The following is a 41,407-nucleotide window of genomic DNA, read 5'->3' on the forward strand; positions in this document are numbered from 1 at the left end:
TTCGACAGATCGTCGGCGCCCATGTTGATCTCGCGCGCCGCGATGCCGACATCGCAGGCCGTCACCTGGATCGTCGAGACGGTTGCCGAGAGGCGCACGATCGTCTCGTTGACGGCGTCCTTGAGCTCGGCGAAGCGGCCGCGATAGGCGGTCGGCACCTGACGGGTGAGGTCGCCGGCGGCCAGAGCGTTGAGAACCTCGACGAACTCGGTCGTCGCCGAATCGACCACGGCGTTGATCTCGTTGATGCCGGCGACCAGCTTCTGCATCTGCTCGTCGGCATCCTCGACCTGGAGCCGGGCCGAGAAATCCCCCGCAGCCGCTGCGGCAACGACCTCCCCGACATCCGACACGACCACCGCCATCGCATCAGCCGAGCGAATGCGTTCCGCCGCGGCTGAACGCTCCTGCTCCTGTAGCAAAGCGACCTGTTCGGTGCTCTGACGGAGTACCGCCACGGCCCGCGCCATATCCCCGATTTCGTCCTGCCGCTTCGTATGCGGGACCGCGATGTCCGTCTCGCCCGCCGTCAGGCGACTCATGCTGCCGCTCAGGTCGAGCAGCGGCCGCGTGATCGAGCGTTGCGCGAACAAAATGGCGGCAGCGATCGAAGCCAGCAGCGCCCCGAGCAGCACCACAGGCAGGATCCACTGGATCTGGCGCGTGAATTCGGCCGCTTCGACCGACAGCCTGTTGCCGACGTCCTCGTTGCGCTTGCCGAAAGCGACGAGCTGATCGTTGAGCGCCTTGCGATTGGCGCGGTTCTGATCGTTGTTGCCCTGCTGGTTGGCGGCGGCGGTCGAGACCTCGCGGCCGAGCCGGATCGTCTCGCTACGGAAGGCGATGAAGTCCTCGACCGACTTCTGCAGCTTCAGCGCGGTCTCGCGTTCCGCCGCCGGGACAAGGGCGACCAGATCGGCGGCGAGCTTGCGCATCACCGGAAAGCGCGCCTCCTTGGGCTTGGCGAAGGCCTCGGCTTCCTTTGCATCCTTCGACATGTAGATGCCGCGGGAATCCATCACCACGGCGAAGACCTGCGTGTTGATCCGCTCGGTGACCAGAGCGATCTCGCCTTGGATATCTGAGCGCGCGTTGAGATCGTTCGAGCGCGACAAGGCATAGAGGCTCAGAGCCGCCGAGAGCACGGCACCGGCGACGATGATCCCCAGCATCGCCAGCACTTTGAAGCGGATCGATTTCATGTTCTTGCTCGTGCTTTTTGCACGGTCGAAGCGGTGACCGGCGCTTAATCGTTCGGCATGACCAGGCACCGAAGCCATGAGGCTTTAAAAGCTTTGCCGGTAACGGTTAAAGGGCCTTTAAACTGCTTACCCATGCGTCAGCACGCTGCCGAAAAGCATAGCAAAAGCCTCCCTTTTGCGCTCATTTTTAAGTTGATGCGCGCATAAGTGGCAACTCGCTTCGCCATGCGGTGCCAGCATGTCGCACTGTGGCATTCAGGCCACGCTCTGCGTCGGCCATCATTTCGCCACATCCTTTTCACCCCGGCGCCATGCGGGGCCGTGAAGTGGTAAGGGTCCGCCGACGGGAACTCCTTGGAACTTGTCGGCAATTCGCATGTTGTCGCTGCCAGCCGCCCACGAAGAGCCGAGTTATGTCCTCCCAGCCTGATGCCTCCGCCACCTGTTCCCGCCGCCGCTTCCTGACGATGGCCTCGGCCTTCGTGCCTGTCGGCCTGGCCGGCTGTGTCACCGGTCCGCAGCAGGCCTATGAAGTCAGGACGCCGGTCCACCAGAACGCCGCTTTCCTGTCGATGTATGACGAGCGGCCGGATGAGCGGCATCCGCTGCCGGCGACCGACATCGACGAGGTCGAGACGCGCTTCCTGCGCCAGGAGGTCAATTACCAGACGCCGGAGCGCCCCGGCACGATCGTGGTCGACACCTCGGCCCGCTATCTCTATCTCGTCCGCGAGAACGGCCGCGCCATCCGCTACGGCATCGGCGTCGGCAAGCAGGGCATGTCCTGGCGTGGCCGCGCCACCGTCGCCCGCAAGGCCGAATGGCCGCGCTGGACGCCGACCGCCGCGATGATCGCCCGCGAGCCGGAGCGCAACGCGCGTTGGGCCGGCGGCATGGCGGGCGGCCTCGAGAACCCGCTCGGCGCGCGCGCCCTCTATCTCTATCAGGGCAACAGGGACACGCTCTACCGTATCCACGGCACGAGCGAGCCCTGGTCGATCGGCAAGGCCGTGTCCTCGGGCTGCATCCGCCTGTTCAACCAGGATATCATCGATCTGCACAGCCGCGTTCCGATCGGGACCCCCGTCGTCGTGCTGAACCGCAACCCGATCGGCGAACCGGAGCTCGACGAGACGGACGCGCCGCTGCCGCCTGACGACTTCATCTGAGCGTGCATGGCCGGCTCAGCCGGCAGCTTTCGGAAAGGGCGGCTCGCAAGCCGCCCTTTTTTGTCGCCGCGGCGCCGTCACGCTTCCTTTGCCAGATCGGGCTACTCCCCCAGCCCCGGGCGGCTGCGATTTGCCTCGACGCGGTTTTGCGCTACGCCCTGCCGGTCGGCAGCCCGCCGACGAGACGATGAGACCGCCAGATGCGCGTGACGATGATCGGTTCAGGCTATGTCGGCCTGGTCTCCGGAGCTTGCTTCGCCGATTTCGGCCATGAGGTGACCTGCGTCGACACCGACGCCGGCAAGATCGCCGCCCTGAAGCGCGGCGAGATCCCGATCTACGAACCCGGCCTCGACGACCTCGTCGCCAACAATGTCCGTGCCGGGCGGCTCTCCTTCACCACCGAGCTCGCGGGGCCGGTGGCGGCGGCGGACGCGGTCTTCATCGCGGTCGGCACGCCCTCGCGCCGCGGCGACGGCCATGCCGACCTGACTTACGTGCACCAGGCGGCGCGCGACGTCGTCGCGGCGATCGAGGGGTTCACCGTGGTCGTGACCAAGTCGACCGTGCCGGTCGGCACCGGCGACGAGGTCGAGCGGATCATGCGCGAGACGCGGGCCGATGCCGATTTCGCCGTCGTCTCCAACCCGGAATTCCTGCGCGAAGGCGCGGCGATCGCCGACTTCAAGCGCCCGGACCGGATCGTGATCGGAACCGAGGACGATCGCGCCCGCAAGGTGATGGAGGACCTCTACCGGCCGCTCTATCTCAATGCGGCGCCGCTGCTGTTCACGGCGCGGCGGACCTCGGAGCTGATCAAATACGCCGGCAACGCCTTCCTCGCGACCAAGATCACCTTCATCAACGAGATGGCGGATCTGTGCGAGCGGGTCGGCGCCAATGTCCAGGAGGTGGCGCGCGGCATCGGCCTCGACAACCGGATCGGCGGCAAGTTCCTGCATGCCGGCCCGGGCTATGGTGGCTCCTGCTTCCCGAAGGACACGCTCGCCCTGATCAAGACTGCGCAGGACATGGAGAGCCCGCTGCGCCTCGTCGAGACGGTGGTCGCGGTCAATGACCAGCGCAAGCGCGCGATGGCACGCAAGGTCATCGCCGCCTGCGGCGGCTCGGTCAGGGGCAAGCGCATCGCCATCCTCGGCCTCGCCTTCAAGCCCAACACCGACGACATGCGGGAGGCGCCCTCGCTCTCGATCGTGACGGCGCTGCTCGATGCCGGCGCCGAGATCACCGCCTATGATCCCGAGGCGATGGCGAGCGCCAAGCCGCTGATGCCGGAGATCGCCTACGCGCCGGACGCCTATTCCTGCCTCGAAGGGGCGGATGCGCTGGTGATCGTCACCGAATGGGATGCCTTCCGGGCGCTCGACCTCGGCCGCGTCAAGGCGGCGCTGCGTCATCCCGTCGTGGTCGATCTGCGCAACATCTACCGCTCCGGCGAGATGCGCGAGCGCGGCTTCACCTATGTCAATGTCGGCAACGCCTAACGGGCTGCGCTTTCCTCTCTGAAAGGCCGATCGCCTGCGTTCTTCCCTTCCCCCTCGTGGGGAAGGGATGGGGATGGGGGGCGAACGACTGGGTAGAAGGTGGCTGGTAGAAGCGGATCGGCGGGCTCCCGGCGAATTCGCCCCGACTTTGCGCCCCCCACCCCTGCCCCTCCCCACAAGGGGGAAGGGTTCGCGCGCCACACACGCTTGGCGGACGATTCCGTTTGAGCGCGACAGAATGGGATTGGGCCGCCGCCTTGATAGCGTCATAAGCCGTCACCACCTTTCGAAGCGACAGGGCGACCGCTCTGTCCAACATGAGAGGAGATGACGATGACGCCGCAGGAACGCGACGTGATCGCCGGGATTTTCGACCGCCTGCGTCAGGCGGCCAATCAGCCCCGCGACCCCGAGGCTGAACGTTTCATCGCTGACCGCCTGCGCGAGCAGCCCTATGCCGTCTATGCGATGGCGCAAACGATCTATGTCCAGGAGCAGGCTCTGGCCAATCAGCAGGCTCAGCTCGAACAGGCTCAGGCCGAGATCGAGCAGCTGCGCCGCCAGCCGCCCGCGCCAGCCCCGGCTCAGCAATCCGGCGGCTTCCTGTCGGGCATTTTCGGCGGCGGCGCGAGCCAGCCGGCCCGCTCCGGCTCGGTGCCATCCTTCCCGCAGCGCGGCGGCGCCGCACCGCAACCGGCTTCGCCGCCTTGGGGCGGCCAGGCGGCAGCGCCTCAGCCGGGCATGGCGCCGCAGCAGGGCATGGGCGCCGCGCCTGGCCCCTGGCAGAATCAGGCGGCCCAGCCTCCTGCCCGCGGCGGCGGCTTCCTGGCGGGCGCATTGACGACCGCGGCCGGCGTCGCCGGCGGCATGGTCGCCGGCAACATGCTGATGAACGCCTTCAGCGGCAGCAAGAGCGGCTCCGAGGCCAAGCCGGCCGAGGCTGCGCAGGCTGCGGAGAACAAGGACGCGTCGCAGAACAACGATGCGGCCAAGGACACCCAGACGGCTGCCGACCAGCAGCCGGCGGCAGAACCGCAGCAGGAGCCGAGCTATCAGGACGCCAATTACGACGATGGCAGCTATGATGACGGCTCGGGCGGCTTCGGTGGCGACGACGAGTGGGCCTGAGCCTGACGCCAGCCCTTGAAATGACGAGGCCCGCCTGGCGACAGGCGGGCCTTTTCTTTTTGAGCGTGTCCCGCTCGGCTCAGATCACCAAGACCTTCGCGCCGACGCGCACCCGCTCGTAGAGGTCGATCACGTCCTCGTTGTTCATGCGGATGCAGCCGGAGGAGACCGCCTGGCCGATCGTGTTCGGCTCGTTGGTGCCGTGGATGCGGTAGAGCGAGGAGCCGAGATAGAGCGCACGCGCACCCATCGGGTTCTCGGGACCGCCGGCCATGAAACGCGGCAGGTCGGGCCGGCGCTTCAGCATTTCGGCCGGCGGCGTCCAGCTCGGCCATTCGGCCTTGCGGGTGACCGCCTTCATGCCGGCCCATTCAAAACCGGGGCGGCCGACGCCGATGCCGTAGCGCAGGGCCCGGCCACCCGGCTGGACCAGGAAGAGGAAGCGCTGCGGCGTGTCGATGATGATGGTGCCGGGCTTGTGCGGGCCGCTATAGGCGACTTCCTGCTTCTGGAAGCGCGGATCGAGGGTGCGCGCGATCGGCCGCTCGGCCGGGATCGGCTCGCCGAGCGCGGCGGAACGACGCTCGCGGCGCGGCTCCATCGGGTCGCCCTGGATCGGCACCGGCGCCTCGTAGTCGGAGAGGCGGCGCGTCTGCGGCTGCTGGCCATAGGCGCCGCGCGGCGGCCGGTTATAGACCGCCCCGCCCCGACCATAATCGGTCGGGTCCTGGCCGGTCATCAGCATCTCGATGAAACCGCCGCCATACTGGCCGCGGCCGGCCGAATGCGTGACCATCGGGTCGGCGGGACGCCAATAGGTCTGGGCATTGGCTTGTGCCGACGCCTGCAGCAGGCCGCCGAACACGACAAAGGGAACAACATAGAGCGGACGCATGACGCAACTCTCTTTACGCAACAGGCTTGAAGCGTGAGGCGATGCGTTGAAATGAATGGTGAATCGTTGACTTTATCGGCCCCGGAAACGACTTAAACGCTCGAATTCCCCAGGTTAACCTTAGCGATCCGCAAGCAAACGCGGTAAACGTCGGGTTCATGCTCCCCGCTTGCGCATGGCGAGCCAGAGCCGCAGCAATGTCCGGCAGCGCGCCACGTCGAAGGCCAGCATCAGCCCGCCATAGACGACGGTGCCGAGCGCGGCCTGCAGCAGCAATTCGGGCAAGGGCGAAAGGCGCCCGGAGAGCGGCCAGACCGCCGCCGCCATCACAGCAACCGCAACGATGATCAAGCCGATGTCGCGCAGCTTCGGCAGGACAGGCAAGATCCGTAGCGCCATCCAGCCAGTGATGACGAGAACGGTCAGGAAGCTGACGGTCTGGCCAAGCGCGAACCGTTCCGGCCCGGCCGCGACGGCGCCGAAGACGAACGCGAGGTTGGCGGCGAGGCCGGCGCAGGCGGCGAAGGTCACCATGCCCGTGCGCTTGCCGAGCAGGAAGACGGGATAGAGCCCGCCGACGAAGATGGTCAGCGCGACGAAACCCGGCAGCAGCAGCAGCATGTAGGCGGCGAAACGGCCGTGGAACGCCACCGGCACCAGCAGCTTCTCGAAGGCCGGCAGCACCAGGAACAGGCCGGCCGCCACCGGCAGCGCCACCATCAGCACGATCACCAGATTGTCGGCGATGCGCCTTTGCGCCGCGCGCCGGCCCTTGGTCTCGTCGAGCCGAAGCACCTCGCGCAGCATGACGATCTCGAGCGTTGCCGCGAGCGTGCCGAACAGGCGCAGGCCCATATCGGCCGCGAGCGAGAAATAGCCGGCCTCGGCGAAGCCATAGGCATCGGCGAGCAGCGAGCGGTTCAGCAGCGGAATCAGCGAATAGATCGCGTTGGCGCCGACCAGCGGCAGGGCATAGCGGGCGAAGTCGAGTGCGAGGTCGCGGCTGGCGGCCGACCAGGCTAGCGGCGCATCGGCGAGCGAGCGCCGGACGGCGAGCAGCGCCGCCATGATACTGACGACGCCGCCGAACATCACGATCGTTGGATCGCGCGTCCACCAGGCGCCGCCGACCATCAGAAGCAGCGCGAGCACGTTCTTGACGATGACGAGGCGGGCATAGGCGGCATCGAGGAAGCGCGCCCGGGCGATCGCGCCGTGATAGTCGAACAGGCCGGCACAGATGCCGCCCAGCACCGAAGCCGCGACCAGCATGACCGGCAGGCCGAAATCGACGCCCGCGACCACGGCCGCGACGAGCAGGCCGGTGAGCGCGATGGTCATGCCCGCGCTCAGCACATCGAGCGTCGCCCTGATTCGCGGCTGTTCCTCGCGGCTCTTCTGCGAGTAGAAGCGGACGGCAGAGAGCCTGATCCAGTCGAGTAGCGCGGTGTTGAGCACGACGATGATCGCCGCGCCGATGGCGTAGCGGCCGAATTCGGCGGGGCCGAGGAAATAGGCGATGAGCAGCCCGAGGGCGAAGTTCAGCCCGGCATTGATCACGAAGGGCAGGAGAACGGTCATGACGCCATCGCGAAAGGGCCTGCCGGCTCGGCGCCAGCCGCGCATGACTGCGCTGATTCCGCCTAATCGCCAAACTCCGGATGTCCAAGCGGAAACTGGCACGGCCTGGCCGCCCGCCAGCACGAAAGACTGAACGAATGCCGAGCGATCCGCTGTTCTATCTCGTCGGCTGGACCACCACCCTGCTGGTCGGCATCGGCAAGGGCGCGTTCGGTGGCGGGCTCGCCATTCTGGGCGTGCCGCTGCTGGCGCTCGTCGTCGATCCGCTGCAGGCCGGGATCATGGTCGCGCTGTTGGTCGCGGCGATGGACCTCGTCGCCATCGGCAGCTTCGGCGTCTCGACCTGGTCGAAGAAGGACCTCGTCTGGCTGATCCCCGGCCTGATCCTCGGCATCGCGATCGGCTATGCCGTCTTCCTCATCGTCGATGCGCGCATCGTCACGCTGATCATCGGCCTCGTTACCCTCGCCTTCACGGCGCATTGGTTCCTGCGCGGCCGGACCGCGCCAGCAGGCCAATTGCCGGTTTCGCCCCCCTCGCGCTGCTGGCAGGAACAGCCTCGGGCTTCACCACCTTCGTCGCCCATGCCGGCGGGCCGCCCGTCGCCATGTACCTGCTGGCGCGCGGCCTCTCCAAGACCGCCTTTGTCGGCACCACCATCGCCTTCTTCATGCTCGGCAACCTCCTGAAGCTGCCGCCCTATCTGGCGCTCGGGCTGAAACAGCCGCAGGCGCTCTGGGCCGCGCTCGCCTTGCTGCCGGCGGCGCCGATCGGTGTCTGGGTCGGCCGCTGGCTGCATGAACGGCTCGACCAGAAGCGGCTGTTCTTTGCCTGCTATCTGCTGCTCGCGGCCGCCGCGTTGAAGCTGACCGCGGACGCCGCGCTGGCATTGCTGCGGTAACGGCATGGCAGGAGCGCGAGCCGCCCATCTTTGCAGCAGCCCGCATTGGGCCTAAGCGGGTGGTCATGACCGCCCTGCCCGTCCTGCGCGACGCCACCGACGCTGATTCGGAGCCGCTCGCCACCCTGATCGCCGCGACCTTCGCCGAATATCCGAACTGCTTCTTCGAGTGGTCGGAATTCCCGGAGCTGCGCCGCCCCGCCAGCCACTATGCCGAAAAGGGCGGCAGGCTCTGGGTCGCCGATGGGCCGGACGGGCGCATCGCCGGCTCGATCGCCGTCGTGCCGGTGCCAGACCAGAACGCGGTCGAACTGTTCAAGGTCTATGCCGATCCGAGCCAGCGCGGCAGCGGCCTGGCGCAGACGCTGTTTGCGCAGACACTCGCTTTCGCCGAGGCCGGCGGCTACCGGGAGATGATGCTGTGGTCGGACAGCAAGTTCGCCCGCGGCCACCGCTTCTACGAGAAGCTCGGCTTCGTGCGCTGGCCGGGCGAGCGCTATCTCGCCGACGTCTCCTCGACCTGGGAATACCATTTCCGCAAGCCGCTCGCCCCGGCTCGGACATGAACCTCAACACGGCGCTGCGGGCGGTTCTCGGCATCGCGCTGCTCACCGCGATGGATGCGGTGATCAAGGCCCAGATGCAGCAGCATCCGTTCCTGATGGCGCTGTTCATGCGCTTCGCCGCAGGCGCGGTCTGCGCGATCATCGTCGTCGCGGTCCTGCGGCCGGCCAAGCCGACGCGAGCGAGCCTGATCGGCAACAGCGTTCGCGTACCGCTGGTCATTGTCACCGCCGGCAGCTTCTTCTATTCGATCTCGGTGCTGCCGCTGGCGGAGGCGCTGACCCTCTCCTTCCTGGCGCCTGTCTTCGTCGCCCTGCTCGGGGCGCTGATCCTGAAGGAACGCCTCGACGGGCGCATCCTGCAGGCGCTCGGCTTCGGCTTCGCCGGCATGCTGGTGATGGTCTGGCCGCGTTTGCAAGGCGGCGTCACCGGAGCCGAGCTCGGCGTCGCCGCGGCGCTGGTCTCAGCGGTGTCCTATGCCTTCAACCTGATCCTGCTGCGCCGGATCGCGGTGAAGGAGCATCCGGCGATCATCGTGCTGTTCCAGAATGCCGGGCCGGCACTGTGCCTGGCCTGGCCGGCATCCTTCTTTTTCGTGCCGATGAGCGGCGGTGACCTGCTCGCCTATCTCGGCGCCGGCGCGCTCGGCGTCGCTGGTCATCTCTCGCTGACCTCGGCCTTCGCCCGCGCGCCAGCCTCGCGGCTGGCGCCGATCGAGTACACGGCGCTGGTCTGGGCGAGCCTGCTCGGCTGGTTCGTCTTCGGCGAAGCCCCGCTCTGGACCACCTATGCCGGCGCGGTGCTGATCGTCGCCGGAGCCTTCGCCGTCAGCCGGCGTTAGTGCCGAATTCGCCCCTCAGTTGGGAGCCTGCCGCAAAATCGCCGGCTTGGTCGGACTTCTGCACGAAACCGCTTGAGGGGAGCGACCGACCGCGCATGCCCACCTTCCGCTCCACCGGTGATTGACGCCAGGCATGCAGCGCCCCGGCCCCGCTGCTCGCGCCCTTCGCGAACCCGGCCTCGCCGTCGCGTTCTGCCTGCATCTCGCCTTGCTCGGCGCACTGCTCGCCGCCAGAGCCTTCAGCGGCCACCTTCCGGGGGACGAGGCCAGTGTCGAGGTCGAGTTGGTCGGCCCTGAGGCGCTGATACCTCCAGCACCGCCGCCCGTGCCTGTTCAGGCGCCGGCCCCTCCGCCAGCTGCTGAGATCGCATCGCCTCCGCAATCAGCTCCCACCACTGCGCCTCCGGATAAGCCGGCGGCCCCGCCGGTTCCTCCGCCGGCCGAGCCGCCGGCGATGATCACGGCCCGGACGCTGCATTCCGAGAGCGTGCTGGCCCATCCGCGCAGCCGGGGAACGCGCGAGGCGCTGAAGACGCTCGAGGCAAGCGAGCGCGTCGAGCAGCTCTGCAATCTCGAAGCCATGAGCCAGATCCATGCCTGGAAGGCGGATTTCGAGCCGGACCGCGTCGTCGCCTTCGCCATGGCCGGCACGAAGCTGACGAAGGCCGTGCTGGAGGCCGAGGGCGCCGCCTTCCGCAGCCGCAAGCAATGGTACGGACTGCGCTTCCGCTGCGAGATGGCAGCGAACGGCAAGGTCGCTGGCTTCCAGTTCCGCGTCGGCGAGGCGATCCCGCGCAGCGAATGGGCGGCGCACGACCTGCCGCCCGAACATTAGCCCTGCTGCAACAGCCTCAGGCCGGCTTGCTGCAATAAGCCTCCAGCCGATAACCGTCGGGATCGACGACGAAGGCGGCGTAATAGTCGGGGCCGTAGGATTCGCGCAGGCCCGGCTTGCCGTTGTCGGCGCCACCCGCCGCCAACGCAGCCGCATGGAAGGCATCGACGCTCTGGCGCGTCGGCGCGACGAAGCAGAAATGCAGGTTGGAGTCACGGTCCGGCGGCACCGGCGCCGGGACTGCGCCGATCCAGAGGCCGACACCGTCCTTGCCGTAGCCGAGCGAGCTTTCATCCGCGCTCAGGCAATCATAACCGAGCGCGCCGAGAGCGGCGTCATAGAAGCGCTTCGTGCGGGCGATCTCGCGAACGCCGATGGAAACGTGATCGAACATGGCTTTCCTCTCTCAGACTTTGACGCGCTTGGCCCTGAAATCGGCCTCGACCTGCCAGCTCGCGCCGTCGTCGCGCGAGCGGTCGCCGATCCAGTGGAACGAGTCCGGGGTGATCTCGGTGAAGCGCCAGCGGATCGCCGTGCCGTCCTCGAGCCTGCCGTGCTGGATGATATCCCGGCCCTCGGCGCGACCGAGCTGGTGCGTGTAGTACTGCTTGACCGGGTCGTTCCAGCGGATGTGCCAGGCGTCCTGGGCGGGGTCGTAGACGCGTAGCGTCGTGCCGTGGAAGAAGCCCGGCAGAATCCAGACGTCCTGCACGGCGCGGCCGCAGAGCACCCAGCCGAAATTAATGTGGCCCCTGGCCTCACGGCGCTGGCCGTCGTCGGCATGCATCACTGCATCCACGGTCCAAGCGCCGACGAACTGGCCGTAGAGGGCGAGCTTGTCGGCGTAGTCAGGCGCCGGCTCGGCGGAGATGAGGACGTCGGCCAGCGTCGATGGCGCTGCTGTCATGATCGGGCTCCGTCTGGATCAAGTTGGCGCCCAGCTAGACCCGGAGCCTCGGGCCGCGCTTGGGAAAAACTGCTAAACTCGCTGACATGACCGCCACCGCACATATCCTCGCGTCAGGCCCCGGCTGGCGGGTCAGCGACATCGTCTGCACGGCCGGCCCGGACGACCGGGCCTTCGAGGAGGAGCACCCGCAGCACTGCATCGCCATCGTCCGCAGCGGCTCGTTCCGTTATCGCTCGACGCAAGGCAGCGCCGTGCTGGCGCCGGGCTCGCTGCTGCTCGGCAATCGCGGCGCCTGTTTCGAATGCGGCCATGAACATGCAGCGGGCGACCACTGTCTCGCCTTCCAGTTCGAGCCGGCCTGGCTCGAAGGCATCGTCGCGGCCGTGCCGGGCGCTCGGCAGGCGGGTTTCACGCAGGCTCATCTGCCGCCGTTGCCCGCTTTCGCCAGCATCATTGCCGCGGCGGAGGTCGCTGCGGATCATCCCGAATGTCTCGAAGAGACCGCGCTGCGTCTCGCCGGCGCCGTGACGAGCCTTCTGTCGGGCGCGAAAGCCCGAACCGAGATGCCCAGCACCCGCGACCAGCGCCGGATCACGCGGGCGCTGCGCCATATCGAGGCGCATTGCGACGAAGCGCTCTCGCTCGACGCGCTGGCCCGGCAGGCGGCGATGAGCCCCTATCATTTCCTGCGGACGTTCCGGACGCTGGTCGGGATGACGCCGCACCAGTACGTGCTCCGGACCCGCCTGCACCGTGCGGCGCTGCTGCTGCGCCGGACCGGGCAGCCGGTTGCCAACATCGCCTTCGATTGCGGCTTCGGCGACCTCTCGACCTTCAACCGGCGCTTCAGGCGAGTGATGGGCGCGAGCCCGAGCGCTTATCGCGGCGCCTGAGCGGCCTCAACGCTTTGCCCAGCGGTGATAGGTCAGTGCGAGCGCAATGCAATGCGCCAGCGGCTCGGCCGGCGGCTCCTTTTCGACCGAAAAGATCAGCGCCCGGTTGCCGTCATAGCTGAACTCACCGGGATAATGGCGCCGATACGTCTCGATCAGGCTCGTCTGGCAATGGACGTAGAGCGCGTAATGCGTCGCCGAGCCTTTCAGCGCGTCCGCCCGAACGGTCGTCCCCGTCCTCGCCCGTTTGGGCAACCAGGCCGGCTCCCCCCATTTCAAGGTTTCCGTCAGGGGGCCGATCTCGGAGTTTCTTTCCGCAACATCGAGGATCACCTGGCGCAGGCGCAGCATCGAAGGCTGAAGCGGCTCCGGCAGCGACCGAAACCTCGCTTCCACGGCAGCCTCGGTGAATGGCGCGAACGTCACGGGTCGCTCCTGTCTGGAGACGGGTGCGACGGCTCAGCGGCCTGCGCCCGCCTTCGCACCGAAGATCATGCAGGTCTCGGTGCCGTGCGCCAGCAGCTTGCCATGTGCGTCGACCAGCCTGCCCTCGCTGGTCGCAACCGAGCCGCCGCGATGGATCAGCCTGCCCTCGCAGCGCACCGGGCCGTTGCCGGGCATGACCGGGCGGACATAGTTCAGCTTCATCTCCAGCGTGGTGTAGCCCTCGCCGACCCGTAGTGTCGAATGCACGGCGCAGGCCATGGCGGAATCGAGGATCGTCGCCGTCCAGCCGCCATGGATCGTTCCGAGCGGGTTGAAGAAGCGCGGCGAGGGTGTGCCGACGAAGACCACCCTGCCCTCCTCGGCCTCGGCGATGTCGAAATCCATCGCATCGGCGAAGGGCGGGCCGGGATGGCGACCCTCGATCATCCCACGCAGGAAGGAGACGCCATCCTCCGCGAGCAAGACATCACGGCTGACGACACCGACCTGGCGGGACATGCGACGACTCCATCTCTAACGTGTAGATGCACGATAAAGATCGAGCTGGATGGCGGTCAAGCCAGCCGATGCAGGGTCAGCCGACTTCCCTCGCCGCCCGCCGGATCGTCCTGAGATTGTCGCGCGTCTGACTCCAGCGCTCCTGGCCGAGCCCGCCCTCGATCCGCTCCTGCGCCGCGCGCCAATAGGGGATCGCCGCTTCGATCGCGGCGCGGCCCTTATTGGTCACGGCATAGGTCAGCGCCCGGCCCTTGCAGTCGACAGGCTCGATCAGCTTCTCGGCGGCGAGCAGTTGCAGGTTGCGCGTCAGCGAGGTCCGCTCCAGCGCGAAACGGTCGGCGAGCTCGGTGACCGAACGCCAGGCGCCGGTCGAGAGCGCAGAGAGCAGCACGAACTGGGTGATCTTCAGGCCGCTCGGCCGCATCGCCTCGTCATAGGCGCGGGTCACGGCCCGCGCCGTCATGCGCACATGCAGCACCACGCAGGAGCGGGCGATGTCGTCGAGCTGGAGATCGGGCGCGGACGTCGTCATCTCGCCACGATAGCCGGTTTAACGTGCGCCCGCAGCAGCGCAGATCGGCGGCCGGTCGCCGCATTCACCTTTTGCGCTGCGGATTCCTTGACTCCTGCGGACCCCGCGCCTATCTCCGCGACGTCGGTTAGCACTCACTTGGTGAGACTGCTAACAGACCCCTTTCACGGGCCGGTCACGAGCCCGTCCAGAATAAGACCGAGAGGAAGACAGAACCATGAAGTTCCGTCCGCTGCATGACCGCGTTGTGGTCCGTCGCCTTGACGGCGAAGAGAAGACCAAGGGTGGCATCATCATCCCCGATACCGCCAAGGAAAAGCCCCAGGAGGGCGAGATCGTCGCCATCGGCCCCGGCGCCCGCGACGACGCCGGCAAGCTGGTTGCGCTCGATGTCAAGAAGGGCGATCGCGTCCTCTTCGGCAAGTGGAGCGGCACCGAGGTCAAGATCGACGGCCAGGATCTCCTGATCATGAAGGAATCCGACATCATGGGCATCGTCGGCTGAGCAGCCTGACGCCCACCCGTCCGTAGAGTTCAATCAGGAGTAGTCTCATGGCTGCCAAAGAAGTTCGCTTTTCCACCGACGCCCGCGACAAGATGCTGCGCGGCGTGGACATCCTCGCCAACGCCGTGAAGGTCACGCTGGGTCCCAAGGGCCGCAACGTCGTGATCGAGAAGAGTTTCGGCGCGCCGCGCATCACCAAGGACGGCGTCACCGTCGCCAAGGAGATCGAGCTCGCCGACAAGTTCGAGAACATGGGCGCCCAGATGGTCCGCGAAGTCGCTTCGCGCCAGAACGACCATGCCGGCGACGGCACCACCACCGCCACCGTTCTCGCCCAGGCGATCGTCCGTGAAGGCGCCAAGTCGGTTGCGGCCGGCATGAACCCGATGGACCTGAAGCGCGGCATCGACCTCGCCGTCGAGGCCATCGTCGCCGACCTCAAGAAGAACTCCAAGAAGGTCACGTCCAACGCGGAAGTCGCGCAGGTCGGCACCATCTCGGCGAACGGCGACGAGTCGGTCGGCAAGATGATCTCGACCGCGATGCAGAAGGTTGGCAACGAGGGTGTCATCACCGTCGAGGAAGCCAAGACCGCCGACACCGAGCTCGACGTCGTCGAGGGCATGCAGTTCGACCGCGGTTACCTCTCGCCGTACTTCATCACCAACGCCGAGAAGATGGTCGCCGAGCTCGAGGACCCCTACATCCTCATCTTCGAGAAGAAGCTGTCGTCGCTCCAGGCGATGCTGCCGATCCTCGAGGCCGTGGTGCAGACCGGCAAGCCGCTCCTGATCATCGCCGAGGACGTCGAGGGCGAGGCCCTGGCCACGCTCGTCGTCAACAAGCTCCGTGGCGGCCTGAAGGTCGCGGCCGTCAAGGCGCCGGGCTTCGGTGACCGCCGCAAGGCCATGCTCGAGGACATTTCGATCCTGACCGCCGGCCAGATGATCTCGGAAGACCTCGGCATCAAGCTCGAGACCGTGACGCTCAACATGCTCGGCCGCGCCAAGAAGGTGCGCATCGAGAAGGAGAACACCACGATCATCGACGGCGCCGGCAAGAAGAAGGACATCGAGGGCCGCGTCGCGCAGATCAAGGCGCAGATCGAGGAGACCACCTCGGACTACGACCGTGAGAAGCTCCAGGAGCGTCTGGCCAAGCTCGCCGGCGGCGTCGCGGTCATCCGCGTCGGCGGCGCGACCGAGGTCGAGGTCAAGGAGAAGAAGGACCGCGTCGACGATGCCCTGAACGCCACCCGCGCTGCGGTGGAAGAAGGCATCCTGCCGGGCGGCGGCGTCGCCCTGCTGCGCGCCCTGAACTCGGTCAAGTCGATCAAGACCCAGAACGACGACCAGAAGACCGGCGTCGAGATCGTCCGCAAGGCGATCGCCGCCCCGGCTCGCCAGATCGTCGACAACGCCGGCGATGACGGCGCGGTCGTGATCGGCAAGCTGCTGGAGTCGAAGGACTACGCCTGGGGCTACAACGCCCAGACCGGCGAGTACGGCGATCTGGTCAAGGCCGGCATCATCGACCCGACCAAGGTCGTGCGCACGGCGATCCAGGACGCGGCTTCGATCGCCGGCCTGCTGATCACCACCGAGGCGATGATCGCCGAGACGCCGAAGAAGGACGCCCCGATGCCCCCGATGGGCGGCGGCGGCATGGGCGGCATGGACTTCTGATCCAGCCCCAGTCTTCGAGACTACGGAAGGCCCGGCGCAAGCCGGGCCTTTTTCGTTGGCTGCGGCGCTTTGCACAGCTACGAGCTCCCACAGGCTTGCATCGACTTTGGTTGTAGGCCCTAGATCGCGACAGGTGCGGCATCCTGCCGCGCCCTGCTTTCGGGGGTCACTTCATGAACAACCCTGCTTTGGGCGATGCCGCCAAGCTCGTCGGCCGCATATTGCTCGCCCTGATGTTCGTGCTCGGCGGCTGGTCCAAGATCAACGGCTATGCCGGCACGCAAGCCTATATGGGTTCGGCCGGCGTGCCCGGCATCCTGCTGCCGCTGGTGATCATCGTCGAGCTGATCGGCGGCCTGATGATCGTCGTCGGCTACAAGACCCGCCTCACGGCCCTCGCCTTGTTCGCCTTCACCATCGCCGCCTCGGTGCTGTTCCACATGAACTGGGCGCAGCCGATGCAGCAGCTGCTGTTCATGAAGAACCTCGCGGTCGCAGGCGGCTTCCTCATGCTGTTCGCGGCCGGCGCCGGCGCCTATTCGGTCGACAAGGATTGAGGCCCATCACAAAACGCTGAAAAAGCGCGGCCCGGCCTTGAGCCGGGCCTTTTTTGTGCGCAGGGCTGATCTACAACGCTCTCTCCTACGCAGCGCCTATCCGCGCTGATTCCCCGACAAGGACGACGCCATGCGCCTGTTGAGTTTCGCCGTCGCCGCGCTCGCCGTGATCGCGCTCGTGGTCAGCCAGCAAAGCGGCAGCGCCGGGATCCTCGGCCTCGGCGTGGTCGGCGTTTTGCTCGCCTTCGCGACCTTCCGGGCGACCACCATCCCGTTCTTCCTGAAGATCTTCTCCGGCATTTTCGGCACGGAGTACGTCCTCTTCGGCGCCGGAACGCTGATGGCCCAGATCGGGCTCTGGCCCGCCGCCTGGCAGGCGGTCGCGCCGCCGGCGAGCCTCGCCACCACGGTCGCCGTCTTCGGCATCCTGATCTACCTGGTCTCCTTCGTGCCGGTGGTGCAGCGCATCGCCCGCATTGCTTCGCCCTATTTCGAATCCTCCGAACCGCAGATCGCCAATCTCGGGCCGTTCGGCCGCTACCGCATGCGCCTGGGCACCTTCGCGGTCGCGCTCGTCGTCTTCCTGATCGTGCTCAACCAGGCGCAGGTCGGCATCTCCCTGCGCATCAACTTCTTCTACCGCGACTTCAACAACGCCCTGCAGGAGAAGAACGCACCTGTCTTCTGGGAGCAGCTCGTCAACGTCTTCTGCGTCTGGGCGGCGATCTCGGTGATCAGCTACCTGATCGAGACGGTCGCGCAGTCCGTGCTGCTGATCCGCTGGCGCGAATGGATGGCGGCCGAGTACAACAGGCGCTGGCTCGGCAACGGCAACCATTACCGCATCTCGCTCGCCGGCACGGCCGACAACCCCGACCAGCGCATCTCGGAAGACACCCGCTCCTTCCTGAACCAGACCTACAGCTTCTCGCTGACGCTGATCACCCAAGTCTCGACGCTGGTGTCGTTCTCGATCGTTCTGTGGTCGATTCCGGTGGCGATCACCGTGCCCGGCACCGACATCGTCATCCCCGGCTTCATCTTCTGGGCGACGCTGGTCTATGCCGCACTCGCGACCTGGGTCACCCATCTGATCGGCAAGCCACTGATCGCGCTGGAATTCGAGCAGGAGCGGCGCGAGGCGAACTTCCGCTTCGCCCTCGCCCGCCTGCGCGAATATTCCGAGCAGATCGCGCTGATGCGCGGCGAAGGCGCCGAGCGGCGCCATCTCAGCGAGACCTTCGGCGGCATCGTCGACAACTTCTACCGGCTGCTCTGGCGCAAGCTGAAGCTGACGACCTTCACCCTGTCCTACAACCAGGCCAATGTCGTCATCCCTTACGTCCTGCTGGCGCCCTATTATTTCGGCGGCCAGATCGCCTTCGGCGTGCTGACTCAGGTCGCCTCGGCATTCGGCCGGGTCGAGACGGCGATGTCCTTCTTCATCAACAGCTACCAGTCGATCGCCTCCTATCTCGCCTCGATCAACCGCCTCACCACCTTCGAACAGGCCATTGCCAAGGCGGACGCGCAGGCTGCCGGCGGCGAAGGCGCGGCGATCGACATCACCGAGAAGCCGGTCAAGGACGCCACGATCGAGACGCTCGCGCTCAACCTGCCGAACGGGCAGCCAATCGTGCAGGCGTCGGACCTCGCTTTGCCTGCCGGGCGCGCGACACTGATGATCGGCCCTTCCGGCTCGGGCAAATCGACCTTGTTCCGCGCGCTCGCCGGCATCTGGCCGTTCGGCGTGGGCAAGGTTGCGACGCCGCAGGGACAGCGCATGTTGGTGCTGCCGCAGCGGCCCTATCTGCCGCAGGGCTCACTACGCGCCGCGCTCGCTTATCCGTCGGAGCCCGACGTCTTCAGCGACGCCGAGATTCACGCGGCGATGGAGAAGGTCAAGCTCGGCCATCTCACCGGCCGGCTCGACGAGGTCGATCTCTGGGGGCAGCGCCTCTCCGGCGGCGAGCAGCAGCGCCTCGCGGTCGCGCGGGCCCTGCTGGCAAAGCCCGACTGGCTCTTCCTCGACGAGGCCACCGCCTCGCTCGACGAGAAGCTCGAAGGCGAAATCTACGAGGTGATCCGGCGCGAGCTGCCACAGGCCAGCATCGTCTCGATCGGCCATCGCTCGACGCTGCGCGCCATGCATGACGAGTTGATCGCGATGGAGAAGAATGCCGATGGCACCTTCAGCCCGAAGGCGAAGTCGATGGCCGAGGCGGGGTAGGAAGATCAGACAGGCGGGTAACGCTCAGCCGTCATTCCGGGGCAGGTCAAGGGCCTGAGCCCGGAACCCAGAACCGATGCCCGATCGGAGAACTAACCGTCGGCTCTCGCGCCCTTGCCACCACCGACGTCGGTTCTGGATTCCGGGTTCGCCGCTGGGCGGCGCCCCGGAATGACGCCGAAGCGTCCGTCAAATGCCGCGGTCGAAGCGGATCTCGCCGGAACCGGTCTTGAGGACGAGGCGGCCTTCGACCAGGTCCCATTGCCGGGCCGTGCGCAGCGCCATCAGATAGCTGCGTTCGAAATCCGAGGCGCCTTTGTCGCAGGCCATCTTGGTCACCGCGATGGGGCCGACTGCGAAAGCCTGCTGGCGCAGCGGATAGGCCGAGGCCGAGAAAGTGTTGCAGCCACCGAAGCCGGTGCCGCGAAGATTTGAATCGACCTTCAGCGTGGCGCGATAGCCGGTGACCGGCTTGCCGTTCATCTGCCTGATCGTCCAGGAGGCGTCGAACGGGAAGTTCTTCTCCTGCCGTGGCGGCGGAGCCTCCCCACCAGGCTGCTCACTGCGAGAAGGCATCTGCTGGCGGCGCTGGGCGAGCGCATCACTCACCAGCATGGGCGACACCGAGAGAACGAGAGCGGCCAGGAGGCCAAGGCGCGACTGCGTATTCAACTGGTCCAGACCCCGATTGGAAAGAGCGCGACGGCCCGTAGGAGAACCCGACACTTCCCACTGCACCGATCGCGGTGGCAAGCGCAAGTCTCGATCGCACCGCTTTTGGTACGACTTGCACTGAAATCGCCTCGCCCGGGTGACTTACCCGGACATTGCGTCGGGAATCCGGCGCGTCAGATGCGCGCGAGCAGCCGCTCGATCAGCGGGTTGGACCGGCGGAAGACATAATCGAGCGTGCGCACCGTGATGTCGTCGGCGCCGGCCTTGCCCAGCTCCTCGACCAGCGGGAACACCGCCTTGCGCGGGCAATGAAGGGTGACGACACCGTCGCTGCCGGCCGCGCCGAACGGCAGGCGCGCGCCAAGCCGATGCGCGATCTCGCCCAGCCGCTGCGGCGAGACGGCGTTGAGCACGGCGCGGACCTCGCGCAGCGAGCGCGCCTCCTCTTCGGCGGCGATGCGCGCGAGGATGGCAGCGGCGGCATCGCGCGCCTGCTTGCCCCAGGGCGCGCGCACGGAGGCAACGAGGTTGGCTTCCGAGGCCAGGATCACGCCGTCGTCCAGTACTTTCAGTGCATTTGCCGATAGCGTCGCGCCGGTGGTGGTGATGTCGACGACGATCTCGGCGGTGCCTGCAGCCGGGGCGCCCTCGGTCGCGCCCAGGCTCTCCACGATCCGGTAATCGGCGAGGCCGTGATTGGCGAAGAAGCGGCGGGTCAGGTTCACATACTTCGTGGCGACGCGCAGTTTGCGGCCGGTGCGGGCGCGCATGGTCGCGGCGACGTCGTCGAGATCGGCCATGGTGCGGACATCGATCCAAGCCTGCGGCACGGCGACGACGACATTGGCCTGGCCGAAGCCGAGCGGCGCCAGCAGCACCATGCTGGCATCGGCATCGGCAACCTGCTCGCGCACCAGATCCTCGCCGGTGATGCCGAGATGGGCGGCGCCCGACGAGAGCTGCGCGACGATCTCCGAGGCCGAGAGATAGGCGACCTCGGCCCCGCCGAGCCCGGCGATCTGGCCGCGATATTCGCGCTGGCCGCGCGCCTGCACGAAGGAGAGGCCGGCGCGGCCGAAAAAGGCGGTGGCGTTTTCCTGCAGCCGGCCCTTGGAGGGCACGGCGAGGACCAAAGGCGCGTCGGCCGTCGAATTCTGCGTCATGGTCCCGCTCATGCCTTGCCTCCCGCGAGACGGTCGAGCCAGAGCGAGGCGCCGACGGCCGGCACCGGCGCAGGCGCACCGAGGCGCTGCAGCACGCCGTCATAGCGGCCGCCGCCGGCGATCGGCTTCAGGTCCGGCCGGGCCGGATCGTGCAATTCGAAGATGAAGCCGGTGTAGTAGTCGAGATTGCGGGCAAAGCCCGCCGAGAACGAGATGTTGGCGACATCGACGCCGCGCGCGGCGAGGAAGCCGGTGCGCTCGTCGAAGGCGTCGAGCGCGGCGGAGAGGTCGAGCCCGGCGTTGTCCGCGAGCTTGCGCAAGGCGGCGGAGGCGCCGTCGGGATCGCCGCCGATCGCCAGCGCATGCGCGATCACGCCGCTCGCCTCGCCATTGACCGGATTGTCGCGCTCGGCCGCCCGCGCCAGGAAGCGCTCGGCGATGTCACCGGCCGAGCGGCCGCCGACGGTCGAGATGCCGGCGATCGAGAGCACGTCCTCGACGAAGGCGCGCGCCGCCTTGGGGTCCTGCCCCTCCAGCGCCTTGAGCAGGCCGGCATGGGCATGCTCGACCTCGCCCGCCGGCGGTTCGAGCGCGGCGACGGCATCGGCGCCCTTGCCCTGCGCGACGGCGCGCATCAGCCGGCGACGAGCGGCCTGCGGCACGCCGAGCCGGTCGAGCAGCGCGGTCAGCAGCGCGACATCGCCCATCAGCAGGCGCGGCCGGGTCAGGCCGAGCGCGGCGGCGGATTCGACGGTCAGCGCCATGATCTCGGCGTCGGCGGCGGCGAAATCGGTTCGGCCGAAGGATTCGAGGCCGGCCTGGGCGAACTCGCTCGGCTCGTTGGCGCCGCGCATGCGGAAGACCGGTCCGGCATAGGTATAGGACGCCGGCTCGCTGGCATGGGCGGCGATATGGGCCAGCGCGACGGGGATGGTGTATTCCGGCCGCAGGCACCATTCGCGCCCGTCATCGTCCTGCGTCAGGAAGATGCGGCGGCGGATATCCTCGCCGGAGAGGTCGAGAAAAGGCTCGACGGGCTGCAGGATCGCCGGCTCGGCGCGCCGATAGCCTTCGCGCTCGAACGGCGCGATCACGGTCTCGAGCTTTGAGCGCATGGCCGGCACTTTACAAAAACCCTGTTGCGGCGCTGTCCTAGCAGGGACGCCCGCGATTTTCGACGGCTTTTAGGGAATTGGGTGAACGGGAATCCGGAGGGGCGGCCGTCATGGTCGGGCTTGTCCCGACCATCCACGTCTTCCGTCCCCCAAGGTCGTGTTCAAGACGTGGATGCTCGCCACAAGGGCGAGCATGACGGCGGAGGCTGGGGTCAACCCCGAGCATGACGCCTTATGAATACCGCCCCAGCACCCTTCTCACCCCCTCGACCAGCTCGCCCACCGGCACCGAGAACTGCGCCTGCGCCTGCCGCTCCTTGTGCTCGGCGGAATCCTTGACGTCGCGGCTCGCCGCGGCGAGTTCGGCGCCGAGGATCAGGTCCTTGATCACGACGGTGCCGGCCTCGCGCTCGGACGAGCCCTGGATCACCGCGCAGGCCGCGCCGCGCCGGTCGGCATATTTCATCTGGGCGTTGAAGCCGGAGGAGCCGAGATAGAGATCGGCCCGGCAGAGCGCCCTGCCCTGCCCGTCCTCGGCCTGGCGCAGCTGCGCAACGAAAGCCTGATAGGCCGGCATGAACTCCGGCGACTTGTTGTCCATCGCAGTGACGACGACCAGCGGCAGCTCGTTCTTCTGGTCGACGATCGGCGACTTCACCGCCTTCAGCGCCGAATAGAGCCGGGAGACGCCGATCGAGAAGCCAGCCGCCGGCACGGGCTCCGGCCGAAAGCGGCCGACGAGACCGTCATAACGCCCGCCGCCGGCGACCGAGCCGAAACGAACGACCTGGCCGTCCTCATTGGTGACCGGGAAGGTCAGTTCCACCTCGTAGACCGGGCCGGTGTAGTATTCGAGGCCGCGGACGACGGAGGGGTCGATGATGATGCGGCCGAGATAGCCCGCGGCGGTGACCAGTTCCCTGATCTGTTCGAGTTCCTCGATCCCGGCCACGCCGTTCTCGGCGCCCTCGACCAACTTGCGCAGTTCCGTGACGGCCTCGGCGGACAACTCAGCCGACCTGGCACTGTCGGAGGCGGTCGATTTGCCGAGCTCGGCCAGCCGCTGGCCAACGGCGAGGTAGCGGAGGATCGTCTCGGCCTGAGCCTCGGACAGGCCCGCGCCCTTGGTGAAATCCCCGCTCTCGTCCTTGCGCCCACCGCGCAGGAGCTTGCCGACCTCTTCGAGTGGGAACTTGTCGGCCTTGTCCACCGCCCGGAGCACTGTCAGGCGCGCATCCCGATCGATGCCGGCAGCGTCCATCACACCATCGAGCACCTTGCGGTTATTGACCTTGACGACATAGTTGCCGCGCTTGATGCCGAGCTTCTCCATCGTGTCGGCGGCGAGCATGCAGATCTCGGCATCGGCCGCGACGCTGCCCGAGCCGACGATGTCGGCGTCGAACTGCATGAACTGGCGGAAGCGGCCCGGCCCCGGCTTCTCGTTGCGGAAGACATAGCCGACTTGATAGCCGCGATAGGGTTTCGGCAGCGCGTCGAAATTCTCGGCGACATGGCGGGCGAGAGGCGCGGTCAGGTCATAGCGCAGCGAGAGCCACTGCTCGTCATCGTCCCGGAAGGAGAAGACGCCCTCGTTCGGCCGGTCCTGGTCCGGCAGGAATTTTCCGAGCGCGTCGGTGTATTCGACGAAGGGTGTCTCGACCGGATCGAAGCCATAAAGCGAGAAGCTCCCGCGGATCACAGCGAGCATACGCTCGGTGGCGGCGACATCGGCCGGGCCGCGATCGACGAAACCGCGCGGCTGGCGGGCCTTCAGCTTGGCAGGGGCGGACTTGTCGGCGGACATGGGTACGTGTCTCGGATGCTGGAAACGCTGGAAATCGTTGGACAGCGGGTTAGCCCGCTGAGCCGCCAGGGGCAAGCACGGCGGCGCAATCCGGCTGAGCGCAGGTTGCTGCGTTCGGCTCGTTCTAGAGGCGGCAGCCGGCTCCCGCCTCAGCCGCGAAGCGCGCGGCAGCGAGCCTCGAGCGAGGCGAAAGCCTCATCGCCGCCGGAAATGTCGAACACCGCATCACGGGCCCGGCCTCCGCGATCCATGCGCCCGTTGACGACAAGGCGCTGGCCGCGCGCCAATTCAGTGCGCCGCCGCTGACAACGTCGAAAGGCCGCTGCTGCTTCCAGCGGGATCACTGAAGACGAGACCTTCGTCGGCGCCATCGATTTCCCAGCGCTGCGGGCGCCCGTCGATCGAGGCCGGCGTCGGCGATTTCGATATCGTCCAGTTGCGCGGGGGCACGAACCAGTTGCTGATCGCCAGGCGCCCCCTGGCGTCCTTACCGCAGCTGAAAGAAAAGCCGAAAGCGCGATCGTTCGACTGGATTTCGAGATCGACCTGGACCTTCGTCGCTGGGTCAACCGCCAGCGCGACGGCTTGCGCGGCGCGGCCGGCGGCGTTGCCGTGGCCGTCTTGGGCACGTCGGCGGCGGCACCGGCCGGCGGCTCGGCGGCAGGCTTCGCCTGGGTGGCGGCAGGAGCAGGCGGCTCGTCGACCTTCGGAGCGATGGCCGGCTTCGCAGGGCTGTCGGGAGAACGCAGCAGTGCATCCATCGGCTCGGCCGCGGCGGGAGCCGGCGGCGGTGCGGCAGGCGGAGCAGCGGGCGCGGCGGGAGCCGATATAGGGGGAGTGGGCGCTGGAGCCGGAACCGCTGCCACTCCTGGTGCCGGCGGGGCGCCGATGAGCGTGGCCGACACCAGCTTGACGATCCTGCCGGCAGCCCCGCATGCGACGGACCTGATCTTGAGGCGGGTGCCCTTTCGGAACAGGTCGTCGAACGCGGCCTGGAGGCGTGCATAGGCCGCACGATCCCTGATATCGTAGGCCGCAGGCAGATTGATGTAGCTGTCGTCGTAAGGCGGCTCGTTGAATGTGAAGCCTTGCAGCTCGCCCTTCTCGACCACGCGGTCGACGACCTGCCCCGTGCCTATGCCGCGGACACAGCCGGAGCCGGTCGGCAGTGCGACACATGGCAAAGCGGCGAAACGCGAGCTGAAACAATTCGTCACAGGCATGGATTCCGTTGCGGCAGGGAAAGGATAGAAGCATTCTCGCCAATATTCATAAGGATATTGACGTTTACAGCTTTCCTGGAGCAAGCGCTTTCTACAACGCCAATCCTTCATCCCAATACGGCGTCGCGCCATAAAGCTCTGCAAGATAATCGACGAAGGCGCGCACCTTCTGCTCCATATGCCGGCGGCTCGGATAGACCGCATAGACGGCGACGCGCTTGCCGACCGAATAGTCCGGCAGCACCCGGACCAAGGCCCCCGATTGCAGCTCAGGCCCGACATCCCAGGTCGAACGCAGGGCGATGCCGACACCGGCCAGCAGCGCCTCGCGCACGACTTCGCTGGAATTGGTCCGCAGCGGCCCGTTGAGACGGACAGTCACCTGCCCTTCCGGCCCGTCGAGCCGCCATTGGTCGGCATTGTGGGCGACGAGCGTATGGCGCGACAGGTCCTCGATCGTCTCGGGAACCCCATGGGCAGCAAGATAGCCCGGCGTCGCGCAAAGCACGCGATGGTTCGGTGCCAGCCGCTTCGCCACCAGGCTGGAATCGCGCAGATCGGCGATCCGCACCGCCAGGTCGAAGCCCTCGGCGACGATCTCGACGAAGGCGTCGCTGAGGATCAGTTCGACGTTCACCGCCGGGTTGGCGTCGAGGAAGGGTTTGAGATGCGGCGCGACATGCATGCGCCCGAACGAGGTCGGGGCCGAGACACGCAGGGTCCCGCGCGCCTGACCGGCGCCGCTGGCGACCCAGGCCTCCGCCTCCTCGATCGAGCCGAGGATCGAGACCACCCGCTCGTAGAAACCCTGGCCGGCCTCCGTCAGCGAGAGCTGGCGCGTGGTGCGCTGGAGCAGGCGCACGCCGAGCCGGTCCTCCAGGCGGCGGATGCGCTTGGAGATGACGGCCGGTGAAAGACTGAGCTCGCGGGCGGCGGCTGACATGCTCCTGGCCGTGACGACATGCGCGAAGACGTCGAGGTCGCCGAACCGATCCATCCGCCCTCCATCTTTTCCGTTTTGGAAATAATCATGCACGTTACTCGCGCTGCGCCGTCTATGGAAGTATTCTAGAGTCGCGTGAGGATCGGAGAGAGCAAGGACGGAGTGTCATGAGTGCGATCGCTTTTCCGGCGCCCGATGCCGGCATCCTCGCCCGTCGCGATTCGATCCTCGCCGGCCTCAGCCGACTGGTCGCGCCCGATGCGCTGATCACCTCCGAGGACGAGCGCCGCCCCTATGAGACCGATGCGCTGACCGCCTATCGCCGCATGCCGCTCGCCGTGGTGCTGCCCTCGACCACGCAGGAGGTCGCGGCGGTGCTGCGCTACTGCTCGGAAGCGGGCGTGCCGGTGGTGCCGCGCGGCGCCGGCACCTCGCTCGCCGGCGGCGCGATCCCGCAGGAGGACGCGGTGGTGATCGGCGTCTCCAAGATGAACCGCATCCTCGAAATCGACTACGCCAGCCGGATCGCGAAGGTGCAGGCCGGCGTCACCAATCTCGCCGTCAGCGGCGCCGTCTCGGCCGACGGCTTCTTCTATGCGCCCGACCCGTCGTCGCAGCTCGCCTGCTCGATCGGCGGCAATATCGGAATGAACTCCGGCGGCGCGCATTGCCTGAAATACGGCGTCACCACCAACAATGTCCTCGGCGTCACGCTGGTAATGCTCGACGGCAGTGTCGTTGAAATTGGTGGTTCCCACCTCGATTCGCCCGGCTACGATTTGCTCGGCCTGATCAACGGCTCGGAGGGCCAGCTCGGCATCGTCACCGAGGCGACGGTGCGCATCCTGCGCCAGGCTGAAGGCGCGCGCCCCGTCCTGTTCGGCTTTCCGACCAGCGTCGAGGCGGGCGCCGCGGTCGCCGCCATCATCGGCGCCGGGATCATCCCGGTGGCGATGGAGTTCATGGACAAGCCGGCGATCGAGATCTGCGAAGCCTTCGCCCATGCCGGCTATCCGATGGATTGCGGCGCGCTGCTGATCATCGAGGTCGAGGGCTCGGAGGCCGAGATGGACGCCCAGCTCGCCCGCATCGTCGCGATCGCCAGGGAACATGGCGTCGGCACGGTCAAGGAGAGCAAGTCGGCGATGGAGACGGCGGCGATCTGGAAGGGCCGCAAATCCGCCTTCGGCGCGACCGGCCGCATCGCCGACTATATCTGCATGGACGGCACGATCCCGACCGGGCAATTGCCCTACGTGCTCGAGCGCATGGACGCGATCGTCAAGGGCTATGGCCTGCGCGTCGCCAATGTCTTCCATGCCGGCGACGGCAATCTCCACCCGCTGATCCTCTACAACTGCAACGATCCGGTCGAGGCGCAGAAGGCCGAAGACGCCGGCAACGACATCCTCAAGCTCTGCGTCGAGGTCGGCGGCTGCCTGACCGGCGAACATGGCGTCGGCATCGAGAAGCGCGACCTGATGACCTTTCAGTTCAACGAGGCCGACCTGCACCAGCAGCAGCGGGTCAGGGCGGTGTTCGATCCGCGCTGGCTGATGAATCCGGCCAAGGTGTTTCCGCTCGAAGGGCGGATCGCGGCGTGAGCTTTGTCATTCCGGGGCTCGCGCAGCGAGAACCCGGAACCCACGACCGGGTGAGCGGATGGCGTATTTCGTCTACCTCATGGCCAGCAAACGAAGCGGTACGCTCTACCTGGGCATCACAAACGATCTGGCGAGGCGTGCCCATGAGCACAAATCGAAACGGAACATCGGATTCACGAGCCGCTACGGGGTCGACCGGCTGGTCTGGTACGAACAGTTCGAGGATGTCAGGGATGCGATCGACCGGGAGAAGGTCCTGAAGAAATGGCGCAGAGCCTGGAAGATCAAGCTCATCGAAGACATGAATCCGGAATGGAAGGATTTCTATGAAGGGCTGTCCTGACCGGCGATGCCCAGTCGTGGGTTCCGGGTTCTTCGCGATGCGAAGCCCCGGAATGACAGCGGTGGGCGCCTGATGCTCCACACTCCTACCACCGAGGCGCAGGCCTGCGCCGTCGTCGCCTCGATCGTCGAGGCGCGCGTTCCGCTCGCCATCCGCGGCGGCGGCACCCGCTCCGGCCTCGGCCGGCCGGACAACGCCGTCAGCACCATCTCCAGCGCCGAACTCACCGGCATCACCCTGTACGAACCCTCCGAGATGGTGATCGGCGCAAAAGCCGGCACGCCGCTGAAACTGATCGAAGACACGCTGGCAAGCCGCGGCCAGATGCTACCCTTCGAGCCGATGGATCATCGCGCCCTGTTCGGCACGGAGGGCGAGCCGACGATCGGAGCGATCGCGGCCGGCAACATCTCCGGCCCACGGCGGATCAATGCCGGCGCCGCCCGCGATTCCCTGATCGGCATCAAGCTGATCAACGGCCGCGGCGAGCTGGTGAAATCGGGCGGACGCGTGATGAAGAACGTCACCGGCCTCGACCTGGTCAAGCTCGTCTCCGGCAGCTTCGGCACGCTCGGCTTCCTCACCGAAGTCACCTTCCGCGTCCTGCCGCGGCCGGAGCGCGTGGTGACGCTGATCTGGGAGGACCTCGCCGACGAGGCGGCGGTGGCGCTCCTCTCGGGCGCGCTCGGCTCGCCTTTCGAGCCGATGGCGGCGGCGCATCTGCCGGCAGGCATCGGCGCGGAGCAGGCGCGCACGCTGCTCAGGCTGGAGAATTTTTCCGCCTCGATCAGCTATCGCGCCGCCGAGCTGGCGCGCCTGCTCAAGGGCTATGGCCGGCCCGAGCTGATCGAAGGCCGCGCCTCGGACGTGCTCTGGCGCGAGGTGCGCGATGCCGCCTTCTTCGCCGGCACGCAGGAGGCGGTCTGGCGGCTTTCGCTTGCTCCGGGGAACGGGCCGAAGGCGACGGGCGCGATCGCGCGCAGCGTGCCGCGCGCGCGCTGGTTTTATGATTGGGGCGGCGGCCTCGTCTGGCTCGCCGTGCCGACGGAAGGCGATGCCGGCGCAACTGCGATCCGCGCGGCGCTGAAGCCCTTCGGCGGCCATGCGACGCTGGTGCGGGCGCCCGATGCGGTGCGGACAGCGGTTCCCGTCTTCGAGCCGCTCTCCGAGCCATTGATGCGGGTGACGGTGGGCATCAAGAAGAGCTTCGATCCGGAAGGCGTGTTCGAGCCCGGCCGGATGTATGCGGGGGTGTGAGATGGCGTGTCGTCGTCATGGTCGGGCTTGTCCCGGCCATCCACGTCTTCGTTTGACGAGGAACGTGTTCAAGACGTGGATGCTCGGCACGAGGCCGAGCATGACGGTGTAGGATCATGCAGACCAACTTCACGCCCGAGCTCCTCGCCTCCGATCCGCGTCTTCCGGTCTCCGAGAAGATCCTGCGCACCTGCGTGCATTGCGGCTTCTGCACCGCGACCTGCCCGACCTATCTCTTGCTCGGCGACGAGCTCGATTCCCCCCGCGGGCGCATCTACCAGATCAAGGACATGCTGGAGAGCGGCAAGCCGGCGACGCCGGATGTGGTCAAGCATGTCGACCGCTGCCTCTCCTGCCTGTCCTGCATGACGACCTGCCCCTCGGGCGTGCACTACATGCACCTCGTCGACCATGCCCGCGCCCATATCGAGGAGACCTATGAGCGGCCCGTCGCCGACCGGACGCTGCGGGCGATCCTCTCGGCGATCCTGCCCTATCCCGGGCGCTTCCGCCTCGCCATGCTGGCGGCCCGCCTCGGCAAGCCTCTGGCGGGAGCGCTCGGCGCCCTGCCCGTCATCGGTGCGCGCCTGAAGGCGATGCTGGCGCTGGCGCCCTGGAGCCTGCCCGATCGCTCGACGATGGAAGGGCCGGCCTCGTTTCCGGCCGAAGGCGAACGGCGCAGGCGCGTCGCCATCCTCTCGGGCTGCGCTCAGCCGGTGCTGGATCCCGGGATCAACGAGGCGACGATCCGCCTGCTCACCCGCCATGGCGTCGAGGTGGTGCTGCCCAAGGGCGAAGGTTGCTGCGGCGCGCTTGTCCATCATATGGGCCGCGAGCACGACGCGCTCGCTTTTGCCCGCGCCAATATCGACGCCTGGATGGCGGAAATCGAGGGCGAGGGTCTCGATGCGATCCTGATCACGGCGTCCGGCTGCGGCACAACGATCAAGGATTACGGCTTCATGTTCCGCAATGAGCCGGCCTATGCCGAGAAGGCGGCGACGGTCGCCGGCCTCGCCAAGGACGTGACCGAGTTCGTCGAGACGTTGGAGATCGCGCCGGTCCGCAGCTTCGACCTGACCGTCGCCTACCACTCGGCCTGCTCGATGCAGCACGGCCAGCAGCTGAAGGACGGGCCGAAGCGCCTGCTGGCGCGGGCCGGCTTCCGCGTGAAGGAGGTGCCGGAGGGCCATATCTGCTGCGGCTCGGCCGGCGTCTACAACATCCTGCAACCGGAGATCGCCGGGCAGTTGCGCGAGCGCAAGGTCGGCAACATCCAGCGCACCAAGCCGGACCTCGTCGCCACCGGCAATATCGGCTGCATCACCCAGATCGCGAAGGGTTTTGCCGATCGCGGCGCGACGACGCCGATTCTGCACACCGCCGAGCTGCTCGACTGGGCGACGGGCGGGCCGCTTCCTGCAAGACTGGCCCAGGCGGGGATCGAGGAGGCGATTCCGGCTGGGGTGATCGCAGCCGAATGACCGAGCACGTCATGCTCGGGCTTGACCCGAGCATCTCAGGCAGAATTGGGCTCGGGCCAGTGCCTTCTTGTCCAGAGATTCTCGGGCCTGCGCTTCGCTTCGCCCGAGAATGACGCCCGGACATGCTGCCCCTGTGCCTCGCGCGATTGCCTCCACAGCCGCGATCGCCGATCTTGCCGCTCCGCCAGGGAGGACAGGCATGACGTTCGGCTTCATCGAAGGTTTTCGCGTCGAGGTGCTCGACCCGCGCTTCCATCGGATCGTGCCCGGCTCGGCCCGGATGGAGCGGCTGTGGACCGGGGCACGCTGGTCCGAGGGGCCAGCCTGGTTCCCGGCGCATCAGACGCTTGTCTGGTCGGACATCCCGAACGACCGGATGCTGCGCTACGACGCCCTCACAGGTGAGGTCGGCACCTTCCGCCAGCCGGCGCGCAATTCGAACGGCAACACCGTCGACCGGCAAGGCCGGCTCGTCACCTGCGAGCATGGCGGGCGACAGGTGACGCGCACCGAGCATGACGGCTCGGTCACCGTGCTGGCGAGCCACTATCAGGGCAATCGCCTGAATTCGCCAAACGACGTGGTGGTGAAGTCTGACGGCTCGATCTGGTTCACCGACCCCGATTACGGCATCCTCACCGATTACGAGGGCGACAAGGCGCAGAGCGAGATCGGCCGCTGCAACGTCTATCGCATCGATCCGCAGAGCGGCGAGATCGCCATCGTCGCCGATGATTTCGTCAAGCCGAACGGCCTCGCCTTCTCGCCCGACGAGAGCGCGCTCTATATCGCCGACACCGGCGCAAGCCATGACCCAGAGAACGGGCCGCGCCATATCCGCAAGTTCGCGGTGACCGGCGACGGCGCCAAGCTCGGCGCCTCCTCGGTCTTCGCCACCTGCACGGCCGGGCTGTTCGACGGCTTCCGTTTCGACGTCGAGGGCCGGCTCTGGAGCAGCGCAGCCGACGGTCTCCACGTCTACGCCCCGGACGGCACGCTGATCGGCAAGGTGCTGGTGCCGGAGGTGGTCGCCAATCTGTGCTTCGGCGGACCCAAGCGGAACCGCCTGTTCATCTGCGGCACGACCTCGCTCTATTCGCTGATGACGCACACCAACGGCGTGGGCTGAGCCTCAACCGCCCGGGGGCTTCTCCGGTTTCACCCAGCCGACGAGGACAGGCATCAGCAGGCCGAGCAGCATGAAGCGCACCAGATGGTGCGCGCCGACATAGAGCGGATCGAGCCCCATGGCGAAGGCGAGCAGCGCCATCGCCTCGAGGCCGCCCGGCGCAAAGGCGGCCATGGCGCTGGCATAGGGCACGCCGGCGAGCCAGGCCGCCGGCCAGGCGAAGGCGAAGGCGACCGCCATCGAGACGACGAAGCCGCCGATCGCGAGCGGAAACAGCGCCGCGATCTCGCCCCCCTTGAGGTTCGAGACGCGCCCGCCCATGGCGGCGCCGAGCATCACCATCACCGCAATCGCGATCTCCGGCGGCATCGTGCCCTGGACGAGGCCGGTGCCATGCAGCACCGCGCTCGCCAGGGTCGCGCCGAGAATGAAGGGCGCGGTGATGCCGATCCGCTCAAAGACAAGCCCGGTGACGAGACCACAGCCGAGCAGCAGCGCCAGGTCGCCGACGCTCGCGACCGCGACCGGAGGCGGCAGAGCGAGCGGCCCACCGCTGCTCAGCTTCATGATGCTGGGCAGGACCGCGACCAGGACGAGGATGCGGAAGAGCTGGATCGCGGCGATGCGGCCGATATTGGCGCCCTTGTCCTGCGCCACCGAGATCACGGCCGAGAGCGCGCCGGGCGCGGCGGCGAGGAGCGAATCGATCCAGCTCCAGCGTGCGACGAAGCGCAGATAGGCCCCCGTCGCCAGCATGATAGCGAGGAGGCCGACCACGAGGACGAGCAGCGAGCCGGGATAACGCGCCGTCGCGGCGAGCGCCTCGGGCGTCGCCGCCGAGCCGATCAGCGCGCCGGACATCACCATGGTCGAATCGAACCAGGGGCGGCGAAGGTCCGGCAGCGGCCGGGTGATGCCGAGAACGGAGACCACGAGCATCGAGCCGGAGAGCCAGGCCGCCGGAACCCCCAGCAAGGTGAAGAGCGTACCGCCGACCGCCGCGCAGGCGATCACTGCCGCTTCGCGCGACAAGGTTCGCAGATGGTAGGGGACGTAGCTCGGAACAGGCATGACGCTCGCGATGCGCCAGAACTGCGCACCGCTGCATCAATGAAGGCCGATAGCCGTCAGGTCAAACGCCTCTGCTGCAAGCAGGGCATGACATTGGCGGTCAGCCCGCCAGCGCCTTTTGCAGCCGCGCCACCGCCTCATGGAGGTCCGAGGCCTTGCGGGCGAAGCAGAAGCGCAGGCCGGTCTCGCCACCGGGGCCGAAGGCGGTGCCCGGCGCGAGGCCGACATTGGCCGTATCGACCAGTTCGATCGCCAGTTTGCGGGAATCGGTCCAGCCGTCGACGCTAAAGAACTGGTAGAAGGCGCCGTCCGGCGCCTGCAGGTTGACGCGGTTGGTCGCCTTCAGGCCCTCGGCGACGATGCGGCGGCCTTCGGTGGCGCGGGCGATCTGCTCGGCGACGAAGGGCTCGCCTTCCTCCAGCGCCGCGATGGCGGCGCGCTGGACGAAGACCGGCGAACCGGAGGTCGAGTACTGGATCAGGTTCTCGACGATCTGGCCGAAGGCTGGCGGCACCTCGATCCAGCCGACGCGCCAGCCGGTCATCGCCCAGTTCTTCGAGAAGGTCTGGACGAAGAGAATGCGGTCCTCCTGCTCCATCACGTCATGGAACGAAGCAGCCCGCGGCGAACCGTCATAGACGAAGCGGGCATAGATCTCGTCGGCGATGATCCAGATGCCGTATTTGCGGGCGATCGCGAGGATGGCGGCGAGCTCGTCGCGCGTCGCGGTCCAGCCGGTCGGATTGGCCGGGGAGTTGATGACGAAGGCGCGGGTGCGCGGCGAGATCGCCGCTTCCAGCTTTTCGAGGTCGAGCGTGAAGCGACCATCCTTGAATTGCATGGGAACGCAGACCGGATTGGCGCCGGCGACGCCCATGGCAGCAGCGAAATTCGGCCAGGCGGGGGTCGGGATGATCAGTTCGTCGCCGACGCCGGCGATCAGCCGGACCGCGATCTGGACCGACTGCATGCCGGAGCCGGTGACATAAAAGCGGTCCATGGCGAAGGGCCGGCCATAGAGCGCGCTGTGGTAGCGCGCCAGCGCCTCGCGCAGCTCGGGGATGCCGCGCTGCCAGGTGTAGAAGGTCTCGCCATCGGCCAGCGATTTGTTGGCGGCGCGGACGATGAAGTCCGGCGTCGGCAAGTCGCCTTCGCCGACCCAGAGCGGGATAAGACCGGGCTTGAGCCGGCCGTGGTTGACGACCTCGACGATGCCGCTCTCGGGGGCGTTGCGCGCCTCGGGGCGCAGGTCGGCGATCAGGCTGGTGCCGGCCGGGGCGTGCATGTTCATGAGCGATCCTTCGGGCGATCCGTCGCAAGAGACATGCACGTCAATCTAACGCAGAAAGCGCCGCCGCGGCATGAAATGACGAGATCGACCCGATCGGTCGCGGTGATGGATCGCGGAGCGGGCCGGGCGGGTCGGCCCGCTCCAGAGAGCCCGTCAGGCCTTCTGCTTCAGCAGGTCGCGGATCTCGCTGAGCAGGGCGATGTCCTGCGGCGGCGCCACCGGCTCTGCCGGCTTTTCCGCCTCCTTGCGCCGGAGCGTGTTGATACCCTTGACGACCATGAACAGCACGAAGGCGATGATCAGGAAGTTGACCGCGATGGTGAGGAAGCTGCCATAGGCGAGGACAGCGCCCTGCTTCTTGGCGTCGACGAGAACCGGCGCGGTGACGGCGCTGTTGAGGCCGATGAAGTAGTTGGAGAAGTCGACGCTGCCGATCGCGCCGATCAACGGCATGATGATGTCGCCGACCAGCGATTCGACGATCTTGCCGAAGGCTGCGCCGATGATCACGCCGATGGCGAGATCGACGACATTGCCCTTCAGGGCAAATTCCTTGAATTCCTTGATCATGGCGCGCCTTTCCGAATGCCTGGCCAGTCTTCGGCACCACGCTGAGCAATGCCGCCCCCCGCTCGCACGCTAGACCACCGGCGCAGGCGCTGGAAACAGCTTTGAGGCTGTTTTCCTCGGTCTTTTCTTTCGAAACAGACCAATTTCAGCGCAGATCACCCATCAAGCGAAGATTGTGCCACGGCGAACACTGCGGCAACGATCGGCCGTTGCCGCAGCCGCCGACAGTCCTCAGAAGCCTTCGAGGACGATCTTGCCCCTGGCCTTGCCGCTTTCGACCAAGGCATGAGCTCGCTTGAGGTTGGCCGCGTCGATCCTGCCGAAATGCTCGCCGAGCGTGGTCCTGAGCGTGCCGGCGTCGACCATGGCGCTGACCTCGTTGAGCAGCAGATGCTGGGCCTCGATATCGGCGGTGCCGAAGATGGAGCGCGTGAACATCAGCTCCCAGTGCAGCGAGACGCTCTTGCGCTTCAGCTTCGTCACATCGATCGGCGCGGGATCGTCGATCAGGCCGAGGCGGCCCTGCGGCGCGATCAAGTCGACGATCTCGTCGAAATGCCGGTCGGTCTGGGTGGTCGAGAAAACGAAGGCCGGCGCGCCGATGCCGAGCGCTGCGACTTGAGCGGCCAGCGGCCTGGTGTGATCAACGACATGGTGGGCGCCGAGGTCCCTGACCCAGTTCTGCGTTTCCGGCCGCGAGGCGGTCGCGATCACGGTGACATCGCTGAGCTGCCTGGCGAGCTGGATCGCGATCGAGCCGACCCCGCCGGCGCCGCCGATGATGAGCAGCGCATTCGCCGCGCCCGGCACCGCCCGGCGGATGTCGAGCCGGTCGAACAGCGCCTCCCAGGCTGTGATCGCAGTCAGCGGCAGCGCGGCAGCTTCCGCGACCGAGAGCGAGGCTGGCCGGCGCCCGACGACCCGCTCGTCGACCAGATGATATTCGGCATTCGTACCCGAACGGCCGATCGCGCCGGCACAGAAGACCTTGTCTCCCGGCTTGAACAGGGTCGCGTCCGGGCCGACCGCCTCGACGGTGCCGGCAGCGTCCCAGCCGAGCACCTTGACGCCACCCGGCTCGGGCTGCGAGCGCAGGCGCATCTTGGTGTCGACCGGATTGACCGAGACCGCCTCGACCCTGACCAGCAGATCACGGCCGGCTGCTTCGGGCTTGTCGAGGGTGAGGTCGAGCAGCGCCTCGGGATGCTCGATCGGATGGGATGCGCGGTAGCCAACGGCCTTCATCGGAATATCTCCTGTTGCGGGCCAAGAGATACTGTTAGGCTCGATAGCTGCAATACGCACAAATCGGACCAGTAGTATCACAATGGATACTGTAGGATGCTGAAGACGAAGAAGCGCTATGATTGCGCCGCCGGCTGCCCGGTCGAGGCGACGCTCGACTTGATCGACGGCAAGTGGAAGGGCGTGATCGTCTACCACCTGCTCTCCGGCACGCTGCGCTTCAACGAGATACGCCGGAAGCTGCCGAGCGCGACGCAGCGCATGCTGACCCGGCAATTGCGCGAGCTGGAAGAGTGCGGGCTCGTCCTGCGCACGGTCTATGCGCAGGTGCCGCCGCGGGTCGACTATGCCCTGACCGAGGAAGGCCGCTCGCTCGAAGCGATCGTCCGCGCCATGCATGCCTGGGGCGAGCGGCGGCTGGAGCGGCTGGCGCAGGTCCAGGCAGCAGCCTGAGGACAGGCCGAAAGGCCGATGGCGGCGGCAGCGCCACAGCGATAGATTTGCCGGCGAGCGCCGTTGCAAGGAGGTGCGATGCTCCCGGCCTGGTCCGTCGTCCTGAGCGCCCTCGGCTATCTCTGCGTGCTGTTCGCGATCGCCCATCTCGCGGACACGGCCGGGCGCCGCCTGATGAGCGGGCGGGCGCGCACCACGATCTATGCGCTGGCGCTCGGGGTCTACTGCACCTCCTGGACCTTCTACGGCTCGGTCGGGTTCGCCAACCGGGCGGGCTTCGACTTCCTCGGCATCTATGTCGGCCCGGCGCTGGTCATCGGGCTCGGCCACCGCTTCGTCGCCCGCATCGTCGACATCGCCAAATCGCAGAACATCACCTCGATCGCCGACTTCGTCGGCGCGCGCTATGGCAAGAGCGAGCGCGTCGCTGCGCTGGTCTGCATCGTCGCGGTGGTCGGCGCGCTGCCCTATATCGCCCTGCAATTGAAGGCAGTGGCGAACTCGCTTTCGGTGTTCTTCGCCGCGGCCGGCGGCCCGCCGCCGATGACCGACATGCCGGTGCTGAGCGACCTCGCCTTCCTGGTCGCGCTGGTGCTCGCCGGCTTCGCCTGCGCCTTCGGTACCCGCCACATCGACGCGACGGAGCACCAGGACGGGTTGGTGCTGGCGATCGCGGCGGAGTCGCTGGTCAAGCTCGTCGCCTTCCTCGCGCTCGGCGTCTTCGTCGTCTACGGCCTGTTCGACGGCGCAGGCGACCTCTTCGCCCAGGCGGCGCGGGCGGCGGGCGACCGGCCGCCGATCTGGGACCGGACCTCAAGCTGGCCGATGTTCCTGACGCTGACGGCGCTGTCCTCCTGCGCCGCGCTGCTGCTGGCGCGGCAATTCCACATGGCGATCGTCGAGAACCGCGACGTCCGCGACGTGCGCCGCGCCGCCTGGATGTTTCCGCTCTATCTCGTGCTGATCAACCTGTTCGTGCTGCCGCTGGCGGCGGCGGGCGAAGTCCTGCTGCCGGGGACGGCGGTCGACCGCGACATGACCGTGCTGCTGCTACCGTTGGAGAAGCAGGCCGGCCTGATCGCGCTCTTCGTCTTCATCGGCGGGCTTTCGGCGGGAACCGCGATGGTGATCGTCGCCTCGGTCGCACTCGCCATCATGATCTCGAACCACCTCGTCACGCCGCTGCTGCTGCGCGGGCGCGGCGTCAGCGTCGATCCCGAGCAGGCGGCTGCGCTGCTCGAGAGCGGCGGGGGCCGTCGCAACAGCTCGACCGGTGGCGATCTCGGCTCGCAGGTGGTGCATATCAGGCGGCTCGCCATCGTCGCGGTGATCCTGCTCGGCTATGCCTATTACCGCGCCGCGGGCGAAGCGGCGCTGGTCTCGATCGGCCTGCTGTCCTTCGCCGCCACCGCACAGATCGCGCCGGCCTTCTTCGGCGGGCTGATCTGGCGGCGCGGCACGGCGCTCGGCGCCGCCGCCGGGCTGTCGGCCGGCCTGCTGACCTGGCTCTACACGCTGCTGATGCCGAGTCTCGCCAATCCCGGCGGCTATTGGGCGGAGATCGTCGCGCACGGGCCGCTCGGCATCGCCGCCCTGCGGCCGGAGGCGCTTTTCGGCCTGTCGCTGCCGGCCCTACCGCATGGTGTGCTCTGGAGCCTCGGCATCAACCTCGCCTGCTATATCGGCTTCTCCCTGGTTCGCCCGGCGAGTGCGATGGAGCGCCTGCAGGCCAATGCCTTCGTCGAGTCCGATCGGGCGACCATGGCCCAGTCCTTCTCGCTCTGGCGCTCGAGCGTCACCGAGGCAGAGCTGCAATCGACGATCGGGCGCTATCTCGGCCAGGAGCGGACGCAGCGCGCCTTCGAGGGCTTCGCCCATTCGCGCGGCGAGGTGCTGAACGGCACGCGCGAGGCCGACATCCACATGCTGCGCTTCGGCGAGCATCTGCTGTCCTCGGCGATCGGCGCCGCCTCCTCGCGACTCGTGCTGTCATTGCTGCTGAAGCGGCGCAACCTCTCGACCGAGGCGGCCTTCAAGCTGCTCGACGACGCCTCGGCAGCCCTGCAATACAATCGCGACATCCTTCAAAATGGCCTCGACCATGCCGGCCAGGGCATCACCGTGCTCGACCGGGATCTGCGCCTGCTCGCCTGGAACAAGGCCTTCATCCAGCTCTACGATTTGCCGCCCTCGCTGGTCCGCTTCGGCACCGGGCTCGACGAGATCGTGCGCTACAACGCCCAGCGCGGCGCCTATGGCGCCGGCCCGCAGGACGAATTGATGGCGGCGCGGCTGGAGAGCTTCATCAACGATCGCGAGCCGGTCCGGCTCAGGCTCTATCCCTCGAAGAACGTGATCGAGATCCGCTCGAACCCGCTGCCCGATGGCGGCATCGTCACCACCTATACCGACATCACCGACTCGGTCGCCGCCGAGGAGGAGCTCGAGCGGACCAACGAGACGCTGGAAAAGCGCGTCGCCGAGCGCACCGAGGAGATCCGGCACGTCAACACCGAATTGCAGCGCGCCAAGGCCGAGGCCGACGAAGCCAACGCCTCGAAGACGCGCTTCCTCGCCGCCGCCAGCCACGATATTCTTCAACCTCTGAACGCAGCCCGGCTTTATGCCTCCGCTCTGGTCGAGCGCGACCGCAGCAGCTCGCAGCCCGACCTTGCCGAGAACATCGACGCCTCGCTCGACGCGGTCGAGGAGATCCTGACCGCGCTGCTGGAGATCTCGCGGCTCGACGGCGGCGCGCTCAAGCCCGAGATCAGCACCTTCCGCCTCGACGAATTGATGCGGCAGTTGCAGCGCGAATTCGAGCCGAGCGCGCAGGAAAAGGGGCTCCAGCTCATCTTCGTCACGACCGCGGCGACGGTCCGCTCCGACCGGCGCCTGCTGCGCCGCCTGCTACAGAACCTGGTCTCGAACGCGATCAAGTACACGCCGAACGGCAAGGTGCTGGTCGGCTGCCGCCGGCGCGAGGGCCAAGTCGCGATCGAGGTTCTCGATACCGGGCTCGGCATTCCCGCGAGCAAGCAGAAGACCGTGTTCCGCGAGTTCCAGCGGCTCGATCAGGGCGCCAAGGTCGCGCGCGGGCTCGGCCTTGGGCTCTCGATCGTCGAGCGGATCGCCCGCACGCTCGACCACAAGCTCGCGCTCACCTCGACACCGGGCCGCGGCACGCGCTTCTCGATCCTGGTGCCGCGCGCCGCGCCCTTGCCGGCGATGGCGACGACGGCCGCGGCACGCAACACTCCGTCCAGCAGCCAACTCGCGGGCCTGAAACTGCTCGCAATCGACAACGAACCGACGATCCTCGACGGGATGCGCCTGCTGCTCGGCGGCTGGGGCTGCAAGGTCGAGACTGCGTGCGATCTCGACGAAGCTTCCGCGGTCATCGCCAACAGCGGCACGCCTGATGTCCTGATCGCCGACTACCATCTCGACCACGGCGAGAACGGCATCGCGCTGATCTCGGCGCTGCGGCAGAGCGTCGGCGGCCTGCCGGCGATCCTCTTGACCGCCGACCGCTCGCCGGAGGTTCGGGAGGAAGCGGCGGCGCTCGACATCCATGTCTTGAACAAGCCGCTGAAGCCGGGTGCGCTACGGGCACTGCTGGCGCAATGGCGCGCGACGAGGTTGGCGGCGGAGTAAAAAGGGGTCACACGCGTTTTTCGCGAGTAGCTTGTCATCCCGGGCCTACGCTTCGCTACGCCCGGGACGACGCGGTGTAGGGTGAAAGGTCTATTCCGGAATGGGCTCCGCCGCCCCCTGCCCCGCCGCGCCCGCCTGCCGCAACGCCTCCTCGGCCGCGAGAAAGGCCGCGACCTCCGGGCTCGGTTCCGGGCTTTCCGCCGTGACGCCCATCTCGGCGAAGAGGCGGGCTGCCGGCACATAGGCCCTGCCCTTGCGGTCATAGAGCGCAGCCCGCACGAGCGCGACGGCGGCGACGATCTCCTTGCCGTCGCGGCCGTCGGCGAGGATGCGGTGCTGGATCACGACCCAGCCCTCGCTCCAGCAGAGCAGCCGCGTCTCCAGCCTGAGCGCCCGGAACAGGCGGACCTCGCGGCGGAAGCGGATCGTGCCGCAATTGACCACCGGGACCCAGCCATGGCGCAGGATCGCCCGCCAGAGGCCGCTGCGCAGCATCAGGTCGGCGCGGCCGAGGTCCATCAGCCCCCAATAGCGCGCATTGTTCATGTGAAGGCTGGTGTCGAGATCGTGGAGCCAGACCCGGAAGGGCAGGATCGAGGCCTCGAAAGGCGGCTTCAACTTGGGCTGGAAGGGCCGCGTCAGCAGCAGCCAGATCAGGCGAAACCAGAGATTCATCGGAAGCGTCCCGAACGAGATAGTTCAGTTGTAAACATTTTTGCGCAGACGGCCAGCGGTGTGGCCTGTCGCAGCGGCATGCTGCGCTGCACGATCCTGCGGCACAGGCCGCTGTGACGGCGCCGCCATGCGGCCAATGCGGGCCTGCGCGCAAGATCATGCTTGCCAAGCGCGCTTTTTGCGCAGAAACATCTGCGCTTTCCGGCGACGGCGTCAGACGCCGCCGGCCCACGGGACGACGCCCCAGCGATGCAGATCGAACTCGATTCGCGCGACAGGACGATCCTGCGCATCCTCCAGAAGGATGGCCGGATCACCAATTCGGACCTTGCCGAGAAGGTGCATCTCTCGCCCTCGGCCTGCCTGCGCCGCGTGCGCCAGCTCGAGGAGAGCGGGCTGATCCGCGGCTATGTGATGATGCTCGACGAGCGCATCGCCGGCTTCCCCGGCACCGCCTTCGTCTTCGTCACGCTCGACCAGCAGGGCCGGGCCTCGCTGGAGAGCTTCGAGAAGGCCGTGCAGGACCTGCCGGAGATCCTCGAATGCCATCTGCTCGCCGGCGCGCACGACTATCTGATGCGGGTGATCTATCGCGACAGCGCCGACTTCGAGCGCATCCACACCGACATCATCACGCAGTTGCCGGGCGTCACCCGGGTGCAGTCGACCCTGACGCTGCGGACGATCAAGAAGACCTCGTCGCTGCCGATGTGAGGCGAAGCCTTTTGCCCTTGTAACTCTCATTTTGCCTCATCTGCTATACCAGCGGTTGCGGTGGCAGGTGGAAGACCGACAGCCCTGAGGGACACCAAGCCCGTGGGTGA

38 protein-coding genes and 1 pseudogene are annotated in these 41,407 nt (G+C 67.2%); 20 read left to right on the forward strand and 19 right to left on the reverse strand.

Annotated elements, in window-relative coordinates:
* On the reverse strand, positions 1-1,202 hold a 1,202-nt coding region (locus BMZ69_RS28400; RefSeq protein ID WP_175507023.1), incomplete at its 3' end, for a HAMP domain-containing protein.
* Positions 1,203-1,669: 467 nt separating this feature from the next.
* On the opposite strand from BMZ69_RS28400, the gene BMZ69_RS28405 reads away from it, so the two are divergent.
* The 3 genes from BMZ69_RS28405 (at position 1,670) to BMZ69_RS28415 (ending at position 5,004) form a co-directional block, all read left to right on the forward strand.
* Complete coding sequence (locus BMZ69_RS28405; RefSeq protein ID WP_092163354.1) at positions 1,670-2,371, forward strand: L,D-transpeptidase; 702 nt, start codon at positions 1,670-1,672, stop codon at positions 2,369-2,371.
* A 200-nt stretch (positions 2,372-2,571) separates the two neighbouring features.
* On the forward strand, positions 2,572-3,876 hold the full coding sequence (locus BMZ69_RS28410; RefSeq protein ID WP_092163303.1) for a UDP-glucose dehydrogenase family protein: 1,305 nt from the start codon (positions 2,572-2,574) through the stop codon (positions 3,874-3,876).
* 333 nt (positions 3,877-4,209) lie between these two features.
* Positions 4,210-5,004, forward strand: a complete 795-nt coding sequence (locus tag BMZ69_RS28415) for a DUF2076 domain-containing protein (protein WP_092163355.1) — start codon at positions 4,210-4,212, stop codon at positions 5,002-5,004.
* A 79-nt stretch (positions 5,005-5,083) separates the two neighbouring features.
* Here BMZ69_RS28415 and BMZ69_RS28420 read toward each other — a convergent pair whose 3' ends face one another.
* Positions 5,084-5,800 carry a L,D-transpeptidase gene (locus BMZ69_RS28420; RefSeq protein ID WP_092163356.1) on the reverse strand — a complete coding sequence of 239 codons (717 nt, stop codon included), beginning with the start codon at positions 5,798-5,800 and terminating at the stop codon, positions 5,084-5,086.
* Between the two features lie 255 nt (positions 5,801-6,055).
* The gene (locus tag BMZ69_RS28425; protein ID WP_139219264.1) at positions 6,056-7,480 is read right to left on the reverse strand and encodes a lipopolysaccharide biosynthesis protein; all 1,425 of its coding nucleotides are present in this window, start codon (positions 7,478-7,480) and stop codon (positions 6,056-6,058) included.
* Positions 7,481-7,617: 137 nt separating this feature from the next.
* On the opposite strand from BMZ69_RS28425, the pseudogene BMZ69_RS28430 reads away from it, so the two are divergent.
* The 4 genes and pseudogenes from BMZ69_RS28430 to BMZ69_RS31365 all read left to right on the forward strand — a co-directional run bounded on the left by BMZ69_RS28430 (position 7,618) and on the right by BMZ69_RS31365 (position 10,621).
* Positions 7,618-8,381 (forward strand): annotated as a pseudogene (locus tag BMZ69_RS28430) (sulfite exporter TauE/SafE family protein).
* 65 nt (positions 8,382-8,446) lie between these two features.
* Positions 8,447-8,947, forward strand: a complete 501-nt coding sequence (locus BMZ69_RS28440; RefSeq protein WP_092163309.1) for a GNAT family N-acetyltransferase — start codon at positions 8,447-8,449, stop codon at positions 8,945-8,947.
* Positions 8,944-9,786 carry a DMT family transporter gene (locus BMZ69_RS28445; RefSeq protein ID WP_092163310.1) on the forward strand — a complete coding sequence of 281 codons (843 nt, stop codon included), beginning with the start codon at positions 8,944-8,946 and terminating at the stop codon, positions 9,784-9,786. Before BMZ69_RS28440 ends, BMZ69_RS28445 begins: the two co-directional genes overlap by 4 nt.
* A gap of 454 nt (positions 9,787-10,240) precedes the next feature.
* Positions 10,241-10,621 (forward strand): DUF930 domain-containing protein, encoded by a 381-nt coding sequence (locus tag BMZ69_RS31365; protein ID WP_139219266.1) that lies wholly within the window; start codon positions 10,241-10,243, stop codon positions 10,619-10,621.
* Positions 10,622-10,637: 16 nt separating this feature from the next.
* On the opposite strand, the gene BMZ69_RS28455 is transcribed toward BMZ69_RS31365, so the two are convergent.
* Together BMZ69_RS28455 and BMZ69_RS28460 are read right to left on the reverse strand one after the other, a co-directional pair.
* A complete protein-coding gene (locus BMZ69_RS28455; protein WP_092163314.1) occupies positions 10,638-11,015 on the reverse strand; it encodes a VOC family protein in 378 nt (125 codons plus the stop codon).
* Between the two features lie 12 nt (positions 11,016-11,027).
* Entirely contained in the window at positions 11,028-11,528 is a 501-nt protein-coding gene (locus tag BMZ69_RS28460; RefSeq protein WP_092163317.1) for a hypothetical protein, read from the reverse strand.
* Between the two features lie 86 nt (positions 11,529-11,614).
* Here BMZ69_RS28460 and BMZ69_RS28465 point away from each other — a divergent pair, with 86 nt between their 5' ends.
* Complete coding sequence (locus BMZ69_RS28465) at positions 11,615-12,424, forward strand: AraC family transcriptional regulator (RefSeq protein ID WP_092163319.1); 810 nt, start codon at positions 11,615-11,617, stop codon at positions 12,422-12,424.
* A 6-nt stretch (positions 12,425-12,430) separates the two neighbouring features.
* Here the strand turns inward: BMZ69_RS28465 and BMZ69_RS28470 are convergent, their stop codons facing one another.
* The 3 genes from BMZ69_RS28470 to BMZ69_RS28480 form a co-directional block, all read right to left on the reverse strand.
* The gene (locus BMZ69_RS28470) at positions 12,431-12,775 is read right to left on the reverse strand and encodes a DUF1801 domain-containing protein (RefSeq protein WP_139219268.1); all 345 of its coding nucleotides are present in this window, start codon (positions 12,773-12,775) and stop codon (positions 12,431-12,433) included.
* A 108-nt stretch (positions 12,776-12,883) separates the two neighbouring features.
* Positions 12,884-13,369 (reverse strand): PaaI family thioesterase, encoded by a 486-nt coding sequence (locus tag BMZ69_RS28475; protein ID WP_092163322.1) that lies wholly within the window; start codon positions 13,367-13,369, stop codon positions 12,884-12,886.
* Between the two features lie 76 nt (positions 13,370-13,445).
* Entirely contained in the window at positions 13,446-13,901 is a 456-nt protein-coding gene (locus tag BMZ69_RS28480; RefSeq protein ID WP_139219270.1) for a MarR family winged helix-turn-helix transcriptional regulator, read from the reverse strand.
* A gap of 217 nt (positions 13,902-14,118) precedes the next feature.
* Here BMZ69_RS28480 and groES point away from each other — a divergent pair, with 217 nt between their 5' ends.
* From groES to BMZ69_RS28500, 4 genes are all read left to right on the forward strand, one after another.
* Positions 14,119-14,406, forward strand: a complete 288-nt coding sequence (groES, locus tag BMZ69_RS28485) for a co-chaperone GroES (RefSeq protein ID WP_092163327.1) — start codon at positions 14,119-14,121, stop codon at positions 14,404-14,406.
* 47 nt (positions 14,407-14,453) lie between these two features.
* Complete coding sequence (gene groL, locus BMZ69_RS28490) at positions 14,454-16,091, forward strand: chaperonin GroEL (protein ID WP_092163328.1); 1,638 nt, start codon at positions 14,454-14,456, stop codon at positions 16,089-16,091.
* Positions 16,092-16,264: 173 nt separating this feature from the next.
* On the forward strand, positions 16,265-16,648 hold the full coding sequence (locus BMZ69_RS28495) for a DoxX family protein (protein ID WP_092163329.1): 384 nt from the start codon (positions 16,265-16,267) through the stop codon (positions 16,646-16,648).
* A 130-nt stretch (positions 16,649-16,778) separates the two neighbouring features.
* Positions 16,779-18,878, forward strand: a complete 2,100-nt coding sequence (locus BMZ69_RS28500; protein ID WP_092163330.1) for an ABC transporter ATP-binding protein/permease — start codon at positions 16,779-16,781, stop codon at positions 18,876-18,878.
* Positions 18,879-19,067: 189 nt separating this feature from the next.
* Here BMZ69_RS28500 and BMZ69_RS28505 read toward each other — a convergent pair whose 3' ends face one another.
* The 6 genes from BMZ69_RS28505 to BMZ69_RS28530 all read right to left on the reverse strand — a co-directional run bounded on the left by BMZ69_RS28505 (position 19,068) and on the right by BMZ69_RS28530 (position 25,858).
* The gene (locus tag BMZ69_RS28505; RefSeq protein WP_139219272.1) at positions 19,068-19,493 is read right to left on the reverse strand and encodes an META domain-containing protein; all 426 of its coding nucleotides are present in this window, start codon (positions 19,491-19,493) and stop codon (positions 19,068-19,070) included.
* A 233-nt stretch (positions 19,494-19,726) separates the two neighbouring features.
* A complete protein-coding gene (gene hisG, locus BMZ69_RS28510; RefSeq protein WP_244543595.1) occupies positions 19,727-20,728 on the reverse strand; it encodes an ATP phosphoribosyltransferase in 1,002 nt (333 codons plus the stop codon).
* Positions 20,725-21,831 (reverse strand): ATP phosphoribosyltransferase regulatory subunit, encoded by a 1,107-nt coding sequence (locus BMZ69_RS28515; protein WP_092163332.1) that lies wholly within the window; start codon positions 21,829-21,831, stop codon positions 20,725-20,727. The genes hisG and BMZ69_RS28515 overlap by 4 nt, the downstream gene beginning before the upstream one ends.
* 232 nt (positions 21,832-22,063) lie before the next feature.
* Positions 22,064-23,638, reverse strand: coding sequence for a histidine--tRNA ligase (gene hisS / locus BMZ69_RS28520; RefSeq protein ID WP_092163333.1), 1,575 nt, complete (start codon positions 23,636-23,638; stop codon positions 22,064-22,066).
* Positions 23,639-23,787: 149 nt separating this feature from the next.
* Positions 23,788-24,945 (reverse strand): hypothetical protein, encoded by a 1,158-nt coding sequence (locus tag BMZ69_RS31930; protein ID WP_210188111.1) that lies wholly within the window; start codon positions 24,943-24,945, stop codon positions 23,788-23,790.
* A 7-nt stretch (positions 24,946-24,952) separates the two neighbouring features.
* A complete protein-coding gene (locus tag BMZ69_RS28530; protein ID WP_092163334.1) occupies positions 24,953-25,858 on the reverse strand; it encodes a LysR family transcriptional regulator in 906 nt (301 codons plus the stop codon).
* 113 nt (positions 25,859-25,971) lie between these two features.
* Between BMZ69_RS28530 and BMZ69_RS28535 the strand changes: the two genes are divergently transcribed.
* The 5 genes from BMZ69_RS28535 to BMZ69_RS28555 all read left to right on the forward strand — a co-directional run bounded on the left by BMZ69_RS28535 (position 25,972) and on the right by BMZ69_RS28555 (position 31,621).
* A complete protein-coding gene (locus BMZ69_RS28535; protein ID WP_092163336.1) occupies positions 25,972-27,408 on the forward strand; it encodes an FAD-binding oxidoreductase in 1,437 nt (478 codons plus the stop codon).
* A 58-nt stretch (positions 27,409-27,466) separates the two neighbouring features.
* On the forward strand, positions 27,467-27,751 hold the full coding sequence (locus BMZ69_RS28540; protein WP_092163337.1) for a GIY-YIG nuclease family protein: 285 nt from the start codon (positions 27,467-27,469) through the stop codon (positions 27,749-27,751).
* A gap of 69 nt (positions 27,752-27,820) precedes the next feature.
* Positions 27,821-29,008 carry an FAD-binding protein gene (locus tag BMZ69_RS28545; protein WP_092163358.1) on the forward strand — a complete coding sequence of 396 codons (1,188 nt, stop codon included), beginning with the start codon at positions 27,821-27,823 and terminating at the stop codon, positions 29,006-29,008.
* 116 nt (positions 29,009-29,124) lie between these two features.
* Positions 29,125-30,492 (forward strand): glycolate oxidase subunit GlcF, encoded by a 1,368-nt coding sequence (gene glcF, locus BMZ69_RS28550; protein WP_092163338.1) that lies wholly within the window; start codon positions 29,125-29,127, stop codon positions 30,490-30,492.
* A gap of 199 nt (positions 30,493-30,691) precedes the next feature.
* A complete protein-coding gene (locus tag BMZ69_RS28555) occupies positions 30,692-31,621 on the forward strand; it encodes an SMP-30/gluconolactonase/LRE family protein (protein WP_092163340.1) in 930 nt (309 codons plus the stop codon).
* A gap of 3 nt (positions 31,622-31,624) precedes the next feature.
* Here the strand turns inward: BMZ69_RS28555 and BMZ69_RS28560 are convergent, their stop codons facing one another.
* The 4 genes from BMZ69_RS28560 to BMZ69_RS28575 form a co-directional block, all read right to left on the reverse strand.
* On the reverse strand, positions 31,625-32,692 hold the full coding sequence (locus tag BMZ69_RS28560) for an AbrB family transcriptional regulator (protein WP_092163342.1): 1,068 nt from the start codon (positions 32,690-32,692) through the stop codon (positions 31,625-31,627).
* A gap of 100 nt (positions 32,693-32,792) precedes the next feature.
* Positions 32,793-33,983 (reverse strand): pyridoxal phosphate-dependent aminotransferase, encoded by a 1,191-nt coding sequence (locus BMZ69_RS28565; protein WP_092163344.1) that lies wholly within the window; start codon positions 33,981-33,983, stop codon positions 32,793-32,795.
* A gap of 153 nt (positions 33,984-34,136) precedes the next feature.
* The gene (gene mscL, locus BMZ69_RS28570; RefSeq protein WP_092163346.1) at positions 34,137-34,553 is read right to left on the reverse strand and encodes a large conductance mechanosensitive channel protein MscL; all 417 of its coding nucleotides are present in this window, start codon (positions 34,551-34,553) and stop codon (positions 34,137-34,139) included.
* 231 nt (positions 34,554-34,784) lie between these two features.
* On the reverse strand, positions 34,785-35,798 hold the full coding sequence (locus BMZ69_RS28575) for a zinc-binding alcohol dehydrogenase family protein (protein WP_092163347.1): 1,014 nt from the start codon (positions 35,796-35,798) through the stop codon (positions 34,785-34,787).
* Positions 35,799-35,894: 96 nt separating this feature from the next.
* Between BMZ69_RS28575 and BMZ69_RS28580 the strand changes: the two genes are divergently transcribed.
* Entirely contained in the window at positions 35,895-36,251 is a 357-nt protein-coding gene (locus tag BMZ69_RS28580; protein WP_092163349.1) for a winged helix-turn-helix transcriptional regulator, read from the forward strand.
* A gap of 78 nt (positions 36,252-36,329) precedes the next feature.
* A complete protein-coding gene (locus tag BMZ69_RS28585; protein ID WP_092163351.1) occupies positions 36,330-39,908 on the forward strand; it encodes a PAS domain-containing hybrid sensor histidine kinase/response regulator in 3,579 nt (1,192 codons plus the stop codon).
* A gap of 90 nt (positions 39,909-39,998) precedes the next feature.
* Here BMZ69_RS28585 and BMZ69_RS28590 read toward each other — a convergent pair whose 3' ends face one another.
* Entirely contained in the window at positions 39,999-40,583 is a 585-nt protein-coding gene (locus tag BMZ69_RS28590; RefSeq protein ID WP_092163353.1) for a thioesterase family protein, read from the reverse strand.
* A 249-nt stretch (positions 40,584-40,832) separates the two neighbouring features.
* Here BMZ69_RS28590 and BMZ69_RS28595 point away from each other — a divergent pair, with 249 nt between their 5' ends.
* Positions 40,833-41,297 (forward strand): Lrp/AsnC family transcriptional regulator, encoded by a 465-nt coding sequence (locus tag BMZ69_RS28595; protein ID WP_171019692.1) that lies wholly within the window; start codon positions 40,833-40,835, stop codon positions 41,295-41,297.
* The last annotated feature ends 110 nt before the right edge of the window (positions 41,298-41,407 follow it).

The sequence above is a fragment of the Allobosea sp. CRIB-10 genome, assembly GCF_900112185.1.
GTDB lineage: Bacteria > Pseudomonadota > Alphaproteobacteria > Rhizobiales > Beijerinckiaceae > Allobosea.

What these genes read in the sequence shown, in the direction of transcription:
- BMZ69_RS28585 (WP_092163351.1), top strand. Translation starts at nt 36,330, where the DNA reads ATGCTCCCGGCCTGGTCCGTCGTCCTGAGCGCCCTCGGCTATCTCTGC.
- BMZ69_RS28555 (WP_092163340.1), top strand. Translation starts at nt 30,692, where the DNA reads ATGACGTTCGGCTTCATCGAAGGTTTTCGCGTCGAGGTGCTCGACCCG.
- BMZ69_RS28405 (WP_092163354.1), top strand. Translation starts at nt 1,670, where the DNA reads ATGGCCTCGGCCTTCGTGCCTGTCGGCCTGGCCGGCTGTGTCACCGGT.
- BMZ69_RS28590 (WP_092163353.1), bottom strand. Translation starts at nt 40,583, where the DNA reads ATGAATCTCTGGTTTCGCCTGATCTGGCTGCTGCTGACGCGGCCCTTC.
- BMZ69_RS28540 (WP_092163337.1), top strand. Translation starts at nt 27,467, where the DNA reads ATGGCGTATTTCGTCTACCTCATGGCCAGCAAACGAAGCGGTACGCTC.
- groL (WP_092163328.1), top strand. Translation starts at nt 14,454, where the DNA reads ATGGCTGCCAAAGAAGTTCGCTTTTCCACCGACGCCCGCGACAAGATG.
- BMZ69_RS28560 (WP_092163342.1), bottom strand. Translation starts at nt 32,692, where the DNA reads ATGCCTGTTCCGAGCTACGTCCCCTACCATCTGCGAACCTTGTCGCGC.
- BMZ69_RS28575 (WP_092163347.1), bottom strand. Translation starts at nt 35,798, where the DNA reads ATGAAGGCCGTTGGCTACCGCGCATCCCATCCGATCGAGCATCCCGAG.
- BMZ69_RS28565 (WP_092163344.1), bottom strand. Translation starts at nt 33,983, where the DNA reads ATGAACATGCACGCCCCGGCCGGCACCAGCCTGATCGCCGACCTGCGC.
- hisG (WP_244543595.1), bottom strand. Translation starts at nt 20,728, where the DNA reads ATGAGCGGGACCATGACGCAGAATTCGACGGCCGACGCGCCTTTGGTC.
- BMZ69_RS28480 (WP_139219270.1), bottom strand. Translation starts at nt 13,901, where the DNA reads ATGACGACGTCCGCGCCCGATCTCCAGCTCGACGACATCGCCCGCTCC.
- BMZ69_RS28505 (WP_139219272.1), bottom strand. Translation starts at nt 19,493, where the DNA reads ATGCTGGTGAGTGATGCGCTCGCCCAGCGCCGCCAGCAGATGCCTTCT.
- BMZ69_RS28460 (WP_092163317.1), bottom strand. Translation starts at nt 11,528, where the DNA reads ATGACAGCAGCGCCATCGACGCTGGCCGACGTCCTCATCTCCGCCGAG.
- BMZ69_RS28515 (WP_092163332.1), bottom strand. Translation starts at nt 21,831, where the DNA reads ATGCGCTCAAAGCTCGAGACCGTGATCGCGCCGTTCGAGCGCGAAGGC.
- glcF (WP_092163338.1), top strand. Translation starts at nt 29,125, where the DNA reads ATGCAGACCAACTTCACGCCCGAGCTCCTCGCCTCCGATCCGCGTCTT.
- BMZ69_RS28535 (WP_092163336.1), top strand. Translation starts at nt 25,972, where the DNA reads ATGAGTGCGATCGCTTTTCCGGCGCCCGATGCCGGCATCCTCGCCCGT.
- BMZ69_RS28500 (WP_092163330.1), top strand. Translation starts at nt 16,779, where the DNA reads ATGCGCCTGTTGAGTTTCGCCGTCGCCGCGCTCGCCGTGATCGCGCTC.
- BMZ69_RS28580 (WP_092163349.1), top strand. Translation starts at nt 35,895, where the DNA reads ATGCTGAAGACGAAGAAGCGCTATGATTGCGCCGCCGGCTGCCCGGTC.
- BMZ69_RS28470 (WP_139219268.1), bottom strand. Translation starts at nt 12,775, where the DNA reads ATGCTGCGCCTGCGCCAGGTGATCCTCGATGTTGCGGAAAGAAACTCC.
- BMZ69_RS28530 (WP_092163334.1), bottom strand. Translation starts at nt 25,858, where the DNA reads ATGGATCGGTTCGGCGACCTCGACGTCTTCGCGCATGTCGTCACGGCC.
- BMZ69_RS28475 (WP_092163322.1), bottom strand. Translation starts at nt 13,369, where the DNA reads ATGTCCCGCCAGGTCGGTGTCGTCAGCCGTGATGTCTTGCTCGCGGAG.
- hisS (WP_092163333.1), bottom strand. Translation starts at nt 23,638, where the DNA reads ATGTCCGCCGACAAGTCCGCCCCTGCCAAGCTGAAGGCCCGCCAGCCG.
- BMZ69_RS28415 (WP_092163355.1), top strand. Translation starts at nt 4,210, where the DNA reads ATGACGCCGCAGGAACGCGACGTGATCGCCGGGATTTTCGACCGCCTG.
- groES (WP_092163327.1), top strand. Translation starts at nt 14,119, where the DNA reads ATGAAGTTCCGTCCGCTGCATGACCGCGTTGTGGTCCGTCGCCTTGAC.
- BMZ69_RS28410 (WP_092163303.1), top strand. Translation starts at nt 2,572, where the DNA reads ATGCGCGTGACGATGATCGGTTCAGGCTATGTCGGCCTGGTCTCCGGA.
- BMZ69_RS31365 (WP_139219266.1), top strand. Translation starts at nt 10,241, where the DNA reads ATGATCACGGCCCGGACGCTGCATTCCGAGAGCGTGCTGGCCCATCCG.
- BMZ69_RS28420 (WP_092163356.1), bottom strand. Translation starts at nt 5,800, where the DNA reads ATGGTCACGCATTCGGCCGGCCGCGGCCAGTATGGCGGCGGTTTCATC.
- BMZ69_RS28440 (WP_092163309.1), top strand. Translation starts at nt 8,447, where the DNA reads ATGACCGCCCTGCCCGTCCTGCGCGACGCCACCGACGCTGATTCGGAG.
- BMZ69_RS28425 (WP_139219264.1), bottom strand. Translation starts at nt 7,480, where the DNA reads ATGACCGTTCTCCTGCCCTTCGTGATCAATGCCGGGCTGAACTTCGCC.
- BMZ69_RS28465 (WP_092163319.1), top strand. Translation starts at nt 11,615, where the DNA reads ATGACCGCCACCGCACATATCCTCGCGTCAGGCCCCGGCTGGCGGGTC.
- BMZ69_RS28445 (WP_092163310.1), top strand. Translation starts at nt 8,944, where the DNA reads ATGAACCTCAACACGGCGCTGCGGGCGGTTCTCGGCATCGCGCTGCTC.
- BMZ69_RS28495 (WP_092163329.1), top strand. Translation starts at nt 16,265, where the DNA reads ATGAACAACCCTGCTTTGGGCGATGCCGCCAAGCTCGTCGGCCGCATA.
- mscL (WP_092163346.1), bottom strand. Translation starts at nt 34,553, where the DNA reads ATGATCAAGGAATTCAAGGAATTTGCCCTGAAGGGCAATGTCGTCGAT.
- BMZ69_RS28455 (WP_092163314.1), bottom strand. Translation starts at nt 11,015, where the DNA reads ATGTTCGATCACGTTTCCATCGGCGTTCGCGAGATCGCCCGCACGAAG.
- BMZ69_RS28595 (WP_171019692.1), top strand. Translation starts at nt 40,833, where the DNA reads ATGCAGATCGAACTCGATTCGCGCGACAGGACGATCCTGCGCATCCTC.